At 59.0% G+C, this 46903-nt stretch carries 41 protein-coding genes and 11 pseudogenes; 34 read left to right on the top strand and 18 right to left on the bottom strand.

What is annotated here, in order from left to right:
- The 15 genes from IVA91_RS00265 to IVA91_RS00195 form a co-directional block, all read left to right on the top strand.
- Window positions 1–278: hypothetical protein (locus tag IVA91_RS00265; protein WP_247458202.1), on the top strand; the 278-nt coding region annotated here is incomplete at its 5' end.
- Between the two features lie 2035 nt (window positions 279–2313).
- Window positions 2314–3609, top strand: coding sequence for an MFS transporter (locus tag IVA91_RS00260; RefSeq protein WP_346015451.1), 1296 nt, complete (start codon window positions 2314–2316; stop codon window positions 3607–3609).
- 217 nt (window positions 3610–3826) lie between these two features.
- Window positions 3827–5041: a TlpA disulfide reductase family protein gene (locus tag IVA91_RS00255; RefSeq protein WP_247278020.1), complete on the top strand. Its 1215-nt coding sequence runs from the start codon at window positions 3827–3829 to the stop codon at window positions 5039–5041.
- A 540-nt stretch (window positions 5042–5581) separates the two neighbouring features.
- On the top strand, window positions 5582–6877 hold the full coding sequence (gene dctA / locus IVA91_RS00250) for a C4-dicarboxylate transporter DctA (protein WP_247278019.1): 1296 nt from the start codon (window positions 5582–5584) through the stop codon (window positions 6875–6877).
- 490 nt (window positions 6878–7367) lie between these two features.
- Window positions 7368–8288 carry a P-type conjugative transfer ATPase TrbB gene (gene trbB / locus IVA91_RS00245; protein WP_247458200.1) on the top strand — a complete coding sequence of 307 codons (921 nt, stop codon included), beginning with the start codon at window positions 7368–7370 and terminating at the stop codon, window positions 8286–8288.
- 2 nt (window positions 8289–8290) lie between these two features.
- Window positions 8291–8611: a TrbC/VirB2 family protein gene (locus IVA91_RS00240; protein WP_247278044.1), complete on the top strand. Its 321-nt coding sequence runs from the start codon at window positions 8291–8293 to the stop codon at window positions 8609–8611.
- Window positions 8611–8874, top strand: a complete 264-nt coding sequence (locus tag IVA91_RS00235; protein ID WP_247278017.1) for a VirB3 family type IV secretion system protein — start codon at window positions 8611–8613, stop codon at window positions 8872–8874. Before IVA91_RS00240 ends, IVA91_RS00235 begins: the two co-directional genes overlap by 1 nt.
- An 8-nt stretch (window positions 8875–8882) precedes the next feature.
- On the top strand, window positions 8883–11315 hold the full coding sequence (trbE, locus tag IVA91_RS00230; RefSeq protein WP_247278016.1) for a conjugal transfer protein TrbE: 2433 nt from the start codon (window positions 8883–8885) through the stop codon (window positions 11313–11315).
- Window positions 11315–12049 carry a P-type conjugative transfer protein TrbJ gene (gene trbJ / locus IVA91_RS00225; RefSeq protein WP_247334035.1) on the top strand — a complete coding sequence of 245 codons (735 nt, stop codon included), beginning with the start codon at window positions 11315–11317 and terminating at the stop codon, window positions 12047–12049. The genes trbE and trbJ overlap by 1 nt, the downstream gene beginning before the upstream one ends.
- 2 nt (window positions 12050–12051) lie before the next feature.
- Window positions 12052–12423, top strand: coding sequence for a putative entry exclusion protein TrbK-alt (gene trbK-alt / locus IVA91_RS00220; protein WP_247278014.1), 372 nt, complete (start codon window positions 12052–12054; stop codon window positions 12421–12423).
- A 3-nt stretch (window positions 12424–12426) separates the two neighbouring features.
- A complete protein-coding gene (trbL, locus tag IVA91_RS00215; RefSeq protein ID WP_247278013.1) occupies window positions 12427–13659 on the top strand; it encodes a P-type conjugative transfer protein TrbL in 1233 nt (410 codons plus the stop codon).
- A 51-nt stretch (window positions 13660–13710) separates the two neighbouring features.
- Window positions 13711–14391, top strand: coding sequence for a conjugal transfer protein TrbF (gene trbF, locus IVA91_RS00210; protein WP_247278012.1), 681 nt, complete (start codon window positions 13711–13713; stop codon window positions 14389–14391).
- Between the two features lies 1 nt (window position 14392).
- Entirely contained in the window at window positions 14393–15367 is a 975-nt protein-coding gene (gene trbG / locus IVA91_RS00205; RefSeq protein ID WP_247278011.1) for a P-type conjugative transfer protein TrbG, read from the top strand.
- Window positions 15364–16569 carry a TrbI/VirB10 family protein gene (locus tag IVA91_RS00200; RefSeq protein ID WP_247450197.1) on the top strand — a complete coding sequence of 402 codons (1206 nt, stop codon included), beginning with the start codon at window positions 15364–15366 and terminating at the stop codon, window positions 16567–16569. The genes trbG and IVA91_RS00200 overlap by 4 nt, the downstream gene beginning before the upstream one ends.
- Window positions 16570–16574: 5 nt before the next feature.
- Window positions 16575–16817, top strand: a complete 243-nt coding sequence (locus IVA91_RS00195; protein ID WP_247278009.1) for a DUF2274 domain-containing protein — start codon at window positions 16575–16577, stop codon at window positions 16815–16817.
- A 130-nt stretch (window positions 16818–16947) separates the two neighbouring features.
- On the opposite strand, the gene IVA91_RS37015 is transcribed toward IVA91_RS00195, so the two are convergent.
- The 3 genes from IVA91_RS37015 to IVA91_RS00180 all read right to left on the bottom strand — a co-directional run bounded on the left by IVA91_RS37015 (window position 16948) and on the right by IVA91_RS00180 (window position 18143).
- Complete coding sequence (locus IVA91_RS37015) at window positions 16948–17328, bottom strand: acyl-homoserine-lactone synthase (RefSeq protein ID WP_346015450.1); 381 nt, start codon at window positions 17326–17328, stop codon at window positions 16948–16950.
- Entirely contained in the window at window positions 17228–17464 is a 237-nt protein-coding gene (locus IVA91_RS37010) for an acyl-homoserine-lactone synthase (RefSeq protein WP_346015449.1), read from the bottom strand. The genes IVA91_RS37015 and IVA91_RS37010 overlap by 101 nt, the downstream gene beginning before the upstream one ends.
- 175 nt (window positions 17465–17639) lie before the next feature.
- The gene (locus IVA91_RS00180) at window positions 17640–18143 is read right to left on the bottom strand and encodes a LuxR C-terminal-related transcriptional regulator (protein WP_247419270.1); all 504 of its coding nucleotides are present in this window, start codon (window positions 18141–18143) and stop codon (window positions 17640–17642) included.
- Window positions 18144–18658: 515 nt separating this feature from the next.
- On the opposite strand from IVA91_RS00180, the gene ald reads away from it, so the two are divergent.
- Window positions 18659–19771 carry an alanine dehydrogenase gene (gene ald / locus IVA91_RS00175; protein ID WP_247278008.1) on the top strand — a complete coding sequence of 371 codons (1113 nt, stop codon included), beginning with the start codon at window positions 18659–18661 and terminating at the stop codon, window positions 19769–19771.
- A 420-nt stretch (window positions 19772–20191) separates the two neighbouring features.
- On the opposite strand, the gene IVA91_RS37005 is transcribed toward ald, so the two are convergent.
- Entirely contained in the window at window positions 20192–20323 is a 132-nt protein-coding gene (locus IVA91_RS37005) for an MFS transporter (RefSeq protein WP_247334029.1), read from the bottom strand.
- Between IVA91_RS37005 and IVA91_RS37000 the strand changes: the two genes are divergently transcribed.
- Window positions 20261–20635, top strand: a complete 375-nt coding sequence (locus IVA91_RS37000; RefSeq protein WP_247419272.1) for a hypothetical protein — start codon at window positions 20261–20263, stop codon at window positions 20633–20635. The two genes, IVA91_RS37005 and IVA91_RS37000, sit on opposite strands and share 63 nt — an antisense overlap.
- A 122-nt stretch (window positions 20636–20757) precedes the next feature.
- Here the strand turns inward: IVA91_RS37000 and IVA91_RS36995 are convergent.
- Both IVA91_RS36995 and IVA91_RS00165 read right to left on the bottom strand, forming a co-directional pair.
- Window positions 20758–21512: pseudogene (locus tag IVA91_RS36995) on the bottom strand (aldehyde dehydrogenase family protein); the annotation flags it as partial.
- A gap of 1057 nt (window positions 21513–22569) precedes the next feature.
- The gene (locus tag IVA91_RS00165) at window positions 22570–22746 is read right to left on the bottom strand and encodes a hypothetical protein (protein WP_247278007.1); all 177 of its coding nucleotides are present in this window, start codon (window positions 22744–22746) and stop codon (window positions 22570–22572) included.
- Window positions 22747–22940: 194 nt separating this feature from the next.
- Here IVA91_RS00165 and IVA91_RS00160 point away from each other — a divergent pair, with 194 nt between their 5' ends.
- From IVA91_RS00160 to IVA91_RS00150, 3 genes and pseudogenes are all read left to right on the top strand, one after another.
- The gene (locus IVA91_RS00160; protein ID WP_247458208.1) at window positions 22941–23153 is read left to right on the top strand and encodes a hypothetical protein; all 213 of its coding nucleotides are present in this window, start codon (window positions 22941–22943) and stop codon (window positions 23151–23153) included.
- A 26-nt stretch (window positions 23154–23179) separates the two neighbouring features.
- Window positions 23180–23422: pseudogene (locus IVA91_RS00155) on the top strand (hypothetical protein); the annotation flags it as partial.
- A gap of 747 nt (window positions 23423–24169) precedes the next feature.
- Window positions 24170–24750 (top strand): annotated as a pseudogene (locus IVA91_RS00150) (transposase); the annotation flags it as partial.
- A gap of 895 nt (window positions 24751–25645) precedes the next feature.
- Here IVA91_RS00150 and groEL read toward each other — a convergent pair.
- Window positions 25646–26040, bottom strand: a pseudogene (gene groEL, locus IVA91_RS00145) (chaperonin GroEL); the annotation flags it as partial.
- Window positions 26041–26095: 55 nt separating this feature from the next.
- Here groEL and IVA91_RS00140 point away from each other — a divergent pair.
- From IVA91_RS00140 to IVA91_RS00090, 11 genes and pseudogenes are all read left to right on the top strand, one after another.
- Window positions 26096–27286: pseudogene (locus IVA91_RS00140) on the top strand (aminotransferase class V-fold PLP-dependent enzyme).
- Window positions 27283–27474 (top strand): annotated as a pseudogene (gene nifT / locus IVA91_RS00135) (putative nitrogen fixation protein NifT); the annotation flags it as partial. The pseudogenes IVA91_RS00140 and nifT, both read left to right, overlap by 4 nt.
- A gap of 506 nt (window positions 27475–27980) precedes the next feature.
- Window positions 27981–28265, top strand: coding sequence for an SIR2 family protein (locus IVA91_RS00130; RefSeq protein WP_247278005.1), 285 nt, complete (start codon window positions 27981–27983; stop codon window positions 28263–28265).
- Between the two features lie 379 nt (window positions 28266–28644).
- Window positions 28645–29456, top strand: a pseudogene (locus IVA91_RS00125) (hypothetical protein); the annotation flags it as partial.
- 198 nt (window positions 29457–29654) lie between these two features.
- Window positions 29655–29969, top strand: a complete 315-nt coding sequence (locus tag IVA91_RS00120; protein ID WP_247278004.1) for a nitrogen fixation protein NifZ — start codon at window positions 29655–29657, stop codon at window positions 29967–29969.
- The gene (locus IVA91_RS00115; RefSeq protein ID WP_247278003.1) at window positions 29966–30205 is read left to right on the top strand and encodes a nitrogen fixation protein NifZ; all 240 of its coding nucleotides are present in this window, start codon (window positions 29966–29968) and stop codon (window positions 30203–30205) included. Before IVA91_RS00120 ends, IVA91_RS00115 begins: the two co-directional genes overlap by 4 nt.
- A 14-nt stretch (window positions 30206–30219) precedes the next feature.
- Entirely contained in the window at window positions 30220–30573 is a 354-nt protein-coding gene (locus IVA91_RS00110; RefSeq protein ID WP_247278002.1) for a DUF3024 domain-containing protein, read from the top strand.
- Between the two features lie 31 nt (window positions 30574–30604).
- Entirely contained in the window at window positions 30605–30874 is a 270-nt protein-coding gene (locus tag IVA91_RS00105) for a DUF6129 family protein (protein ID WP_247278001.1), read from the top strand.
- A 560-nt stretch (window positions 30875–31434) separates the two neighbouring features.
- Window positions 31435–31653: a hypothetical protein gene (locus tag IVA91_RS00100; protein WP_247278000.1), complete on the top strand. Its 219-nt coding sequence runs from the start codon at window positions 31435–31437 to the stop codon at window positions 31651–31653.
- A gap of 1719 nt (window positions 31654–33372) precedes the next feature.
- The gene (locus IVA91_RS00095) at window positions 33373–33873 is read left to right on the top strand and encodes a hypothetical protein (protein WP_247277999.1); all 501 of its coding nucleotides are present in this window, start codon (window positions 33373–33375) and stop codon (window positions 33871–33873) included.
- Window positions 33874–34278: 405 nt separating this feature from the next.
- A complete protein-coding gene (locus tag IVA91_RS00090) occupies window positions 34279–34830 on the top strand; it encodes an Lrp/AsnC family transcriptional regulator (protein WP_247458198.1) in 552 nt (183 codons plus the stop codon).
- Window positions 34831–35063: 233 nt separating this feature from the next.
- On the opposite strand, the gene IVA91_RS36745 is transcribed toward IVA91_RS00090, so the two are convergent.
- From IVA91_RS36745 to IVA91_RS00045, 10 genes and pseudogenes are all read right to left on the bottom strand, one after another.
- Entirely contained in the window at window positions 35064–35189 is a 126-nt protein-coding gene (locus tag IVA91_RS36745) for a hypothetical protein (RefSeq protein ID WP_256464600.1), read from the bottom strand.
- A 1000-nt stretch (window positions 35190–36189) separates the two neighbouring features.
- Window positions 36190–37722 carry an AMP-binding protein gene (locus tag IVA91_RS00085; RefSeq protein ID WP_247458206.1) on the bottom strand — a complete coding sequence of 511 codons (1533 nt, stop codon included), beginning with the start codon at window positions 37720–37722 and terminating at the stop codon, window positions 36190–36192.
- A 1241-nt stretch (window positions 37723–38963) separates the two neighbouring features.
- Window positions 38964–39189 (bottom strand): annotated as a pseudogene (locus tag IVA91_RS00080) (M20 family peptidase); the annotation flags it as partial.
- A gap of 139 nt (window positions 39190–39328) precedes the next feature.
- A complete protein-coding gene (trpD, locus tag IVA91_RS00075) occupies window positions 39329–40357 on the bottom strand; it encodes an anthranilate phosphoribosyltransferase (protein ID WP_247458196.1) in 1029 nt (342 codons plus the stop codon).
- 869 nt (window positions 40358–41226) lie between these two features.
- The gene (locus tag IVA91_RS00070; RefSeq protein WP_247450201.1) at window positions 41227–42831 is read right to left on the bottom strand and encodes a carboxyl transferase domain-containing protein; all 1605 of its coding nucleotides are present in this window, start codon (window positions 42829–42831) and stop codon (window positions 41227–41229) included.
- Between the two features lies 1 nt (window position 42832).
- On the bottom strand, window positions 42833–43339 hold the full coding sequence (locus IVA91_RS36990; protein ID WP_247458194.1) for a biotin/lipoyl-containing protein: 507 nt from the start codon (window positions 43337–43339) through the stop codon (window positions 42833–42835).
- Window positions 43340–43349: 10 nt separating this feature from the next.
- On the bottom strand, window positions 43350–44129 hold the full coding sequence (locus IVA91_RS00060) for a hypothetical protein (RefSeq protein ID WP_253075417.1): 780 nt from the start codon (window positions 44127–44129) through the stop codon (window positions 43350–43352).
- Window positions 44130–44160: 31 nt separating this feature from the next.
- A pseudogene (locus IVA91_RS36600) lies at window positions 44161–44340 on the bottom strand (biotin carboxylase); the annotation flags it as partial.
- Window positions 44341–44392: 52 nt separating this feature from the next.
- Entirely contained in the window at window positions 44393–44803 is a 411-nt protein-coding gene (locus IVA91_RS00050) for a biotin carboxylase N-terminal domain-containing protein (RefSeq protein WP_247458193.1), read from the bottom strand.
- Window positions 44804–44922: 119 nt separating this feature from the next.
- Window positions 44923–45066, bottom strand: a complete 144-nt coding sequence (locus IVA91_RS00045; RefSeq protein WP_247458191.1) for a hypothetical protein — start codon at window positions 45064–45066, stop codon at window positions 44923–44925.
- Between the two features lie 280 nt (window positions 45067–45346).
- Between IVA91_RS00045 and IVA91_RS00040 the strand changes: the two genes are divergently transcribed.
- A complete protein-coding gene (locus IVA91_RS00040; RefSeq protein ID WP_247305660.1) occupies window positions 45347–45496 on the top strand; it encodes a hypothetical protein in 150 nt (49 codons plus the stop codon).
- Window positions 45497–46144: 648 nt separating this feature from the next.
- Here IVA91_RS00040 and IVA91_RS00035 read toward each other — a convergent pair.
- Window positions 46145–46234: pseudogene (locus IVA91_RS00035) on the bottom strand (ATP-binding protein); the annotation flags it as partial.
- Between IVA91_RS00035 and IVA91_RS00030 the strand changes: the two are divergent.
- On the top strand, window positions 46208–46678 hold the full coding sequence (locus IVA91_RS00030; RefSeq protein WP_247305658.1) for a hypothetical protein: 471 nt from the start codon (window positions 46208–46210) through the stop codon (window positions 46676–46678). The pseudogene IVA91_RS00035 and the gene IVA91_RS00030 sit on opposite strands and share 27 nt — an antisense overlap.
- 3 nt (window positions 46679–46681) lie before the next feature.
- A pseudogene (locus IVA91_RS00025) lies at window positions 46682–46903 on the top strand (recombinase family protein); the annotation flags it as partial.

Raw genomic sequence — 46903 nt, 5'->3', positions numbered from 1 at the left:
ATCTGCTGGCTCAGGCTCTCGTTGTGGCAAATCCTGGCCATCCTCTTCGCCCGACCCCAAATCAATCCAGCCTGAATTCAGGGTTCTTCACGGACGACACAGTACTTTTCAGGTGCCCACGCACGGGCATGAACGTGCAGCACCTGCTGGCGGCACTGGAGCAGATCGGTCCCGACACTCATCTGCCGGTCGTTTGTCTGGCATGCTCCTCGGTCCACTTCGTGAATGCCTCCACCGGCAAGCTGCTCGGCGGCCGCAGTGCTTCCGAAGTGCGGTGAGGGCGATCGACTGGTGAGATCCGGGTGCTCACTCCGGCTTGGGTGCGCATCCTTTCCCGATGTAGTTCGTGTACCGTCCCTGGAAAATCCAGCGCCCTGGAGCGGTGATGTTTGCTGCCGCTGCCGGCGGTCTTCGTCAAGCCTCGCCGGCATCGGAGATGGCGCTCACGGCTGGCACGGTGCGGGGCAGCGGTAGCGTGCGTTGAAGATTGCGCCTGGCCGACGAAGGCTTGCCGAGCTTGGCCGTATTTCGCGGCCAGCACCAGAAGCCGCTTTCGCGTGAACGGGTCGGCCTTACCGGCCAGATCGCGGGCCCGTTATGCAAAGCTCCTGTAGCACTCAACATCCATGGTGTGCCCCAACTCAACGCTACCAGGATGCACTTAAGTACATCGGCGGCTCGGACGTCAAGGCGGGCGAGCAGTGGCCTTGCGCGGAATGTGCTGCGAGGTGCCTGTAACAGCCGATCTGGCGCGAGTAAGCTCGCTGTCGGCAGGGACAATTCACATGGCAGTCCTCCATCAGATCCGGAAGCAATGCCCGGCGTGCGGAGGGACCGATGGATCTCCTGGCTGGCGAGGACGGGCGCAACGAGCGCTACGTCTGCCGCCATAGCGAGGGGGACCCGCTACGCGATTCAGCCGCCTGCCAGTGCGGCCGACCATTCCCCTAAGGCCCCCGAGAAGTGAGTGGTCGCACCGGGCCAGCAGATACGTTTCAACGGCCGTGAGCCGGGCTGGACGCGCGGCACGCGAACGGTTGTAAGTCCTATCGCACGCTGGTGATGCATGCCGGAAATCGGTGAGGCGCAGGTGTATTTTGGTCGCGCGCATGAGCTGGTGCGCTTCTTATGAGGCGCATCACCCCCTTAGCGAACAACGCCGGTGCGTCCGCGGGGGTCGTTCGCGACGTCGGGGGCGCGAGGGCGCCGTCTAGATTGCGCCTGCGCCTCTTTTTTGGATCGGTGACTTTTTCGATTTCAAGTAAGGGTGCACGCACCGTCCGCGAAATCGCTCGTCTGTCGGCGACCTGACTGCCTAGAGGGACAAGAGGCTACGAGACGTCTGGCGCTGGTCTTTGAGAGTCCGCCGTTTCTTTCTTTCGGTACGCCAGACTGCGACCAGAATGTCCCCGCGGTTGAAGCGGCATGCGGTCTCGACGCTTTTGTCGTGCGTCATCGCAGCGCGATTCATCCGTTTCGACCGAACATACAAACCACGCGCGTGCAAGCGCGGGCGGTGTGCAGTCGCAGAGAGAAGGAAGCTGGAGTATGCAGATTAGCGGCGAGCGCCGGGGAGAACCGACCTCAAGTCGGAATGAAGCTGAGGTAGACGCGCAGCCGAGTCCAAGCGAAGCTCAGCAGACCAGAAAGATAACGATTCAACTTTCTGAGTGCATTTTTCAGCGACTCCAAGCCGCGACTGACCGCCCTGGTATGGGCAAGAGCGTCGCCATCGAGGCGGCTCTTGAGCGCTTCCTGGATCCGCCGCCGCCTATAGAGGGCCTTGTTTTCGAGGCGATCGAGCGAACGAATGAGCAGGTGCTCAGTCTGCGGACGGACATCGCGATGATCGCGGAAATAGTGGCTCTCCATGTGCGATACCACCTCACGCTGACGCCGCCGATGCCGCCATCCAAGCAGGACGAGGCGTGCGTACTCGGGCTCGAGCGCTTCAAGGCGTTTGCCGAGCAGGTCGATCGTCGCGTACGGTTTGGCCGCCCCTTGCTGCAGGAGGCAATTGATCGCTCGGGAAATTCCAGCCGATCCGGGTCTGAAATGGGAGGCGTAGCGTCACGCGCCGTTCGACGAGCGCCAGCTGAAGAAGAACCCCACTGTGTGGCCGTCGTAGGTGAAAACTCAGAAGCGTGTGCTGTCGCCGAGGAGGGCGGCAGCAATATCAACTTTCGACAGCTGCCAACGCCTTGTGCTAAAGCCAGTGGCCGCGTTCCGAGCAACACGCGCAGCGATGCCGCTGGGCTGATATCAGGCGAGAAACCGGTCAACCGGGGTTGGACCTGGCGGATCATCTCTTGCGTGTTCCTTCCCTTTGCCGCGGGATATTATCTTTCCTACCTGTTTCGGATGATCAACACGCTCATTTGTGGCCGCCTCGCCTCTGAATTGGAGCTTGGTACGGCCGATTTGGGGCTGTTGGGCTCGATCTACTTTCTGGTCGTTACCGGCAGCCAGATTCCGATGGGCATGCTCTTGGATCGCTTCGGTCCGCGCCGAGTCCAGAGTGCGCTCTTGCTGCTGGCTGCCGCAGGCGCTGCGCTTTTCGGATTATCGAGTGGATTTCTGGCGCTTCTGGTTGCTCGCGCGATGATAGCATTTGGCACCGCAGCTTCCCTCATGTCTGGCCTGAAAACAGTCGTGCTCTGGTTTCCGAGAGAGCGCGTGGCGCTCATCAACGGCTGTATGATCATGCTGGGTGCACTGGGCGCGGTAACGGCAACCGCACCAGCCGAGGCATTGCTTAACTGGATAGGCTGGCGCGGTCTATTTGAGCTGCTTGCCGCATCCAGTGCCTCCGCGGCCGCTTCGATCTATTTTTTGGTTCCAGAGCATGAGGCAACTGCGAAGAGCCCTCCAGGGACGATCAGCCTGAAGACCGTCTATACGGATGGGCGGTTCTGGAGAATTGCGCCGATTTCTTCAACATGTATCGGGTCCGCGTGGGCCCTGCAGTCCTTGTGGGCAGCGTCCTGGCTGAACGATGTGGAAGGGTTGGATCGAACAAGCCTTGTCACACAATTGCTCGTCATGGCGATAGCCCTAAGCATTGGCGCATTGCTGCTCGGCGTGGTCGCCGATTCGCTGCGTCGGCATGGCAAGAACATTGAAACGTTGCTCGCAATCATAGCTGCTGTGTTCATTGCAGCCGAACTCGCGCTGATATTGCATCCGCCATTTCCGTCGCTACCGTCGTGGATCATTGTGGCGGTGGTCGGATCAGCAATCGTGCTCAGCTACGCGATCATCGGAGATTACTTTCCGGCCCAACTGATCGCGCGCGCGAACGGCGTGCTCAACGTTCTGCATTTCGGGTGGGCTTTCCTCGTCCAGTACGGGACGGGGTTAATTCTCGCGCAATGGCCGGTAAAGGACGGACACTACCCCTCAATCGCGTATCAGACGGCCTTCAGTATGAATGTTGTGCTGCAGCTGGTCGCCCTGGTCTGGTTCATCGCCCCTCGGCTCAAAGAGTTGATTTGGAAATCTGAGATCGCCGTCAAGCGCAAGTCGACGGGCCAAAGCAGGTCAGTTCACGTCATTATCCCGATCGCCGAAATGGTTATCCTGAAAACCGATCAAGATGTGGAGTGGTGAAGTCGGCCCTCTGCCTGACCCGCCTCGTCGGTCTACAGGCGCGTCAAGAACGTCCGGCCGACTGATTGCCTGAGAAGCTCCAAACAGCTGGTCGGATATGCGACATGCGTCGCAAGGTCGACAGGAAAGATACGAAAAATGCGTAATATCAATGAGCGCTGGCTGGCATGCGACTTGCTGTTGTTTTCCGCAGAGCCAGGTAAAGCGAATTTGAGCAATGACCAGTGTGACTGAGAGCGCAAGTCAAGTCGGTGCGGAGAATGTGCTGAGAGTCGGTTCGCCGGCTCCCTCCATCAAAGTTGAGGACTGGCTACGTGGCCAGCCCGTTACAACGTTCGAACCTGGGAAAGTATACATCATCGAGTTTTGGGCGACGTGGTGCGGACCATGTATCGCCTCGATGCAGAATTTGGTGATCCTGCAAAGCAAATACAGGAGCAGCGGAGTTGAGGTGGTGGGCATCGCGGCTCACGAACAAGCTTCGACGGCAGATGAAGCGCGAGCCAGCTTGGACGCTTGGTTGACGAAGAGCTTGCCGAATCTGAACTTCGCGATCGCATTCGACTACGCCGGCGAAATGAACAAGCTTTGGATGGATCCCAGCTTTTCTGTCGGGATTCCTTCGTCATTCGTGATCGATCGTGACGGCCGCTTCGCCTTTATCGGCCATCCGACGCAATTCGATAACGCGTTGCCCAAAGTTCTGAACGGCTCCTGGGCAGTGAGCGACGAAGCCCAAGCCCTGGATGCGGAGAGGATAACCAAGGGTCGACGCAGAAAGCGCGAACTATCGCAGAAGCGAGCGCTGGTGGAGCCGATCTTTGCCAGGCTTGAAGCCGCCATGAACAGTAAGGATTGGGCGGCAGCCCTTTCAGGGATTGAGGAGGCACTCGCTGCGATGCCGGACGATCTCACCTTTCGTGGGCTTCATGCGGAATTGTTGCTTCACAAGATACGCGACATGCGGGCCGGCCTGGCGGTATTGCGTCAATTGGTTCGCGATGCGATCGACAAGAAATCCGTGGTTTGGATGAGCGTGGCCATCCGCCAACTCTTCGACCCCGCGAAAGACTACTCCGGTTTCCCACATGCCGAGCGCTTTGCCATGGGCAAGGATCTCTCCGAACACATCCTGGCGGCGAATCCGCCCCAAGGCAGCGAGGGCGCGAAGTTTCTCTCGTACGGGGCGGTCGCTCGGTACTATTACGAGACCGGTAACAGGGATCGCGCGATCGAATTGGTCGAGGTGGCGCTGAAATGGCTGGATGCAGTGCCTGCCTCGGATGTAGCGAAACGGGATCTCGTGCAGTGCTCACTCCAGGCCTTGGCGAGCTACAGGAGTGAGAAGCTCTGTTACGAGGAGTGTTGTTCGACACCGCAAAACACAGCTCCCGAAAAGCCGCAACCGGGATCGCCAAGGGAGGCAGCGTGAGCAATGCTGCTGGCCATGTCTTCTCGGCCCTTGTGGTTTTGCGATCGACGTCGATGCCTTTGGGGATGTCGGGGCATTCACCTGAGGTGAGGATAGGATGATTGAGGGGTGAACGCAGGCGAGCCGCACCACCACAACTTCTTTACGGTGAATGTTTCTTCAACGTACGTCGCGATCCGGTGCGATAGCGGCGAGAATGCCTGTCCAGGTGAAGAGTGGTCGCGGGCTGCTAAAGGTGGCGTCTTATAAGATGCTGGTGGCATCTTCGAACAACCAAAAAAGATTGAAATGGGTGGTGACGTTGATGCATTCCAACTCTCAAGGAAGCTTTCTCAAGTTTTTATCGCTGGTTTCAGAAGGGATTCAGCACTTCGTTTCGCGTTGGCCACAAGCCCATTCGGGAGAGGCGGCAAACCCTGGCAACGGACGGGGTCGTTTAAAGCGGTCAGTGCCCTGTGCGCGCCGCGCTAAGGTAACACTGAGCGAAGCCGTGCCTTCATTGTCACCCCTCTTTGGTACCACGGCGCCGGGTCGAGCGTGATGCACAATCACCGCCAGCGCCGCTCTGTCAAAGCCGCCGCCCTGTTCCAGCCATCTGGCCCCTGGTACAATGTTCTTTATGTCCAGGTACTCATCGCGATCCTGATTGGCGTTCTCGTTGGCTGGTTGTGGCCTGCCGTGGGGACGAACAGCTGGGTCAAAGCGCTTGGTGACGGATTCATCAAGCTGATCAAAATGGTGATCGCGCCGATCATCTTCTGCACTGTTGTGTCCGGAATTGCGCATGTTCAGGATGCACGAAAGGTCGGGCGAGTCGGCGTCAAGGCGCTGCTTTACTTCGAGATCGTTTCAACCTTCGCGCTGATCCTGGGTCTCGTGATGGGCAATCTCGTTCAGGCCGGCCATGGGCTGGCTCCCAGGGCTGATGCCGCGGCGGTAGCCAACTACGTCAAAAGAGCGGAAGGGCAGAAGGCGGTCGATTTCCTCCTTAATATTATTCCGGATAGCGTGGTTGGCGCTCTGGCCCGAGGCGACGTGCTACAGGTGCTGTTGTTTGCCATCCTATTCGGGTTCTCGCTGATGGCGCTTGGCGAGCGGGGTGAGCGGATGCGCAGTCTGGTCGACGATGCTGCACACGCGGTGTTTGGTGTCATTAGGATCGTAATGAAGGCAGCGCCAATCGGGGCGTTCGGCGCCATGGCCTACACTATCGGCGAATTCGGACCGTCCGCGCTCGGTAAACTCATCGGCTTGGTTGCGCTGTTCTACGTGACAGCCGGGCTCTTCGTGATCATTGTGCTTGGTCTGGTTGCGCACTTGGTCGGTTTTTCTATTCTAAAGTTCATCGTTTACATCAAGGATGAGCTGCTGATCGTCCTCGGAACGTCGTCGTCCGAAAGCGCGCTGCCGCAGTTGATGGAAAAACTCGAACGGCTGGGCTGTTCCAAGCCGGTCGTTGGCCTGGTGGTGCCGACAGGATACTCTTTCAATTTGGATGGGACGAACATTTACATGACGTTGGCGACCTTGTTCATCGCGCAGGCGCTCGGGGTCGATCTCGACTTCGGCCAGCAGCTCACGATACTGGTTGTGGCGATGCTCACCTCGAAGGGCGCAAGTGGTGTTACCGGTGCCGGGTTCGTCACACTGGCCGCAACATTGACCGTGGTCAGTCCTGACCTCGTCCCGGGCATTGCGATCGTATTCTCGATCGACAAGTTCATGAGCGAGGTGCGCGCGCTTACCAACATCATCGGAAACGGTATTGCCGCGGTGTTTGTGTCGTGGTGGGAAGGTGAACTCGACCATGTCTCGCTACACGCGCAGCTCAAGTAGATCTGCGATCTCAGCTCGGCCATTGCGGACTAGAAATCACTCTTTGAATGCCTACATTCTGGGAGGCAATCGTCGTGCAGTACAGGGCCAGCCTGATTCCAGGGGGAATGGTGCAGGGTCATTACGCTCACGGTGGTGCACCAGACCAGCGTCGCCATTGGTACCTGCGGCAGCCCGCCGGCTGATGTGGTTCATTATCCCGGGTTTGAGCGTCCTCCAAAAGCGGGAGCTCATTCGTGCCTACGCGCGGCAGCGACAGTGGTTCGATTTCTCGCCTCGCCGTCGAGGGGTCGGCGCGTCAAGCCGGCGCTCTTTTCAAATGTTCCTTTTTCCACGCTAGACTTCGAACGGCATATTCCCTTTGTTGCGGTAAGACACGACCTATCTTTTATTTGCCTTCAGATGAGGGCGCCGAAGCGGCCTCAGCAGCTTGGGGCAAATCGTGGCGATCCATTCTTTTGATTCAGAAGCGAACTTGCGCGGAGCGCGTATGCTGCGTACCGCGTTGGGGCCCGCCATCGCATGGTTTTTGGAAGATCCGGCAATCGTCGAGGTGATGCTCAATCCCGACGGCCGACTGTGGATCGACCGACTGTCGAGCGGCCTTACGGATACTGGCAAGAATATATCCCCTTCTGACGGAGAGCGAATCATCCGCGTGGTAGCTCACTACGTGGGTGCCGAGGTTCATCCCGGGAGCCCACGGATTTCTGCCGAGCTGCCCGAGATGGGGGAGCGATTCGAGGGGCTGCTGCCGCCGGTCGTGGCCGCGCCAACATTTGCGATCCGAAAGCCGGCGGTCGCCGTGTTCAGCCTCGAGGATTACGTCGGAGTCGGCATTATGACGCCGGATCAGGCCGGTGCATTGAGGGATGCAGTTTGCGCGCGCAAGAACATTCTGGTCGCCGGCGGCACCTCGACCGGCAAGACGACACTGACCAATGCCCTTCTCGCCGAGGTGGCTAAAACGACTGACCGTGTCGTTCTCATCGAAGATACGCGCGAGCTTCAGTGCTTGGCGCCAAACCTCGTGGCGCTCCGCACGAAGGATGGCTTGATCTCGCTCTCCGACCTGGTCCGTTCGTCGCTTCGTCTGCGCCCCGATCGAATTCCCATTGGTGAGGTGCGCGGAGCCGAGGCGCTCGATTTGCTCAAGGCCTGGAGCACCGGACATCCGGGCGGAATCGGCACGATCCATGCCGGAACGGCGCTCGGGGCGCTACGCCGACTCGAGCAGCTAGTCCAGGAAGCTGTCGTCACAGTCCCCCGGCCGCTTATCGCCGAAACAATCAACGTAATCGCGGTGCTCAGCGGCCGCGGCGCCGAACGCCGCTTGAGCGAGCTCGCCCGCGTCACCGGCTTAGAAGCATCAGGTGATTACAGCCTTTCTGCAATTGGAGACCGATCATGACGATGCCTTCATCTCTCCGCCGCGCCAGCATTCCGGCCACGGCAATTGTGACCCTTTGGCTGAGCAGTATCCCGGCGTGCGCCGCTGGCTCAAATATGCCGTGGGAGCAACCGCTCAACCAGATTTTGCAATCGGTCGAGGGTCCCGTCGCCAAGATTATTGCGGTCATCATCATCATTGTGACCGGGCTCTCGCTCGCATTTGGCGACACGTCTGGTGGCTTTCGCCGCCTGGTTCAGATCGTGTTCGGTCTGTCCATCGCCTTTGCGGCATCAAGCTTCTTTCTGTCTTTCTTCTCCTTCGGCGGCGGCGTGGTGATCTAATGGAGGAGCCTGTCGCAGGTTTTATCGCGCCCGTGCATCGTGCGCTCACCGAGCCTATCCTGATGGGCGGTGCGCCGCGCGCCGTGGCGATCGCCAACGGCACGTTAGCGGCGGCACTCGGTCTTGGGCTGCGCCTGTGGGTTGCCGGCCTTCTCCTCTGGTTCGTCGGCCACATGGCCGCCATCTGGGCCGCAAAACGCGATCCCGATTTCGTGGAAGTCGTGCGCCGGCACGTCCGTATTCCAAGCCACCTCAGGTCCTAGAGTTGCCTATGATGAATCTTGCCGAATATCGCCGTTCAAACACGCGCCTTGCCGACTTCCTGCCTTGGGCGGCCCTGGTCGATGAGGGCGTCATTCTCAACAAGGATGGATCCTTTCAGCGAACGGCCCGGTTCAGAGGGCCGGATCTCGACAGCTCAGTGCCGGCCGAGCTTGTTGCTGTCGCAGGCCGCCTCAACAATGCGCTCCGTCGCCTCGGATCGGGGTGGGCCGTCTTCGTCGAGGCGCAACGGCATTCGGCAGGACGCTATCCGCCGGATACATTCCCGGACGTCGCCTCGGCGCTGGTGGATGCGGAGCGGAAAGCGCAATTCGAGGAGGCCGGCAGCCACTATGAGTCGAGCTACTATCTGACTTTCCTCTATCTGCCTCCGGCAGAGAGTGCGGCCGTGGCGGAGCGCCTGCTGTACGAGGGCAGCCATCGCGCTGCGGGAGCGGATGCGCGCGAGGTGCTTGCCGGCTTTGTCGACCGGACCGGCCGCGTCCTGCAGCTCGTCGAGGGTTTCATGCCGGAATGTGGCTGGCTCGATGACGAGCAAACGCTGACCTACCTGCATTCGACGGTCTCGACCAAACGGCATCGCGTGCGCGTGCCAGAAATTCCGATGTATCTCGATGCGTTGCTTGCCGATCAATCCCTGACAGGAGGTCTCGAGCCCATGCTGGGCGAGGCGCATCTGCGCGTTCTGACGCTCGTGGGCTTTCCGACCGCGACCACGCCCGGAATTCTCGACGACCTGAACCGGCTGGCATTCCCGTATCGCTGGTCCACGCGGGCGATCATGCTCGACAAGACAGATGCCACAAAGCTCCTCACCAGGATCAGGCGGCAATGGTTTGCCAAGCGCAAGTCGATCGCGGCGATCCTGAAGGAGGTGATGACGAACGAGGCCTCCGCGCTTCTGGATACCGATGCCCACAACAAGGCGATGGACGCCGACAGTGCGCTCCAGGAATTGGGCTCGGATCAGATCGCACAGGTCTTCGTTACGGCAACGGTCACGGTCTGGGACGGGGATCCTCGCGCAGCCGACGAAAAGCTCCGCCTCGCCGAAAAGGTCGTCCAAGGCCGCGACTTCACCTGCATGGCCGAGACGGTCAATGCCGTCGAAGCCTGGCTCGGCAGCCTGCCGGGACAAACTTACGCAAACGTCCGCCAGCCGCCGGTCTCGACCCTGAACCTCGCCCATATGATCCCGCTATCTGCCGTATGGGCCGGAGAGGTGAGGGATCACCACCTCAACGCGCCCCCATTGTTCTTCGGTAAGACTGAGGGTTCCACGCCATTCCGGTTTTCTCTGCATGTCGGAGATGTCGGCCACACCATGGTCATCGGGCCGACGGGCGCCGGTAAGTCGGTGCTGCTGGCGCTCATGGCGCTGCAGTTCCGCCGCTATCGCGAGGCGCAGATCTTTGCGTTCGACTTCGGAGGCTCGATCCGCGCATCGGCCATCGCCACGGGGGGCGACTGGCATGATCTCGGCGGCGCCCTGGAATCCTCAGAATTCGTCTCGCTCCAGCCGCTTGCAGGCATCGACGATGTCGGCGAGCGAGGCTGGGCATCCGACTGGATCGCATCGATCCTGACGCGCGAGCGGATCGAAGTCACCCCTGAGACCAAGGATCATGTCTGGTCGGCGTTGACCTCACTCGCCTCGGCACCAGTTAAGGAGCGGACTCTGACTGGGTTCTCCGTTCTTCTGCAGTCCAACGCTCTCAAGCGCGCGCTGCAGCCCTACTGCCTCGGTGGTCCATACGCCCTGTTGCTCGACGGCGAATATGAACGGCTGGGTGAAGCCTCCGTCCAGGTGTTCGAGACCGACGGATTGATCGGGACCTCTGTCGCGCCCGCAGTTCTGGCCTATCTGTTTCACCGGATCGAGGACCGCTTTGACGGCCGTCCGACACTGCTCATCATCGACGAAGGCTGGCTTGCGCTCGATGACGCCGATTTTGCCGGCAAGCTCCGCGAGTGGCTCAAAACCCTCCGCAAAAAGAACGCCTCGGTCGTGTTTGCGACCCAATCGCTTGCCGATATCGATGGCTCCAAAATCGCGCCTGCCATCATCGAGAGCTGCCCGACCCGCATCCTTTTGCCAAACGATCGCGCCATCGAGCCGCAGATCAAGGCGATTTACCGTCGCTTTGGGCTGAACGACCGGCAGATCGAGATCCTCGCCCGCGCCACTCCGAAGCGGGACTACTACTGCCAATCGCGCCGCGGCAACCGCCTGTTCGAGCTCGGACTTGGCGAAATCGCGCTCGCCTTCGCGGCCGCCTCGTCCAAAGCCGACCAGGCTTTGATTGATCGGGTGCTTGCCGAGCACGGAAGGGACGAGTTCGTCACCGGCTGGCTCAAGGCGCGCGACCTCGGCTGGGCCTGCAATCTCATTCCGCAGTTCGCCAAACAAGGAGCGCTCTGATGAGCTGTATCCGCCCGCTTCTGGCAGCAAGTATCATCGCCATGACCATGATCCAAGCGCCCCGCGAAGCGAAGGCGCAGTGGATCGTGTTCGATCCCAACAACTACGTTCAGAATGTGCTGACGGCCGCGCGTGAGCTGCAGCAGATCAACAATCAGATCACTTCGCTCCAGAACCAAGCGCAGATGCTGATCAATCAGGCGAAGAACCTGGCGAGCCTGCCTTATTCATCCTTGCAACAGCTCGAGAAGTCGATTCAACGCACCCAGCAGCTACTCTCGCAGGCGCAGCGGATTGCCTACGACGTCCAGCAGATCGATCGCGCGTTTTCCACCACCTATGCGCCGGCATCGGCGAGCATGTCCGATGGGCTCCTGGTCGCAAATGCCCAAACACGCTGGCAGAACTCAGTTGCCGGGCTGCAGGACGCCATGAGGGTCCAAGCGAGCGTTGTCGGCAATCTCGACGCCAACCGCATCCAGATGTCCGCCCTCGTGACGGCGAGCCAGGGCGCAGCGGGTGCGCTCCAGGCAAGTCAGGCCGGCAACCAGCTCCTTGCGCTGCAAGCCCAGCAGCTTGCGGACCTTACGGCGACTGTTGCCGCGCAAGGTCGCGCACAGACGCTCGAATCCGCCCAACGGGCTGCAGCGCAGGAGCAGGGTAGGGAGCAGCTGCGGCGCTTTCTCAATCCGGGCCAAAACTATCAACCGACAACCGTGCAGATGTTCCACTGATCATGAAAATACGATTTGAACGACTACCTGTCGCGGCAGCAGCTGGTCTTGCTGTCCTGTTGGTTGCCGCCTGCGCCATTCGCCTGCGCACCGACGAGAGCGCGACCCAGTCTTCCGTCTCTCTAGCCTCAAAACCGGATTTGACCGCAGCAAAGCTCGAGCAATGCCGTACCGTCACCTACGAGCAGAAAGACGCTCTGCTTGAATGCCAGAAGATCTGGGCCGAGCAGCGCAATCAATTCTTAGGCGGAAGCAGGTCAATTGATGGTTCGCATAGCCGGACCGGCGCGGCGCCATTCCCCTCTCCAGTCCCGCGTAAAGACGAAGGTCGCCTCCCGTCCGGCTTTTCCTCCATTCCGAGCCAAAGCGAGTGAGCCATGGGCGGCACGGGCGTCATCGACCAGTTTCTGGAAGCTTTCACCCGCTACATCGATTCCGGATTCGGTCTCGTCGGGGGCGAAGTCGGATATGTCGCCACAACGCTGGCTGCAATCGACATCACCCTGGCTGGCCTGTTCTGGTCATTCGGAACGGACGAGGACATCATCGCCCGGCTGGTCAAGAAAACCTTGTTTGTCGGCGTCTTTGCTTACCTGATTGGCAATTGGAATAACCTCGCCCGGATCGTCTTCGAAAGTTTTGCGGGGTTAGGTCTGAAAGCCTCAGGGACAAGCCTTTCGTCAGCAGATTTCCTAAGGCCGGGCCGCATTGCGCAGGTAGGCCTTGATGCAGGCCGGCCAATCCTGGACTCCATCTCTGGGCTGATGGGCTATGTCAGCTTCTTTGAGAATTTCGTGCAAATCGTGGTCCTGCTGTTTGCTTGGATCGTGGTGCTGCTCGCGTTCTTTATCCTGGCGATCCAGCTGTTCGTGACCCTCATCGAATTCAAGCTGACGACACTTGCCGGGTTCGTCCTGATCCCCTTCGGCCTGTTCGGCAAGACCGCTTTTGCGGCTGAACGGGTGCTGGGCAATGTCATCTCATCGGGGGTCAAGGTCCTGGTCCTTGCCGTCATCGTGGGCATCGGGTCGACCTTGTTCTCGCAGTTCACGAGCGGCTTTGGCGGCAACCAGCCGACCATCGAGAATGCGATGGCACTTGTCCTGGGCGCGCTCGCCCTCTTGGGCCTTGGCATCTTCGGCCCCGGTATCGCCAATGGCATCGTCTCCGGAGGTCCGCAGCTTGGCGCAGGCACCGCCGTCGGCACGGGCCTCGCTGCCGGTGGGGTGATCGCGGCAGGAGCTGGCGCTGCCGCCGGCGCTGCAGGTCTTGCCGCCGGCGCGATTGCGGGCTCGCTGCGCGGTGGAAGCGCGATTGCAAGTGGCGCGACGAACATGTTGCGGGCGGGAAGCTCCGGCGTCGAGGCGAGCGCGCCAGGCGCGGCAAGTCCCTTGCGTTCGCTCGCAGCCGGCCTTGGGCGAGCGACTGGTCATGTCGGTCAGGAGGAGGGGGGCTCCTCGGCCGCCCCCGACAGTCCGCCAGCCTGGGTTCGGCGTATGAAGCGTGCGCAGACCATCCAACAGGGAGCATCAGCGGCCACGCACGCGGTTCGGTCAGGCGATCACGGCGGGAGCGGCGCATCGGTGGACCTCTCACAAGACAATCGCTGAGTTCGCTGTCTCTCCAAAATCCATTTCCAACCATGCTTTGAGGTCAGACAAATGTTCAAACGATCGGCCGTTCACTATGGCCGCACGCCGGAGCCGGTCACGCCCTATCAACGCGCAGCTCAAGTCTGGGATGACCGCATTGGTGCAGCACGAGTCCAGGCCAAGAACTGGCGGCTCATGGCATTCGGCTGCCTGTTCCTCTCCGCGGGCTTTGCTGGAGCTCTGGTCTGGCAATCAGCCCATGGCACGATCACGCCCTGGGTGGTTGAGGTCGATCAATTGGGTGAAGCGAAAGCACTTGCCCCTGCAAATGCTGCCTACCAGCCGACGGACCCTCAAATAGCGTTTCACCTGGCGCGCTTCATCGAGCACGTCCGCGGCTTGCCGATGGACGCGATTGTCCTCCGCGAGAACTGGCTGCGTGCCTACGACTTCACGACCGATCGCGGCGCCGCCGCGCTCAACGACTATGCCCGCAACAACGACCCCTTCGCCAAGCTCGGAAAGTCTCAAATCGCGATCGAGGTCTCGAGCGTCATCCGAGCCTCGCCTGAGAGCTTTCGCCTCGCCTGGATCGAGCGCCGCTACGATAACGGCCAACTTGCCGCAACGGAACGGTGGACTGCCATCCTTACCATCGTCGTGGAAATGCCTCGCGATCTGGATCGCCTGCGCAAAAATCCCCTTGGCATCTACGTCAACGCTATCAACTGGTCAAAGGAGCTCGGCTAACATGCCGTCAGGTCTTGTTTTTGTGTCACGAAAAGCGCGGCCGTGCTTGCCTCTGGCTCTTCTGGTCTGTGTCTCGACGCTCGGCGGCTGCACGACCTTCAGGCCGCCGCAAATCAGCTACGACAACGAGCTCCCGCCGGCACCGGACTTGCCGGCGCTTGCCGATGATCGCCCGCGACCGCTACATGTGCCACCGACCTGGAAGGCTGCACGAGGCGGCAAGAGCGCGGAGGCCGAGGAGCCTGTCGAGCGCATCGAAACCGCAAATGACGCTGCACGCGTGCAGCCTCGCAAAGCCGGCTACTACAATGCGGTGCAAGTGTTTTCTTATAGTCCGGGCGCGCTCTACCAGATCTATGCCGCGCCGGGGCAAATTACGGACATTGCACTCGAGCCCGGTGAGCAGCTGATCGGCTCAGGACCGCTCGCCGCAGGCGATACCGTCCGCTGGGTGGTGGGCGACACCGAGAGTGGCAGCGGCGTCGCCCGCCGCGTTCACATCATGGTCAAGCCCACCCGTCCCTCGATCGAGACCAACCTCGTCGTCAATACTGATCGCCGTACTTACCTGATCGAGCTTCGCGCCAACGAAAAGCCCTATATGCCCTCGGTCGCCTGGTTCTATCCGCCGGATCCTGGCGGGCGAGCTCGAGCTTTACCGCCGGCACCCTTTATTCCGGACCTGCCGGCGCGCCGCTACCGCTACGCCATCGAGGGCGACAGCCCGCCTTGGCGTCCCGTCAACGCTTATGATGACGGCCGAAAAACCTACATTGAATTCTCCCCCGGCGTCAGTCAGGGCGAGATGCCGCCGCTCTTCGTGATCGGGCCCGACGGCAAAACCGAGATCGTCAACTACCGCGCTTACGGAAATGTGCTGATTGTTGACCGGCTGTTCGCGGCCGCGGAACTGAGGCTGGGCGAGGAGCACCAGCAGAAGGTCAGGATCGTGCGAACCGACGGGAGGTCGCTTTGAACGATACGGACCAGGCGATCGATACACCAAAGGAAGCGCCTCGGGGCAAGCCGCCGGAAGAGATTGCCGAAATCCTGCGGATCCGGCCGGATCGGCCAAAAGTTGCGCGCCTCTCGCGGAAAGTCCTTATCGGCGGCAGCGCCCTTGTGCTCGCGCTGATCACTGGCGCGGTGCTCTGGGCGCTGCACGAGAAACGGTCAGGTACTTCAGCACCCGAGGAGCTTTACGCGACTGACCACCATAACGTCGCCGATCAGCTCGCGACCTTACCGAAGGATTACACCGAGATCCCGAAGGACGTGCCGCGCCTGGGGCCGCCTTTGCCCGGTGATCTCGGTCGGCCGATCGTCGCTGCACAGGGATCTTCGACATCCAGCTCGCTCGGTATTGATGCCGAACAGCAGCGTGTCAATCAGGAGAGCGAGGCGGCACGGACCAGCAAGGTATTTGCCAGCACCAATGTCCGGCCACAAGCCCCCGCCACTTCATCGAGCGAAGCCCGTTCGAGCGGCGTGCCATCATCGGACGAAGCATTTGCTCAGAATGGCCAAGACCGAAAGCTTGCGTTCGTCAGTGCAACGGTCGATCGTCGGACGACAAGCTCCGATCGCCTTGTGAGGCCGGCTTCGCCTTTTGTCGTTCAGGCCGGAACGGTCATTCCGGCCGCTCTCATCACAGGAATCCGCGCCGACCTGCCTGGCCAGATCACGGCGCAAGTCACAGAATCGGTGTACGATTCTCCTACCGGGCGAGCTCGCCTTATCCCCCAGGGAGCAAGGCTGATCGGGAGCTACGATAGCCAGGTCGCATTTGGGCAGTCGCGCGTGCTCCTGGTCTGGACGCGCCTAATCATGCCGAATGGGAGGTCGATTGTTCTGGAACGGCAGCCCGGTGCAGATGCGGCAGGCTTCTCTGGTCTTGAGGACGAGGTCGACAATCATTGGAAGGAACTGTTGGGGGCGGCCGCTCTTTCGACGCTGCTTTCCGTCGGCACGGAGGTGAATTCCGGGGCGGATAACGGCAATACCAACAACGATCTCATTGCCGCCCTCCGCCGTGGAGCTGGGGATTCGATCAATCAAACGGGCCAGCAGGTTGTCCGCCGCAATCTCAACATACAGCCGACTTTGACGATCCGTCCGGGATTTCCGGTGCGGGTGATCGTCAACCGTGACCTGATGCTCGAACCGTATAGAGGTTGAGGACGATGGCAAAGCTTAAGCTCGGAGCAATCGAAGACGACAAGCCGATCAAGATTACGCATGAACTGCCCGCGAGCGTGCACAGGGATCTCGTGGCATATGCCCAGATCCTTGTACAGGAGACCGCTCAGCCGATCGGAGATCCGGCCAAGCTTATCGCGCCCATGCTGGCCCGGTTCATGGCGGCCGACAGGAGCTTCCGGAAAGCGCGCCGCGCGCGTCAGCGACCGATCGAAGGCGAGGAATAGCGCTCGGAGAGGCGAATTTGGCGGACCTTGTCTACCGAGAGCTGCGCAATGGCGCGGGTGCGAGCCGATTCGAGTTTTCTGCCTATCGGCACGCCGGCAATGAGACCCGGCCCTGCAGGAATTCCTGATGTTACTCGTCAGTCACGGCATCATCAAAAGGCTGATCAGCATGAAGACAGGAATAAGCCTCGTGCTCGAGTCCGACATAGGTGTTGCCGCTGACCTCGACGGTCCAATCCAGGCGTTGCTTGAAAACGCGGTAGCGCAGCCGGTGCATCTCGGCGAGATCGTGGACGAATTCCCCGAGTTTTCCCACCCTGCCAAGGGGCCATCCGGCCCGGCGAAGAATGCGCTCCATGCGGGCGTCGGTCACAGCGACTATTTCGATCAATTCAATGGAAAGGCCGAATTCAATCATGCCCGCAAACAGCTCGTAACTGGCAGCAGCAAGTCCGCCGCTCGCCTTCGGCGCATCCGCGGGAACATCGAGCGCGAATCGGCTGCTCCCCAGATCCGATCGCTTCGTGGCGCCGGCTGGCGTCCAGCAGGATCGGGAAGATGTCCCCCAGCATGGTTGGACCGGTCGAAGGCAAAAGCCGGACGCAACCTTGAATACGTCCGGCTCCCGAGCGGTTCAGTAGATCCACCGCTCAAGGACGTCAAACTTGTCGACTTCCATGTACTCCGGCGTGATGAGCTGCATCATTTTTGCCTCCCTGCTTCGTTTCGGCAACTAAGCAGAAGGCCTAGGCAAGCGCATCCTGTGCAGTTCCACAGGTGTTTATGGAAGGCCGGTGTTTCATTTTCGAGATTTTGTGTCGGTCAACCGCACGATCGCTTGACGAAGCGAGCTGACACCAGCTTTGCACGGGCGTTGTCCAGGTGAAATCCCGCGGTTGGCTCTGCGATGCCGAGAATGATCCCGATCTCCCCAGCCGATTTACCGCGCGCGGACCATTCGAGACACTGGTACTCGCGAGGAGACAGCACCACGCCGCCGATCATGCGATCAATCGTCCAGAAGCGTTTTGCATGCTCATGTAAAAACGTTGCGATTAATCGCAGGCTCTGGGCGTGCTCGACAAGCGCGCGCTCGAAACCAGTTCGACGCTCGTCACTTGCAAAGCTCAGCGCGGCGATTGCGCCCTTGTCATCGTGGATAGAATGTAAACCTGCAGCAAATCCCAAATGTTTCGGCTTCTTCGAACAAAGCGCGTTCGGACTCCGACCGATTTCGCGCTTCAAATCCAAGCCCCCATCGGAAGGGCTTAGGCTGGCGCATTGCCCGACGCACCCCGGATCGACGGATTCGTAGCCACGCTGCAGATAGATGGCGGTCCAGGAGGGGATATGTCGAGATCACGTTGGGAGCACTGCCCGGCTCACGGGAAGAGCTAGATATGCGAAGCACGACAGCTTGAGCGCAGCGGCGAGCTCAGCCATGCTCTGCTGAGCTGCGTCTTGATGCGTGCTTTCGGTCAATCGTTCAGCAAACCTTTGAAAAACCCGATCCATCTTTGATGAACCCGCGGGTCACCCTCGCAAGCGCTACTCGTCTTAGTGAATCGAGCATCGTTGCGAATGAGGCAAACAACGAAGAAGTCGATCCAGTCCGGCGTAGATCAATCCTGATCACGAGTGCCCGGTTTGGCGCCGGGGCCGCATCAGGTCTTGCCACCCTGTGGTAGCATCCCTGCCAACTCGGCGGTCTTCGGTCGTCTGTTCGAAATCCTGCAAGCAGGCGGGGCAGATCGCCGGATTACTGCGTTATTTGGCTTCTCGCCTCGCAGGTTTGTACCGCTCTTCCGATTACAACGAACTGCTCACCAAGGAGATTGCAAATGAAGGTCGGTATTCTCAAGGAAATTAAGACGCACGAATACCGCGTCGGCCTGACGCCTGGGGCCGTCCGCGAATACGTTGCAGCTGGCCACAGCGTATTGGTCGAGAGCAACGCCGGCGCCGGGATTGGCGCGACAGATGATAACTACCGCAAGGCTGGCGCGACGATTGCGACCTCTGCTCGCGAGGTATTCGCGTCGAGCGAAATGATCGTGAAAGTCAAAGAGCCACAGCCCTCCGAATGGACGCAGCTTCGAGAAAACCAGATCCTCTTCACTTATCTGCATTTGGCTCCGGATCCGGACCAGGCGAAGGGCCTCATGAAGTCTGGCTGCACCGCAATTGCCTATGAAACTGTGACCGACGCGCACGGTGGCCTTCCACTGCTTGCCCCTATGAGCGAGGTTGCGGGAAGACTTGCGATTGAAGCCGCGGGTGCGGCGCTGAAGCGGTACGCGGGCGGACGGGGACTGCTGATTGGCGGGGTACCGGGCGTGCCACCCGCTCGCATTGTGGTGATCGGCGGGGGCGTTGTCGGCACTCACGCTGCACGGATGGCGGCAGGCTTGGGTGCTGAGGTCACGATCCTCGACCGTTCGATTCCCAGGCTTCGCGAACTGGATGAGCTGTTCGAAGGGCGAGTACGTACCAGATTCTCGACGATTGACGCCGTTGAAGAAGAGGTATTTGCGGCGGATGTTGTCATTGGTGCCGTCCTCGTTCCTGGCGCGAGCGCGCCGAAACTGGTCAGCCGCGGTATGTTGAGTTCGATGCGCAAAGGCTCCGTGATCGTGGACGTAGCGATCGATCAGGGCGGATGTTTCGAGACATCGCGGGCCACGACACATGCCGATCCAACCTATGAGGTGGATGGCGTTATCCACTATTGTGTCGCAAACATGCCGGGAGCTGTGCCGCTCACCTCAAGCCAGGCACTCAACAACGCTACGCTGCCTTTTGGTTTGGCTCTCGCCAGTAAAGGATTTGCAGCTGTGCTCGAAAATCCGCATCTGCGCGCAGGCCTGAATGTCTATCGGGGCCGGCTAACCTATAAGGCTGTCGCCGAGAGCCTTGGTCTTCCCTTCTCGCCGATCGAACAGGCCGCGGCCTGATCCTAGAGGTCCCCTACGGGACGTTTCGTCGCAGACTTGGGCCGCTCATCAGAGTGGCCCTTTTTGTGTGCCGAGTATGAGCGACAGCTCGGAGATGGAAGTCCTCTACCCAACTTGATTGACGACGAAGGCTTAGCCAAGCGCAAGGGCGTCAACGTGCCCGAGGTCTTTGAATGCGGGTGCGATGGAACGGACGACAGCTAGTGCCTGCGCCGCGCGCTCAACCAGCAGCTAGAGCTCACTCGCGGCGCGGTCGAACACATTATTTTTCCAACGTACCGACCCAAGCGGACGCTCCAGCATACGACGGATACGCAGGGGCTCAGGCCCGATATGAAAAGCCATGGCATTCTCGCCTAATGCGCGCTCCGACTGGTCCAGCGGTTGCGTTGGCGCAAATATCGAGTCATGTCGGCCAGTCTAGCACTCGGTCCACAGCTCGGGGGCGGCGATATCACGCGCAATTGACCAACCATAGGCGCCGTTGCGTTGCCGGTAGAGCTGCACATCCTGCATGAGGTTGTGGAAGGCTCGCTCATTTTCCGAGGCCACGCGATAGTCGAGCTCAATTACCAGTGGGCCGTTCCGGTGGTCAGCGTGAGCCGCACCTTAGGATCGCAAGAATGTCGGCGTCATCCCGCGCTCGGTGATGGCCGGCATGCGCAGCCAGCGCCCAAGCAGCGGCAAGAGCAGCATCAGTCCGGCAGAGACGAGCAGCGTGATGTCGAAAGCGATGGCATCGGTGAGGCGCCCTCAGCCCAAACTGCCAACTGCGAGGCCCCCAGAGAACGCAACCTACCAAGCCGCAACGGATTGGCCCGCAACCCAGCGCGGGGCGTAGAGCTGCACGCCAATGTCGAATAGCGTCCACGTCCATACGGCGCCCGCCAAAACCAGAGCTGCGGCTGTCAAGAGCGAATTATGAAACTGAGCACAACCGTCGCGATCGCGCCGCTCATGGACAGTGTGCAGGCACGAACCGCAGCCTCGCGGATCTTTATCGCCGCGACCTTGAGAGCTTCTGCACGAATCCTTATAGATGCCTGCCTGTGCCTAGAGGCGGTTGGCGCAGACGCAGGTCTAGCCCATGTTGCGGTATTTGGAGACGATGGCGCCTTCGATGGCGGCATCGATATCGGGTCGTCGAACACCACGTAAGGCGCCTTACCGCCCAGCTCGAGACCGAGCTTCTTCAGGCCGACGGTAGAGGATCTTGCCGACTTCGCTCGAGCCGCCGAAGCCGACAAAGCGCACGCCCGCGTGCTCGCACAAAACGTCGCCGATCGGTCGCGGATCTCCGGTGATGACGTTGAAGACACCTTTGGGCACGCCGGCCTTCTCAGCGAGGGACGCGGGCGCAAGCGCCGAGAGCGGCGTCATGCTGGTTGGCTTCAGCACCACCGTGCAGCCTGCGGCGGGCGCCAACCATACTTTGCGGGTGATCATCGAATTGGCCAAGTTCCACGGCGTGATGGTGCCGCAGACGCCAATCGGTGGCTTGATCGCAAGCAGCCTTGCATCCGGGCGCGGCGAGGGAATCGTTTCGCCATAGATGCGGCGCGCCTCTTCGGTGTAGAACTCGACATCGGCGCCACCGATATCGACTTCGCCTGGGGCCCTGGAGAGCGGCTTGCCCTGCTCGGAGGTGCCGATCGCCAGATTGTTTTTACCAAAGGCAAGGTGAGCCGACTCAGGCGCGATCAATGTAGCAGGCCTCCGGCAGAAGTGACGGGTCCTTCAGACGCTAGCGCAGGATGGACGAGCCTTGCGGTGGGTTGTGCGGCGGCGGTCGGGGTCGTCGCGTTGCTCCTGGAGGTTTTCAAATCCGAGCAATCAGATCTTCGTCGAGCGTGAAAAAAGGCCGCGCGAGATACCGCGCGGCCGAGTCAGGGAGGAAACGCCCCGAAGGGCACTGAATAGGAGCTCGGCAAGTAAATGAACTCACTGGGAACTCCAATCTTGCACGAAACGTCGTCAGATCGTGCAAGCGGAGATCGGATACTCATTTACCTGGGAGGATTGGAGGCGTTCGCAGCCATATCTTGCAGTTTTTGTGCGCAGATTTCGTCAAGTTCGCAGCAACTGCTATCGTGAAGCGTTTCTCGCGAGAATATTCGCTTGCGTGCTGTTCATTGAGGCCATCGAACACTCGCTCGGTGTACGCGTCCGTACCCTCGATAGCTCGGTTTCAGGATCAATCTAAATTAGTCAGCGCTCGTCAACGAGCGGCAGAGAAACGTTGAGCTCGGCGATTTAGCAGGATAGCTGCGCGACAGTGCGAACCAGCATCGGGCGCGTCCGGACAAGTCATTTGACGGGCAAAATGAGCAAAGTCGCGATCAGAAATCGTTGGACATCATCACCGCGTCGCGGATTCCACGTTGGGCTACTCGAACAGCTGGCACTGACGGGGATTTCAGGAGTCATTGTCACAGGCGCAATCTGCACTGTCGCACGCTCTACGGGAGCGTGGCGCAACGTGAGTCGAATGCCAGCAACGAATTCAAAGGTCATGTCGTATCGTTGTCATAAACCTTCTTGGAATCCGGGCAAATTGCAACCGAATTCGAGCGCAAGCCCAGTGAAGAATCGATCAAGAAACATGCCGACAATCATTAGCGCCAGCTCGCAGCATCCAGTCGTATTGAGGGATTCGTGACCGATTTGCGCGACGATGACCCCATGAAGGAGGCGACCTCCCTGCGGTCTGTCATCAATCTCTATGCACACGCTTCCAGAACGTGGTCTCGGCCCAACGAAACCTTGGCTTCAACGAGAATTAAGGAGTTCAAGGCAAGTTACGAATGGCCGTGCGCGCAGTTGAGCATCGGGTGTGCGAGCTCAATTAGCCTCAGCGCGCGATATTGATGCTGAAGATGCGCCGCCACGAGAAAGAGTTCATGTAACGCGGCGAGGACAAAGCCATCGCGATGAAAATCGTCAAAAAGAGCCTCTCCGGGGCTGGATTCCATCACGGAGGTGGTTCCTCGGCACTGGCGTGGCGGAGCAGGAGCATCACAACTATGCGCCATGAGGAGGACACGGCCGCGACGTTTCAGGTAATCAACAAACAACGGCAACTGTGGTGAAGTTCATAGTCTTGGAATCAGCTAGTAGTTCATTCGAAAGTTTCAGTGTACTTCCTTGTGCTACCATTCTTTGCGCCTTGCTGAGTCGCCAAGTTTTGGACGCAACGACCACTGCGCTTTTGCGTGCTGTTCTTGAGGAGGTGTGCGAGGGTCTGCCTCGCAACGAAACCGGCACTCGGGCCCATGTCGCTTCCAAGATCTTGGACGCCGCCAACAGAGGTGAGATCACGGCGGACCGCCTTAGGCAGGTCGGCATGGAAGCTCTTCGCTCTGCGCCAACAATGTGGCGGTAGGTGCGGACAACAGTGATAGTGCTAATGTGAACTTCCAAGTCACGGTGCTGAAGATCCTTGTGAGCTACCCGGACGGGTTCGCATCGATGCCGGACCTCAAGCGAGACATGGCCATTTTGGCCACGAGCGGTCCCGATTGGGCGGCGCGCACCAAGAGAATGGGCGCCCGCGTGCCCGAGCTCGACCTTTTTTCGCAGCGACTCGTCGAGCGTGTGAATGGAGGGTGGCGCATCACGGACAAGGGACGAGCGGTGCTCGAACTGATGGAGCCGGGCCCTAGCACGCCCTAAGTCCAGGCCAGAGGACAGGAGAGCTCCTGAGCTGCCATCGCCAGTGCCGGCACGATCCCATTCTGTCGAACTACGTCGGCGCCAGCCTGAACGACCGGGGCCGCGCCGGTCCTCGAAGAGCCGAACGTGCGCACCGCATTCTTAGACCGACTATCTAGGCGATTAAGGCCGCGCCCGACGATCAGGTTGCCGAAGGAGAATTTTCGATGCCGTTGTGGAGTTCGAGCTTTTTATTTGGAGAGCTGGAACGAGAAGTGCTGATATCTCAGCACATATCAGGGAAAGGTGCTGTTGCTTCGATCAGATCCAAGATCCCGGGATGGCAGTGCGCCATTCATGTATGGACCTCGAGTTTCGGCGCGTGAGCCGTTGGCTGGAGCCACGGCGCAGGCGCGGCCAAGTGGGACGGAGTGCCTGGGAGCCTCGCCGCCTCTCCGGCAACAGTATCTGAGCGCTGATGCCGCTCGGCATAAAGCGATCGATGGCCGACACGCTTGGTTCGCATTGACTCACGTCAATTCGCTCCCGCCTCGTTCTTGAAGCATCCCTCTTAGACCGTCGTCCGTGAACAACGCCTAAGGTGCTGATCAGGAATCGGTTTTCCGGACGTTGGCGTGTTTCGGATTGCAGGCTTTGATAGGTTTGAGCATCGGAAGCCTGCAACTTGCAGTTTGAGATTCCGTCGAATCGCGAAAGCCGGATTCGATGGCCGCATCGGAGGAGCCGATGCGACCGAAGAAGCCGAAAGCGACCGAAGAAGGCGATCTATTTCGTGCCAGGCTCGACCAGATCATCAACATGAAGCACGAGCTGGTGCAGCTCGCCGGCAAGGTCGACTGGGATTGGATCGATGCGCAGATTGCACCGCTGTACAGCGACAAGGGGCCGCCCTGGGATCGAGACCCGCTTCGTGGTTGGGCTGCTGCTGCTCAAGCACATTTATGACCTCTCCGACGAAGTCGCGTGCGATCGCTGGGTCCATGATCCGTATTCCAGCACTTCACCGGCGAGGCGTTTTTCCAGCATGAGTTTCCGCATGAGCGCTCGGATCTCAGCCATTGGCGCATGCGCTTTGGTGCAAGCTCGAGCTTCTGCTGGCCGAGAGCCAGAGGGTGGCGCACTACGCCGGAGCACTGCGCAGGCGCGATCTCAAGCGGGTCACGGTGGATACCACGGTGCAGCCCAAAGCCGTCACCTTCCTGACAGACGGCAAGCTGCTGTGCGAAACAGCATCACCCAGGGTCTTGCCAGTCCGGACAGGGCTCGGCCGAGGCGCGCCGAAGCAAAAGGTCTCTCTCCGATCAGCTCCATGAGCTTGGCTTGTGCTGCGCGAGTTAAGTGCCACTGCGCCAACTCGGCACGAAAGACTGGCTGAGCTGCCTCCGCGCAAGCGCAGAGTAACTGCTGGCTAACGAGGCCGCCGCAAGACCAACCTGGACTCTCACGATCTCCGCCGGCCGATGGCCCGTCGGATCTGATTGACCAGATAAGTCCCCCAAATGATCATCATGTCGCCGACACGTTCCGCGCGCTTGCTCTCAAGGAACGTTGACCGGCGGCATGGCCGCGGTCGGGCGCAACACGAAGCGTTCTTGCTGCTGCCCGCGCGCCGCCAAGATGATTGCAAAAACCACAAGGAAAATCAGAGACCCACGCATGACCAAAAACTACTGAACCCCTCACATCCGGGCCAAACGACACGCATCGCGGGCAGGATGTCGCGCCGCTCTTCAGGTGCCGTTTGCTGAGCCGAAAGCAATAGCGATCATTCGTGCAGTAACACGGCCGAGTAGCCTTGTGCGGTGCTCAAAAAATGCATTTTCGAGGCGCAACAGCCGGAATTATGTGCGCAATCAGGATAAGAACTGACCGCGCGGGCGCAGGAAAGGGGCCCGGTTGCAATTCAGGCCGCAACTAGGGGCGCTCATGCGCGAGCATGATTTTGTTTCCGGCCGCCTCCTGGGGGTGACCGCCGCGGGACTTATACTCCTATGTTCCAGCCTATTCGCCTTCGTCTTCTTATAGAGCTTAAGCAATTTAAGGCCTCGTATCGCCTCTGACGCCAAAGACCATAAGTTTTTTCGACTGCCGACTTGCCACCTTGGCCCGCTTGATGTGCCTCGCGAAGAGCTCTTCTGCTTTTTTTCTGCCGGAATGACTTGAAGGCGCCGCTGAGCGGTGTGATCCTGATGCTTTTGGAACAGTGCGCAGGCCCTTGGGCTGCTCGGAGGCACAGAGCAGGGCGACGCCGCTGCCCAGGACGATGCCCTGCTCGATAGCCGCGCGGGTCGCATGCATCGCGTCATCAACGCGATCCTTGCGCTCCTTCGACTTCGGTCGCGCCGCCAACGCGGATCACCGCGACGCCGCCGAGCTTGGCGAGACGCTCCTGAAGCTTCTCAAGGTCGTAGTCCGAGGTGGTCTCCTCGATCTGAGCCTTGATCTGGGCCACGCGCGCCTCGACGTCGGCCTTCTGCCGGCGCCGTTGACGATGTGGTGTTCTCCTTGTCGATCATCAACTTCTTCGTGCGACCGAGCATGTTGAGCGTGACGTTCTCCAGCTTGACGCCGAGATCTTCTGAGATCGCCTCGCCGCCTTCGCTTGATCCGGGTGGCGGCGCAACCAAGGCGCTCGAATTGAGGGAGGATTAAGTGCTGATCTATCTCGACAACAACGCGACGACACGGACAATCCGTCCATCCTACAAGCCATGTTGCCGTTCTTCTCCGAACAGTTCGGCAATGCCTCCTCCGCCCATGCCTTTGGCCGAGAGGATGCGGAGCCGTGAAGCAGGCGCGTCGCAGCGTGCAAGGATTGTTAGGGAGCGCGCATGATCACGAAATAGTCTTCACATCCGGCGAGAGCGAGGCCAATAACACCAAATTCCTTTCTGCGCTCGCGACGCAGGAGCGCCGCGACGAAGTCGTCACCTCCGTCGAGCATTCCGCCATCCTTGCGCTGGTCGAGCAATTTGGCGACAACGACCGTTAAGACGCACGTGATCCCTCTACATTCATACGGCCGGCTCGACATCCGGGCGTTTCGATGCGCGCTCGGACCGCGTACTGCGATCGCGTCTGTTATGTAGGCCAACAACGAGACCCGGCACGATTTTTCCGGTGGAGTTTCTAGCCGGGTGACGCGAGAGGCGGGCGCGCTGTTTCATACGGATGCGGTGTAAGCCGTAGGCAGCTGCCCATCAACCTGAAGGACAGTGCCATCGACATGCTGTCGCTGTCCGGGCTCAAATTGCACGGTCCTAAGGGGATCGGCGCGCTCGATTTGCGCAAGGCACAAAAATTCAGGCCGCTGATCTCGGGCGGCACACAGGAACGGCGGCGCCGCTGCGGAGCCGAGGATATCCCGGCATGGTCGTCGGGTCTTGAAAAGCCGCAGAGCTTGCGGCGGCTCGGCTCGAGCCGGAGCGCTTTCGCATTGGTGCATTGCGCTACCGCCTCCAGCAGGGGATTTTAGCCACCTCCGACTGCATGGCGCTTGGCGATATCAGCAACCGGCAACCAAGTAGGACAAACATCGCTTTTGACCATCTCGAAAGCGACGCAATTCTCCACCATCTCAATCGTGCGGGCATTGCCGCTTCGCTCGGATCAGCCTGCGGATCCTGCTCAATCGAGCCGTCGCATGTCCTGCACGCCATGGGCTTGCCGGAGAAGAGCCTGCACGGCGCGGTGCGCTTGCCCCTGTCGCGTGAGACAACCCTCGAAGAGGTCGACCAGGTCGTCTCCGTACTGTCAAACATTGTGGCTCAGCTGCGCGCCAACTCGCGGGAGCATGCTAAACCACGCAAGTATACATCGCGGTCCAGAAAATTGACCTCATGAAACTCTTGAGTCGCCGCTCTCTTGATGCGGGCCGTTCGCAAGAAAGCTCTCGAAGAGCCGATCGTGGAATCCGAGTATGAAACGCTCTCGCGCGGTTGGATCAGAATGGCCAATGGCTGGATGACGATCTGCCCGAGATGGCGAGCGACACGCCGCTGCCGATCACAATAAATGCCAGGACGCGGGGGAGGACGGGCGGACTGATGAAGGCGCTCCCGCGAATTGAGTTTGTCAACGCAGCCGACGCGAAGGTGATTCTTACCGATCTTGCGGTGAGGATGAGAGCCTAGCATTGTTCCGTATCTCGGACTTGGCCTCGCCGAGTTGATCGGACCACATATGCCAATGACACAGGAGGCCTTCTGCCTTCTCCAGCAAAGTTGCGCTACCGCGCCAGGCCAAAGGCAATGTCTGGGCGCCGGCGCAGAATGTCGAGAGCGACATACATCGCCACCGTGACGGCTTTGATGGTCCAGGCGTTCGCCCGCCGGTGGAGTCGACACCACTGCATCATCATCTAGCATCCTTACTGCCGGTGATAGTCGACTCTTGGTACGACGGCCCGATGCGGACGGCACTCGGTCGACGGATGGGGTGAGGTGCAAAGTATCGCGCGCTCCGGCATCCACGTCGATTGCTGGTATCCAATTTACGATCCGGCGAGCCAAAAGGTTGATCATGCCTCGGCGACCCATTGGCCTACTGTGCTGCGCAAGCCGCACGGAGCGTGCTGCCGGTCAAGAGCTTTCTGATTACTGACGCTGATTATATTGAGGTTCTGACTGCAATCGGCATCCAGACACCAGTTCCCAACCTCATCAAGGAAAGGCGGAACGGACGGAGCTTCCTCTTCTTCGGCTGTCTCTTCAATGATCGGCTTTTTGCTATTTATGCGCGGCAGATCACCAAACGCTCGGCTGACGTCCATTACGCATGGTCGATCCGCAAGCACTCTCGCGCAACGAACTCTACTTTCTGATCGAGCAACATCTGACACCGATCGCGATATGACTCCCGCACGCGATAGAGATGTTGAGCGCCAAGTAGCGGCGCGAAGTGGGCTGCTCGCCGCGGTCCGCTAGTAGGAAGAGGTCGCATCGCAAACGACGGGTGCGGGTTGGGAGAATTCACGCGAGCTCAATGAGAACCCAGCGGCCATCTCCGTCACAATTGCGACGCCTGTCGCATTTGCGACGTGTGAACTGTCGCTGACGCGTGCACAACTGTGCGGATCACGGCTAGCTAACTCATTCACAGGGCGGGAATGGCATCGCCGTCCGAGATGGCACGCGAGTTGCTAACTCTCGTTCTGTGGCCACAGGCTGGTCGCCATGGCCACACTTGGTAGAGAATTGAACATGAACGCTGTTGCCGGACGCGGAAAACATGTCAAAGATGCTGAGGATAGCGGCGGGATGCGGGTCATCGCCGATTATAAGGGTTCCCGGAGCTCTTCGAAGAATGGCAAACGGAGCTATGGGTCACAGGCTGGCCCAGGCGATCTGCCGTCCGAAATCTGGAACAAAATTAGGACTCATCCCTGCTAGAGAAGAAGCTCATCATCATTACGCTCGCATCCATGTCGCAGTAGCGCGGGCTTGCAATATTCAATGCAACTACTGCAATCGTAAGTACGACTGCGCCAATGAATCGCGTCCGGGTGTTGGTAGTGAGAAGCTCACTCCTGAGCAGGCGGCGAGAAAGCTGCTCGCGGTCGCCACCAGAATTCCACAGCTGACTGTGCTCGGTATCGCCGGCCCCGGCGATGCCTTGGCCAATCCGAGAACGACTTCTCGTGCCACTGATCTCCGCGCCCGAGCACGGCACAGCATTCGGGCTCAAAGGCCAGCGAGGCCCGACCAGCGCAGGAATTGGCGGCCCTGCAGGATGCTTGTGAAGGTCAGATAAAGATGATGCGGCATTGCCGCCATCGCCGCGCTGACGCCGTCGGCCTGCTCGGAGATGATCGCAGCAGCGAGTTCACCATAGAGAAGGTCATGGCCATGGACGTTCAATATGACTTCGAGACGCGCAAGGCTTATCAGGCCAAGATTGAGGATGAACCTGCGGCGAGGATCACGACCAGGCAGGGAGAGTTAGCGGATCCGGCACGTCAAGCGCGGCGACGCCGGTCAAGCTTCTGGCCGCGGTCGCAACCAAAGGCTCGGGCCGAGCTCGCGCAGCGGCTTTCACCTCATTCGGTAACCTCTCTGAACCGCGAACCTGAACGGCATGCCCGCTACGAAGTGGCGATTCGCCTCGCGGATGACGAATCGGCATGTCTCATCGCAGACGAGGACAATATGCTGCAGAAGAGCACCTCTGCTCGCGTCTCCGTGCTCCCTGCAGGTTCGCGAGGGGGCGGTGCATGAACATGATCGTTCGCGACAGTGATGTGGTCCAGCTAAGCGGGCCGCCCGCGTTCAGCTTCGGCGAAAGGGTGCGGGCCAGCAGTACCATCCGCAATGACAGCACCCTTCGCGGCAAGGAGATCGGCGACATTCTGGTCAAGAAGGGCGACGTGGGTTATGTCGTTTCCATCGGCACGTTCCTGCAGAAATTCTATATCTACGGTATCGAATTTCTTGAAAGTGGCTACCGCGTCGGCATGGGGCGCAAAGAGCTCGATCCGGTCGACGAGGCCGTAGATGATCTGCCATTGCCGGAAGTGGCTGTGTCATGACAGAGCCGCGCGTTCCAAAATATCGATCGGGCCAGCGCGTGAAAACCGCAGTCAATCTCATCAATGACGAGTCAGTTGCTACCTCGCCGCCTGATGGGATCCTGGTCGGCGCCGGTGCTATCGGCGAGATCGTCCGGGTCGCAATGCATACCGAAGCGAGCGTGCCGATTTATCTTGTAGATTTTGGTGAGCGGCTGGTCGTTGGTTGTCTTGAAGAAGAGATCACAGTCCTTTGAGGGGATGTTCTCGCATGAGAGTGTCGAGAGAGGTACCGGTCGGGCTGATCGCGCATCCGAACGAGCTAGATCGCAAGCGGATCGAACGTGCTTTGATCTCGCGCAAGCACTATCGCTATGTCTTGCCGAGTGTAACGCCGGTAAAGGCTGGCTATCTCATTGAGAGTCCCTGCTGCTCGCGCAATATCGACAACGATGGCGGTCAGATCGATGTCGCGCTATTTCATTACGATGCCGTGAGCGGGATCTGGAAACTGTTCTTCAAGAATCATGCGCGAGGAAGCTGGAAATTTTACAGCATTTTCCACCGGCTTGCGTCGGCTATCGACGAATTGAACACGGATCCCGAGCGGCTGTTCTGGCAGTGATGCTCATTGGCAACAGTCATAAGGAATCACAATGGCGCTCGCCACAGAACAATTGATCGAAATCGAACGCCTGCTTGCGACAGCTGACACAGACACTAGCGTCGTTGCTGACCTAAGGCGCCGCTTTCCGCAGCTCACCTTGGTTCGATGTGATGCGTCGGATCTGTCGCAGCAGCCATTCCGACGTCTTCCGCAGTTTGACCTGCATCTCATCGATGGATCTGACCACTGCATGCAGATCACGGCCGACCAGGCGCGAGCGACTGGATTAGTGCTGGCTAGAAGGCATGTTGGGCGGTGATCGGCACTGGACCCGCAGAGAATCGCCTCGATGACGCGGAGGCGGTGAATGCAATTCCGCTCTCGGATCCTGATATCATTGTTGTCGTCTCTCTGCCGTCGAAGCGCTATTGTGTTCGCAGCGAATTTCCAGTCGGTCGACGACTGAGACGCTCGGACCAGCTTTCGCGGTCTATGTTGGCTCCAAGTATGGCGTTGCGGTTCCAAGCGCACGATTGGGCTCCTGCTTGGCCTGAAGGCGCTCGGTATCGAGCGGAGCAACAGGTAATCGCCTCCTCGTATTCGTTCTCAAGCCGTCCATACCCATCAATCTCGCGGACGCACGGGCGGAGTTTGCCCACATCGACTGTTGGTCTGAAACGAGCTCAGGGCAATGCCGAAGAACGTATGAGGCCTAACACACGGGCGATTATCGCCGCCAACCCGGACCGCCCACCTGGCACCAATGCGGGTGCGAAGTTCAAGTCGCGACGCGGGACCCACCCAAACGGGACGAAACTGAACACGTCACAATCGAGCAGCCCACCGGTCTCTAAACCTTGGTCAAAAAAAGGGAACGATATGAATCCGCAGATCATCATTCACGTCCGCTTCGCCCCGAATGGCAGGGTGATCCAGATCAGCGAGTGCCCGACGAGGCTCACGCCCGACCAATGGTTTGATGTTCTCAAGGCCCGAGCCGACTCTGCCTATCGCTCACGGCCCCGTGGTCGTGGCGTTTTTCGGCTGACCCGGGCGGCAGTTGATACCTTCAAGCAACAAGCTGTGACGCTGGCATGAGCGAAGAGATTCATCGATATCGTGGCTAGCCACGAAATCGAGGTGTTTGCAGGCTGTCCAGCCGATGCGATCGAGCGGGTGGCGCCAGGGAGTCTGTCGCAGATCGAAGACATGGCGACGGCCTGCCGGTTACAATTCTTCTGACTTTCGGCAATGACACGATTATGTCAATCGTTGCTGGCACGACGGGGTCTGGCTTAAGATCGGTTACTGCGCGTTGTTCTCCCAGGATCGGTCATGATTCAGAAACAACGGCACGGTGCGACCTTGGAGGTCGACAGTGGGTTTTGCATCGGGCCCCGTAATGGACACGCGCTTAGATCGGTTGCACTCCACGCTGTAGTCGACAGTTGGGTCCGAGTGTCCGGGGGTCCGTATAGTCGCGATCCGTCGGCTTTGCAAAACACCCACGTGCCGGCGGTCTCGTTCCTCCGATAACCGATCGACAGGCCTCGTCCGATTGATACCAAGACGGGCGTTTTGCGCACCGGCTTGTCCAGCCGCGCACTGCGGCTTTCGAGCGTCTTGTCGCTGATGCGCCTGACCATCGCCGAAGCCTCAGCTTCATTCCGAAAGTGTCCAGCCGGAGTCCAGTGGACAAGGATGTATACGGGACTGATACTGGCGGACGCCAGCGCACTCGAATCCTAGAGACGGCCGGCAATTTGACGATCTCTATATTAGGGCGTCGTTTCCTTTTCTCAGCTGAACAAGAACAAGCTTCGCTCAGAAGCATGCCTTGGCCGCGGGAGGAGCCCATGGGAGGGAGACAAAAGCTCGCTAGCATTTCTTTCCTGCGGAGCCTTTAGCGCCGTCTGCTTTTCGAAAGCTGTACAAGCGGAAGACACCGCTCAGCATATGTTAGGATGAATCATCCCGTCTACGTTGCGATACGCGAGAAACCGACAAGTCTGAGTTGGCAGCTGAATTAGACGGTTGCGTCCTACAAGGGATACTTTCCCAAAATTACCCAGATGCTGAGTTCGGGCGCCGCGACCAACGCGACCTCATCTGGAATAATCACGATCGGGGCAGGGCCGCGCCTCATAAGGTCGAAGCAGGACAGTTCCAGTCATCTCCAAAATGCTGAGCGAAAAACACCGCGTATCCACGGACGACGCTGGGATAAAGGTCTATCGCTCCGATCTCATCGGCAAAGGCTGCCGCAGAGCCGGAATGACCTCGTGGGATTGCTCATGCCCTGCATCGGAAGAGAAAGGTGAAGCGGGTTATGGCATGAGCTACACCAACGCAGCCTTTAGTTTCTGGTGGACCCGCTGGAACAACAACTACGAAGTCTTCGCAGCAGATGGCTGGACGCCCGATGATTGGTGCGGCCTTTCTTGCAGGCGGCGAACACTGCGAGGACCATTCTCGGATCCTATTATCTGTTCGAGGCGCATTGAATGTTCTTGATGACCTGAGCGAGCCCAAAGACATCTGACCGTCAAGAAAATCCGCTTGTTGGACGCCTGCTCATGCCAAATGCAAGGAAATACGCCTATGGCCGCCTCTTCCCAGTCGCACCGGCTTTCACAACCGGAGTTCTTGCCCTTGAGGGGCAGCGCCGCGTGCTCGAATGCATGATCGACGAGCGCGCCGATGGATCTGCATTCTGGCTCATTGTCCCGAGCAGTTTCTGTTTTCGGAGCAGGAGTGCGATATATCGGTTGATTTGTCCCTGGCTCATGTGGGTAGTCGCAAGGCGGTCATGATCACATGCAAACATTTCAGCACGCAATTTGCAATCGAGCGCGTCCGCTATGCGGCCGCGCGTGGCGCAAGCCTTCTGATGCTGATGCCGCCCTACCACGGCGTGAGCCTCAACGCAGACGCGCCCTCGATGCTCGATCGTTCGGCCGTATCGCAGATACAGCCAAGATTTCGATCCTGGTCCTGAATGCGCTGCTCAGTGGCGTGACGTTAACAATGTCCTTTCTGGTGCGCCTTGCCCGGGAGATGCCGCGCTTTAGTTATTTCAATATCGAGGTGCCGTTTGCCGCGGCGAAGCCGCTGACGTTGACTGACGCCGGAGGAGAGGCAATCCTAAGCCCATTCGACGTAGAGGAAGACATTTCAATGATGCCAGTTCTCGATGCTGATGCGAGCGGGACGATACCGGGCGCGCTGCTTCTTGATCTATTGCGTCCAGTGATCGATCATCACACGACGGGACGCAGGCGGGAAGCCGCCCTGCCTATGGAAGAGTGCTGTCGTTAGTCGGTTTTGAGAGCCGCCAGTGTGGCCTGCGCGCCGCCACGGGCGACGACGTGACATAGCTGAAGGAAATTCACCCCGCACTAGCTGGAGGTCAATCCTATGTCCTCCATTGGTGACGCTAAGCCGCCCACATGTCCGCTCCCGAAAGGACTACGTTCAATCAGCTGCCAGGGATCAAGAGAGATGCCGTACAGACAAAGTCACCTCCACCAACAGCGCCGTGAGGAAAAGAGCTGTAGCGGCTTATTGGAATTAGGGGAGGCGACGCAAGCCGACCGGGCGCGCACAAGGCCGGAATCGGTGGTTGGCTGTCGCCGATAAGGTTTTGAGCCTTTCAACTCGTCAGTGCGCGCATTGTCGGCTGAAGACGTGCATTCGTAGAGGTGCTAGGGAGAAGGTTTAGAGATGACCGGGACGCTCAATGGCACTACCTCGCATGCCTGGAGGAGGCGGTCGCGCTCGAGAGTCCGCAATGCAGCCACGGAAATCGACAAAATCGATGCTCGTCTTCTTGATCTCGTTCAACGCAACAATCGCCTGAGCAGTGAAGAACTCGGCGCGAAAGTTGCCCTATCTGCATCCGGAGTTCAGCGCCGACTTAAGCGCCTACGAAAAGAGGGCGTGATAGAATCAGACGTCTCAATCATTTCGCCAAGGGCGATCGGCCGAAACGTGACTATGCTGGTCCTCATTTTCTTTGAGCGCGATCGAGCCGACATCATTGATCGCTTTAAGCGGGGGATCCGCACTATGACGGAGGTGATGAGCGGATTTTACGTCACGGGCCAAGCTGATTTCATCCTGTTGGTGACTGCAAATAATATGGAAGAGTACGAGCATTTCACCCGACGCTTGATAAATGAAAATCCAGATATAAAGCGCCTCGAGACTGTAGTTGTTCTGGACCGAGTCAAAGCCGGTTTCATTTTACCAATGGAGCCGTTGGCATGCTGGTGACCAATCTCGCCGTGACCCTTAACGGCCTCATCTTGGATCAAGCATAATCGCTTTCCGCGCTGTGAGAGCGGTAACGACCATCTCGCACTCTCGGCCTGGGTCGATGCGGTCCGATTAAAATGAGGCGGCTTTCCAGCACTTCCATCTGGCTCGGCGCATGCTCCTCAACAGCAATGTCCGAGGCTAACACTATGAGGCCGCGCTTGTTGTGCGGTTTCGGACTGCCGAACAAGTCAGGTCAGGTTCAAGACGCCTTGCGCGATCGACAGGTCGCTGATTTTTCTGGCATAATCAGAAGCTTTATTCAGCAAGGCGCTGGTACGGGATTGCTGCAAGCGCTCGTCAAGGACGAGCGTCAACGCAGGCTCGCAAGAGCGATCTCTCCTTTTGAACCCGGACTGGTTCGAATGGCGCGCTACTTATCGGTTGATAGGAAGATTGATACAATCGCGCTCCCAAAGACGGCATGGGCAGTTCGATCACGTCCCAGAATACGCCGGCAGCAACACGGGCAAAGCTCTAACTGACGCGGGCGTCGGCGGCGTCGAGAGGCCAAAAAATTGAGGTGGGAGACGATCGGAATATCGGCTGAGTGAGGACGGGTACCCCAACTGGCGACGTCGCTCCGGCTCAGCACCTCTATTAACTTCCTGGAAGAGTGCGGCACCTGTGAAGACATGGACGACATCTTGTGCGAACCGTCGACATACGTCGACTACAACGGCATTTGCGATCTGATTCGCAAGTTCAAAGCGCAGGAGATGTAAATCGCGATATTTGGTGAGAGGATGGCAATGTATGCCGGCAGCAGCATTTCAAGAGACATTCCGAACCATGCCAGCTCTGGTGTCGTGCAGCTCGGCGGTCTGCTCTGCAGACCGAGAAGGAGGCGCATGGGCCGAGAAACGCTTGTGAGTGCCGCTCTGTTGAGCTCTCTTTCCTTCTCGTCCACGGAGCGTTCTCTCCCGTTTCTGAGGTTCAAATGACGCGTTCTAATGCTTCTCCTTTCAAACTGCGCGAGCATCCAGAGATCACAGTCGGCGAATCCTTGACTTACCAATACCGGAATTGGGCCCCCTATCTCCCTCCTGTGCAAACCACACGGAGACCAAGCCGACTTGGAGGGCAAGCGACAGTTGGGTTGTCGCAGATTAGAGCCCGACATTTGCGCCGTACCGGCATTCATAATGAGGATCCGCGGCATCAGCGACCTCGGGGCAACGTTATTCGACCGAAAGGCGCCGAAATGATCAACTCGCAGCTGCCGTGTTCGCATCGACGCGGTGACGCGTGGGGTTTTCGCGGCCCTCAGCGGCCACGCCTACGGGGCAAAGGAAATGCCAAACCCGATCGAAATCTTCAGTCGCCCTCGTTGTGCTGGCTTGATCGTGTAAGCCCCTTCAGCGCGAAATGCTGGATCTTGCCCAACGCCGTTCGTGGCAATTCTTCCGTGAAGAAAATTTCGCGCGGCACCTTAAAGCGGGCGAGCTGCGAGCCTGCATGTGCCATTAGTGCTTCCGCGTCAACTCGAACCCCCGGCCGCCTGATCACATAAGCGATCGGCACCTCATCCCAGCGCGGATCGGGTCGACCGACAACGGCGCAGTCTGCGACATAGGGATGCTCCATAAGCGCGCGCTCTACTTCCGCCGGGTAGATATTTTCTCCACCGGAAATTATGAGGTTCCTTGTGCGATCAAGAACCCAAAAGTATCCATCGGCATTGCGGCAGCCGATGTCACCGGTGAGATACCAGCCATTGTGCAAAGGCTCGCGCGTTGTTTGTTGAGCGCCCCAATACCCGCTGAAGACATTGGGGCCTCGTACGGCGATCTCGCCCGGGCTGCCTGCCTGCAACTTGTTGCCGGTATCATCGAGAATAGCCGCTTCGCAGCATAGGCCGGGCAAGCCGCTCGAGCCCTTACGCGTAAGATCGCCGCCGAGCCTCGTATAAACAGCAATAGGGCAGGTCTCGGTCGAACCGTAAACCTGCAGCACTGGCACCCCACGTGCGACAAAGCGTTCGATAAGGTGCTGCGGGACCATCGTTGAACCGGTGCAAATTGCCTTCAGTGAGGAGAGGTCCGTCGTCCGCCACTGAGGATGGTCGGTTAGGAATTGCATCGTGGTAGGCACCAACGCAGCCAGCGTAGGTCTGTCGCGTTCGATCGCAGCAAGCGTCGCCTCGGGCGTAAATCGCGTGTGAATGGTGACGGTCGCGCCGTGATGCAGCGCCGGCGTGGTCTGGATATTCAGGCCGCCAACGTGAAACAGCGGCAAGACTGTCAGGACATGATCGGTCGAGCCGAGGTTATGCATGTGCTGACTCATAATTCCATTCCACAGCAACGCGTCTTGACGCAGCACAGCGCCTTTCGGCCGCCCTGTGGTACCCGAAGTATAGACAATCAGAAGCGGGCAAGACAGGTCCGTGTGCTGATTGCGATCGTCGCCTCGGCCCTGGTCTACCAGGCAGTCCCACTTACTCCCGCCGAGAGGCGAAAAGTCCAAACCCGCAACAAAGGTTTCGGGCAATTGCCCCGCCAGAGCTGGTAGCAGCGCATCAAAGGCCTGTTCTAGAACTAGCACTTTGGGACCGGCGTCGGAGAGGATGAACAACTGTTCCGCGACCGTAAGCCGCCAATTTAATGGAACGAGCATTGCGCCGAGTCGCGCGCAGGCATAGAGCAGGGCCAGGTAGTCGGGCCGGTTGAGGCCAAGGATCGCGACGCGGTCGCCTCTCTCGATGCCGAGCTGATGTTTTAGAGCACGAGCGATTTGCTCGATCCTTTGAGTGAAGGCGGAGTAGCTTAGGGTGCCCCCGTCGAAGTGGATCGCGGGTTTGTCGGGAGTAAACGACGCGTTACGCTCAATCAGTGTGCAAAGATCCACCTTTGTCCCCCTTTCGCTCAGGTTCGCTACGTACTTGCAAAACTGCTTAAACCCCTGACTTCCTGAGTCGTTCGGAAGCTCTCGATCGCGATCAGATCGCATCGGATGGCCTTCCCGCGAGCAGTCAAGCGATCTCAGTCGTAAGCATACGGTCTTGACGACGTCATCAGCCCGGGATCGATGCAAATCTCTTTAAGCGTAAAGACGGAGGCGCTTCGTCACGGGCTCCGTTTTGTCCGACAGCGCTGCGGTGCATCTGCGCGTAGTGATAAGCGCACCATGACGTTATCTTCTTGAGGTTTCCGACTTACAGGCTCACCGCACATATAGGAGATCTGGAATCTTCATCTTTCAAGCCGACTATGGCTCGGCATTGACCTTCAGTGTGGTCGACCAACAGAACGTTCTTGGTACCGTCGGGTTTTTTCATCGTGCTGCCCCGAAATGCGAAGCAATCTTTCGCGATTGTCGCGCCGGTCTAGCCGCCTAAGCAGATTGGAACCATCGGAGGTCGGATCGACCATCCTGCATTTCCGAGATGACGGCGCCGTGCGAGCTCCAATCGGGCTGAGCGAACACAACCGAAAACTCCTTTTCAACTGATCTCCACGGGTGTCCCGACCCGGGGAGGAACTCGGTTTCCAATCTGCAATAGGGGGAGCCGCACAGCGTGGTAGGGGTGACGTTGACGTCCTCTGAATTGACCAGCTCTCCAGCGATGTGGATCAGTGAAGGCATATGGTGCTGGCCGTAGATTGTTGAGCCCATCAGGACCACGCGCGAGCCGCACTGTCGCGATGATCGAGTTATGACGGTGCGGTGCGATTCTGACATGCTCGAACATTCGCAATCCTTATCTCGACCAGCCCGAGACTGATGTACCTTGAGATCGTACAATTTAACCTTACGTGCGATTCAAGCCCCTTGGTGTTGTCGCTGGATCAAACTTTTCCGAGGCTCACCGGGCAACGCCGATAGGAAAAGTGGAAGAGCTCGCGGTGCCAAGCTTAAATTACTCGCCGCAACCGAGAAGTACACAGTACCACCTCTTCTGCACTCAACTCTCACGCCATAGCGCGCCTTTGTCCCGCCAACGCAATTCATGCGATGCACCCCAGCTGCGGCGCCTGCCCTGAAAAAACGAGCTGCGTGAATGCGCGAGCGCGCCGCCGTACGGCGGCAAATGGCCTGGCAGCTATCGCGTCACGCAGCAATCATCGCAGCGTCTGATAGAGCCGATGCTATAGCCGCCCACGCGGTTCAACTAACGAAATGTAGAGCTGCTCATAGTGGGTATGCGCGCCCTTGCCGTCACGGCGAGGCCGTCGAGTCTTGCGGTACGCGACGCGGTAAAATCGCCGCCGGAAACGCCGCCGGTGAAGACGTCGACCAAATCGAAGCCGAGCCCGGCGGCAAGGGTTTGGCATGATCGAAGAGCGCAGCTCCGGCGCTTCACTTCTCATAGGGGGCGCTCCTGCTCCCGTCGCTTCGAAAGCGGGGCTGCTGCGTCTGTGACGCAACCGCGGTAAGCGCCTCGACGTGTGGCAGAGGCAACTCGCGCTTTGCGCTTGCGATCTCTTCGCGCTCGTTGGCTTCGATGTTGGTGTTAAAAATGTCGTACATCGGCCGTGGAGATCGCGATCAGGTGTTTCAATCGCGCGGCTGCCGCACCGCTATTAAGGGATTCGTGCCCAAGGGCGACGCCGTCCTTCAAGCTGCTTGCGCGGCCGGCCACGATCATTGCCGCGGCGGCGTTGAGAAGAGCAACATCGCGGTACGGACTTGGCATGCCGTCGAGCACGCTTTGCAGCGCGATTGCATTGGAATCGGCGTTGCCGCCCCTCAGCGCCTCGTTATGGCAGCGGGCGAGGCCCGCTTCTTCGGGGGTGACTTCGAAGGTGCGGATCGCATCTCTCTCTAGCGCGGCAACAAACGTCGGCCCGGTGAGGGTGATCTCATCGAGTCCGTCTGAGCCATGCACCACCCAGACGGACTCAGCACCAAGGTTCTTTAACACCTGCGCCAAAGGCTGCACCCATTGCCGCGAAAACACTCCGACGATCTGCCGCTTGACTCCGGCCGGATTTGCGAGCGGGCCGACTAGATTGAAGATCGTGCGGGTCCCAATTGCCGCTCGGATTCGGGCGACGTGGTGCATAGCCGGATGACGGATGGGCGCAAGCATGAAGCCGATGCCAGCTTCGTGCACACAACGAGCAACGCCTACAGGCGGGAGGTCGACCTTCACGCCGAGGCGGGCCAAGACGTCAGCAGCACCTGATAGTGAGGACACGGCGCGGTTGCCATGCTTGGCCACAGGAACGCCGGCCCCGGCGACGATGAATGAGGCGCATGTCGACACGTTGACTGAGCCCGAAGCGTCACCGCCCGTACCAACGATGTCGACGGGATCGGGGGGCGCACTGACCCGGAGCATTTTGCTCCTCATGGCCGAGGCTGCGCCGGTGACTTCTTCTACGGTTTCGCCACGTACCCGCATCCCCATCAATAATCCTCCGATCTGGGAGGATGTCGCCTGGCCCGACATGATGATTTCAAAGGCTGTTGCGGTCTCCTCGCGGGTCAGCGTGGCACCTGTAGCAACTTTGCTAATGATCGATTTGAGGGCGTTCATTGCTCTACACGTGCTTAGTCGTTCCAAGTGGCCTCATTCGAAACGGGCGTTAGTGGGGTCATGCAGCTCGGCAACCGGTCCGGCTCGGACCGCGTATGCGTTGTCGAGGCATGCGTGGTGTCAGCTTGAACGTCAGTCGGCTCTGCAATCCTACAACCTGACGCTACGTAAGAATCAAGCTATCCATGGCGTTCACTTGCAAAGGAGCAAGTGTTCTTTGCTCGAGATCAGATCAGACGATTGGACGGCAAGACGGTGGATGGTCCATAGTCGAGCATGGCGGGATAACTTCTTCTGCACCCAGCCCGTCGTGGAATAGTTGACTGAGATCGGCATGATGGCTTGCATGTCTCCTCCCAGGACTGTTATCGTCGATGATGAATGGACCCAACAATTCATCAGTAGGGCGCACGTTAGATCTTAATGTGACTGACGCGTCCGTTGGTGGATCAGAGTCAGCGGGGCGGCCCGCGCTTGCATCAATCGCGAACTCCAGATCTCGATGGCTTCGACCCGCAGGAGCCTCGCAATACACTACGCAATGCTAGAAGTGTAACGAGCAGATCATCTCGAGTGTTACGCAATTTGCGTAGTCCCCACGCGAGGTTCGATGCGCGGCCAATCAGGGCTATGCGACCCCAGCTCGGCCTACTTCGGCGCAACCCGTTATCCTGATCGACAACGTGGTCACCGAATTCAACGCACCACTTAGAAACGGGCTGGTCTAATTTGACCAAGGTCGCGAATTCGAGTTCTGCCCGGAATGTGGACGACACCAATCTGGCTTATGCCGGGGACAGGACGATGCGTCGATTTGGACCCCAGCTAGGGAGTAGAATCTACAGAGACGGACGTTCGACTCCTGCCGGCTACATTCGGAATACGCCATAATGGGGCGCTTCGATGGGAGCATTCAGCGAAGCGCTCAGGGCGATCGCGAGTGCACTTCGGGTATCGACTGGATCAAGAATTCCGTCGTCCCAGATTTCGGAGGTTGCATAGTAGGCGCTGGATCGTTCCCGATACTCGTCGAGAAGGGGACCTCGAATAGCTGCCAGCTCCTGCTCTGCGAGCCGCCCACCGTCACGGGCCAGTTGTCTGGTCTTAACGTGGGTCAGCACACCTGCCGCTTGCTCGGCGCCCATCGCAGAGATCTGAGACTGCGGCCAGGTGAAGACGAACCGAGGATCGAAAGCACGTCCCGCCATAGCGTAGGTACCTGCTCCGTGCGAGCTGTTGCAAACGACCGTAAATTTCGGGACCGACGCTCCCGAGACGGCCATGATCAGCTTGGCACCATCCTTGGTTATGCCACGGCGCTCGTATTCGCGGCCGACCATGAAACCCGTCGTATTCTGCAGGAAGAGCAGGGGCGTCCGGTTCTTGTCGCATAGTTGGATGAAGTGAGCGCCCTTCAGCGCACTTTCGCTGAGCAGCACGCCATTATTTGCAAGAATCCCTATTTGATATCCATGAAGCCGCGCGAAACCGCACAGCAGGGACGTGCCGAAACGCGGCTGGTATTCGTGGAATCGGCTACCATCGATCATGCGGGCGATGATCTCCCGCATGTCGAACTGCACTCGAGGGTCCTTTGGAATAATGCCGTATAGTTCCGATGCGTCGTAAGCAGGGGGCTCCGGGGCGGCTTGATCAATCGGAGTCTTCGCGGGACGATGGAATCGGGCAACGATATCACGTGCGATCGCAATGGCGTGCATCTCGGAGCTTGCGGAATAATCGCTCGTGCCCGACACGCTCGTATGCATGTGGGCGCCCCCAAGCTCCTGTGCCGATACGTCTTCACCGGTAGCAGCTTTCACGACTGGAGGGCCACCGAGAAATATAGCTCCCGTATCCTCGACCATAATGTTGAATTCGCTAAGCGCCGGGACGTAGGCCGCTCCCGCTGTGCAATGACCCATTGCGATCGCGACCTGCGGTACTCCCATCTTGGAGAGAATGGATTGGTTACGGAGGATCCGACCCGCGAAGTAGCGATCGGCGAAGAACTCTGCCTGAAAAGGTAGGAATCCTCCGGCGCCGTCGCACAAATGAATCACTGACAGACGATTCTCGATTGCGACGTCCAAGGCTCGCACTATCTTCTTGACAGACAACGGATACCATGCGCCGCCCTTTACGCTTGCGTCGTCTGCATGAACCATCACCTCGCGACCCGCGACGATCCCGATGCCGACGACCTGTGCCGCGCCGGGCACTTCGCCGTTATAGGCCTTGTTAGCGGCCAGCGTTGAAAGCTCGAGGAACGGAGTTTTTGGATCGAGCAAGGCGTCGATCCGATCTCGTACAAACAGCTTATTTTGACGAAGGCGCTCGAGCTCCCGGTCGGGCCGCTGGAAGCGGACAGCACGTTGCCGCTCCTTCAACTCGTCAGCAAGCCGCCTGTTGTGGAGCTCGTTTTGACGAAAGTCTTGCGAATTGACATTCGCCCCAGAAGCGATTCGTAGCATTTCAGCGCCCTTCTTTCGATAGCGTAATCAGCACAGCATCCCGCTCGAAGCTCTCCCCTTCTTTGAAATGGATTCGATCGACTACGCCATCCTGTGAAGAGCGAATAATAGTTTCCAGCTTCATGCTCTCAATCATCATCAGCGCCGCGCCTGCGGATACCGGTTGACCAGGCGAAACCGCGATCGTAACGACTACTCCCGGCATCGGGGCGCGGGTCATGAGCGAAGTTGCCTCTTGGTTCACGCAAGCGAGCGTTCGCAACGGGTCGCTGTAGCGCAAAACGCGCATCATGCCACGGATGTGGACGTGGATCAGGTCGCCTTCGATGACGAAGCGGACTCGTTCGGTCTCGCCGGCAATGGTCAGGACACCTGAATTCTCGCCGTATTGGGCAAACGCGACCGGGGAAATGACTTGGTCGCGCAAGTGAAGATGATAGGAGCCGGATTGGCAGGGTGAAAGCCATAACCGATAATCGACGCCATCAACCTCGACGGAGTGATACACCTCAATTTCTCTAATGGCCGGGCGAAGCGTGAAGCGCGGGCACGGCGTCGGCCGATTCGCGGACTTGTCGGGTCAGGAGAGCAGCTGATGCCAAGAATGCCGGTAGGCCGGTAGCAGAGTTACCACCGGCAATGTGCGGGTTTTCCTCCAGATGTCCCGTATGAAACTGTCCGCGGACAAACGACTCGTCGGCAAGGATGCGGGCGAGGAAGCTAGGGTTTGTCTCGCAGCCGAGAAGAATGACCCCCTGAAGCGCGTGATTGGCCGTGGCGGTGGCCAATGTGCGCGTCGGCGAATGCGCGATGATCTCTGCGAGCATGGGATCAAACGCAGTGGTGATTGGCTGACCCTGCGTGATGCCGCTGTCAATCCGTACCCCGCTCGGATACTCGAGAAGAAGTACTTTTCCGGACGTCGGAACATAGCCTCGTTCGGGGGCTTCAGCGTACAGCCTTACCTCGATAGCGTGGCCGTTCGAAACGATATCTGACTGAGCAAAACCAAGTTCTCGGCCTGCGGTGGCATAGACCTGTTCGGCGACAAGATCGATGCCGGTGATCATCTCAGTCACGGGATGTTCGACCTGTAGGCGCGTATTCATCTCGAGAGAGTAGAATTCTCCTGCATCGAAAATGAATTCGACGGTTCCTGCGTTTTGATAATTCGCGGCGCGTGCGATACCGACCGCGGTCTCGCAGACGCGTTTCCGTAGTTCTGGCGACAGGGCTGGCGAGGGCGCTTCCTCGATGATCTTTCTGGCAGCAGCGTTGCACCGAGCACTCCCGCTCAAACAGGTGTACAATGTTCCCAAAAGAGTCGCCGAGTACCTGCACTTCGATATGCCGCGGGTTCTCAATGTATCTTTCGACGTAAAGCCGGTGATCCCCAAAATACCGTTGCCCCTCAGAGCGAGCCTGCTCAATCGCGCCTTCCAGAGCATCGACGTCGCGTACAATCCGCATGCCCTTGCCGGCCGCGCCCCCTGACGGTTTTACCAGCAAAGGGGTTCCAATTGCACGCGCCCTGGAGACGAACGTCGCTGGATCGTCCTCCTCAATTTGCAGATGGGACCACTGGAAAGCCGCTCGACTGGACGAAGCTGCCGGCCCGAATCTTCTTGCCCATCAGTTCAATAGTTTCGGGTGCGGGGCCGATGAACGCAATGCCGGCCTTTATCACGGCCGTGGCGAATTGAGCCTGTTCGGAAAGAAATCCATAACCTGGACGAACAGCGCCGGCGCCGGCCTTATGAGCGGCGGCAATAATTTGTGCGATGTCCAGATAGCCGCGATCGGCGTGTGACCGCTGACAAGCATCGCTGTGTCGGCCATGGAAGACTGCCGGGCTTCGCGCATCGACCTCGCGGTAGACAACTGCAGAACGAAGGCCCAGCTTTCGCAACGTCTTGATGATGCGGGCGGCGATCTCGCCTCTGTTGGCGATAAGGACTGTATCGAAAGGCATTGTGTGCATTCATATCCAAACAAACAACTCAAACGAGACTTCCGTCACTTGCGAGCGGTTGGTCCGCTTTCGATGGCTCCGCTCGCTTATCTGTTGACAGTGAGTCGGCCTTCCACCGCTTAATTATTACCTTGCGGCTCGGTTTGGGGAGCGCCGCGCGGGGACGTCAGGTAGATCGCGGGGGCTTCGCGGTTGCCTGCGAAGCGGAACGTGGTCTCCTTGCCGTCGTTATCGAAGGTGCAGGATGGTTCGTAGTACCTCAATTCGAGTCTCCTTTTTCTTTGGCGGTATCGCCAATAGAAATCACGTCGCGACATTGATGAATCAAGCTCGCCTGCCTGGCTCAGAGACTGTGCCTTGCGCAGGAACACCAATACCGCAACGTACCGACCTAAAGAGGATATCGTGACGCGCACACAACGAACGCATTGGTTTTGCGTCCCAAAGCCAAGTGCTGTGCAGTAGTTGTGCAACGGCATCTCTGTGCTCGAGTCGGCGGGTGCGCGAGATCAGCCACCGAACGACGCGAAGAAAGACGCTTGCATGGAGGACGTGTTTCGCCTGGGTAGCACCCACATCCCGGATCGCACCGCCATCACCTGTCTACAGGAAAAACAGGCCGGAACCGTTCAAGTCGTTGATGGCTCGGAAGTGTTGCTTTGTATGCCAGAACCGAAGGCTGCGATGTGTTGACGATTTACAATCAGCATCCCGATGTCGGCGTAACGCGTGTTGTCTTGCCGGACTCGACCTCGCAAGTTTGCCTGGTTCCGGACGAGCTGATCGAGCAGTTGCACGTCGACAAGGCACTAACGTCTTCCCGACGGCAAAAAAGGCCCGGCCTCATTTTGAGAAGCCAGGCGAAGTCAGTCTGGGAGGAGCGACGCTGCTACGCATCGTCCCGACCGTCGGCAAGGGAGAGTTGCCGCCGGCTCATTTACGGCGAGCGTTCGCCGCAAATTCGAAATACGACAAGATCGTTATGCCATCGTCCCACACCCTAGGAGTAGCTTACGTTCGTTTGTCAGAGGTCGCGATCTCATTTCATGATCGTACAATGTGACGTTACGTGCGATTCAAGGCCTTTCAACGAAATGATCGCACAAATTTGTCCAAGCTCCTGGCTTCCCGGAAGTAGCCAGGTCCGTACGTAACGCACTATCCATTCTGTCTAGGGGTGGGGGCTTGCCCCGTGTGTCAAACGCCATCCGGAACTGCCCACTTTGCGTCATGAAGAACTGCCCCCACCATCCGGATTGTGATCTCGGTTGAAGGCTGTTTCCGCCGGTGACGGGCCGGAGGGGCGGAGCCGACCGGAGGGCCGTCACCGGCGGTCGGCGTCTTGACGAGGCCGCTTTTGCGCTTGGCGCGGAGCCGGTAGCTGTCGCCGCGGATCGTCAGCACATGGCTGTGGTGCAGGAGCCGGTCTACCCGCATCATTTCCTGTTTGGGCAACGGCTTGAGGTGCTGAAGGAGCGGTCGGGGCGCGGTCCCGCCCACGTCGTTGTCGCGCTGCCGGACGGACGGCCGCGGGCGGTTCGGATCGCGTCGACGGATCTTGGCGAGACGCTGATCACGTCCCGCCTGAACGCCGCCGATCTGCCGCGCATCAGTGCACGTACGCTGATCCTATTGATGCAACATTTGAGCGCGAGTCTCAGCCTTCTCGACGAGAAGGTGATTCGCGATGACCCACCGACCGCTTCCAGGTCGCGTTGCGTATCGACCACTGCCGACGTCGGCAAATCCACCCGGCCGACATTCCGCGCCTGTGGCCGAATCTATCGACCGCGACGCAAACCCAGATCGCTCAAATCCTCGCCACGCTGCTGCGGCGAATGCAAGCGGTTCCCGGCACGCCCGGAAGGGGATTGAGCCGTGCTGATCAGCTCGACCGTCGCTGACGAGCGGCTCACGACTGCGCACCGAGCCAAGTTGGCCTATGTCTACGTGCGGCAGTCATCCGTGAACCAGGTGCGCCAGCACCAGGAGAGCACCGAACTGCAGTACCGCCTCGTCGATCGCGCCATCGGTCTGGGCTGGCCGCCGGAGCGCGTCCAGGTCATTGACGAGGATCTGGGCAAATCCGGTGCTGGCGCT

It is taken from the genome of Bradyrhizobium sp. 153 (assembly GCF_023073835.1).
Lineage (GTDB): Bacteria > Pseudomonadota > Alphaproteobacteria > Rhizobiales > Xanthobacteraceae > Bradyrhizobium.
Note: the sequence above shows the minus strand (reverse complement) of the source record. Positions and strands in the feature narration are given on the sequence as shown.

Excerpts from the sequence above, each read along its gene's own strand:
- IVA91_RS00235 (WP_247278017.1), top strand. The coding sequence starts at position 8,611 with ATGGAGGAGCCTGTCGCAGGTTTTATCGCGCCCGTGCATCGTGCGCTC.
- IVA91_RS00040 (WP_247305660.1), top strand. The coding sequence starts at position 45,347 with ATGGAGGACGTGTTTCGCCTGGGTAGCACCCACATCCCGGATCGCACC.
- trbJ (WP_247334035.1), top strand. The coding sequence starts at position 11,315 with ATGAGCTGTATCCGCCCGCTTCTGGCAGCAAGTATCATCGCCATGACC.
- trbE (WP_247278016.1), top strand. The coding sequence starts at position 8,883 with ATGATGAATCTTGCCGAATATCGCCGTTCAAACACGCGCCTTGCCGAC.
- trbB (WP_247458200.1), top strand. The coding sequence starts at position 7,368 with ATGCTGCGTACCGCGTTGGGGCCCGCCATCGCATGGTTTTTGGAAGAT.
- IVA91_RS00110 (WP_247278002.1), top strand. The coding sequence starts at position 30,220 with ATGAGAGTGTCGAGAGAGGTACCGGTCGGGCTGATCGCGCATCCGAAC.
- IVA91_RS00195 (WP_247278009.1), top strand. The coding sequence starts at position 16,575 with ATGGCAAAGCTTAAGCTCGGAGCAATCGAAGACGACAAGCCGATCAAG.
- IVA91_RS00050 (WP_247458193.1), bottom strand. The coding sequence starts at position 44,803 with ATGCCTTTCGATACAGTCCTTATCGCCAACAGAGGCGAGATCGCCGCC.
- ald (WP_247278008.1), top strand. The coding sequence starts at position 18,659 with ATGAAGGTCGGTATTCTCAAGGAAATTAAGACGCACGAATACCGCGTC.
- IVA91_RS00090 (WP_247458198.1), top strand. The coding sequence starts at position 34,279 with ATGACCGGGACGCTCAATGGCACTACCTCGCATGCCTGGAGGAGGCGG.
- IVA91_RS00115 (WP_247278003.1), top strand. The coding sequence starts at position 29,966 with ATGACAGAGCCGCGCGTTCCAAAATATCGATCGGGCCAGCGCGTGAAA.
- IVA91_RS00095 (WP_247277999.1), top strand. The coding sequence starts at position 33,373 with ATGCAAACATTTCAGCACGCAATTTGCAATCGAGCGCGTCCGCTATGC.
- dctA (WP_247278019.1), top strand. The coding sequence starts at position 5,582 with ATGCACAATCACCGCCAGCGCCGCTCTGTCAAAGCCGCCGCCCTGTTC.
- IVA91_RS00255 (WP_247278020.1), top strand. The coding sequence starts at position 3,827 with ATGACCAGTGTGACTGAGAGCGCAAGTCAAGTCGGTGCGGAGAATGTG.
- trbG (WP_247278011.1), top strand. The coding sequence starts at position 14,393 with ATGCCGTCAGGTCTTGTTTTTGTGTCACGAAAAGCGCGGCCGTGCTTG.
- IVA91_RS00120 (WP_247278004.1), top strand. The coding sequence starts at position 29,655 with ATGAACATGATCGTTCGCGACAGTGATGTGGTCCAGCTAAGCGGGCCG.
- trbL (WP_247278013.1), top strand. The coding sequence starts at position 12,427 with ATGGGCGGCACGGGCGTCATCGACCAGTTTCTGGAAGCTTTCACCCGC.
- IVA91_RS00100 (WP_247278000.1), top strand. The coding sequence starts at position 31,435 with ATGAATCCGCAGATCATCATTCACGTCCGCTTCGCCCCGAATGGCAGG.
- IVA91_RS00240 (WP_247278044.1), top strand. The coding sequence starts at position 8,291 with ATGCCTTCATCTCTCCGCCGCGCCAGCATTCCGGCCACGGCAATTGTG.
- trbK-alt (WP_247278014.1), top strand. The coding sequence starts at position 12,052 with ATGAAAATACGATTTGAACGACTACCTGTCGCGGCAGCAGCTGGTCTT.
- trpD (WP_247458196.1), bottom strand. The coding sequence starts at position 40,357 with ATGAACGCCCTCAAATCGATCATTAGCAAAGTTGCTACAGGTGCCACG.
- IVA91_RS00070 (WP_247450201.1), bottom strand. The coding sequence starts at position 42,831 with ATGCTACGAATCGCTTCTGGGGCGAATGTCAATTCGCAAGACTTTCGT.
- IVA91_RS00030 (WP_247305658.1), top strand. The coding sequence starts at position 46,208 with ATGGCTGTGGTGCAGGAGCCGGTCTACCCGCATCATTTCCTGTTTGGG.
- trbF (WP_247278012.1), top strand. The coding sequence starts at position 13,711 with ATGTTCAAACGATCGGCCGTTCACTATGGCCGCACGCCGGAGCCGGTC.
- IVA91_RS00105 (WP_247278001.1), top strand. The coding sequence starts at position 30,605 with ATGGCGCTCGCCACAGAACAATTGATCGAAATCGAACGCCTGCTTGCG.